A 55562-nucleotide genomic window follows, 5' to 3' on the forward strand; every position below is an offset into this window, starting at 1 on the left:
CCGACCTGGACCACCTGCAAAGAGAAAAGCTCCGGCGCAAGCGCACGGAGCTTTGAAAGTTCGTGTCCTGCGCGGGCCCCTGCGATGCAGAGCTTCGATCGCTGCGTGCTTGCGCACACGACGATGACCAGCGGTCTTCGGTTGCCACAACTCTACCCCACCCGCCCCCGTCCCCCAAATCCCCGCCCCCGCGCCCGCCCGCTCGCCCGCCCGCCGCCGAGTGCACGGGTTGTCGCCGAGTGCACGGGGTATCGGCGCGAAGGAGCCGTTCGCTCGGGGAGGGCGGGGGATGCGGGGCGGAGGCGGCGTGTACGGGGCGGCGGCGTCGGCGGGCGGGGTTAGGGTCGAAGGGTGACACCGGAACTCGCCGCACGCATCGTCGCGGACTCTCGCGACCGCGTGGCGTGGATGCGGGCACGCTCCCGGGGCATCACGGCCACCGACGTCGCCGGGCTCACCTCCGAGAAGTCGATCGCCCGCGCGGCCGACTCGAAGCTCGGCGGCGGACCACGCTTCGGCGGCAACGCCTACACGGATCACGGACGACGTCGCGAGCCCGAGATCGCCGCCTGGGTCGCCGCGACCCACGGCATCCTGCCCTCGTCCGCGCTGTTCCGCGCCGAGGTCGAGCACCGTCACCTCGCCACGCCCGACGGCATCGCGGTCGACGCCGACGGGCGCGTGAAGCTCGCCGAGATCAAGACCACGAACAAGGCCTTCCGCGGCATCCCGCGCACCTACCTCCGTCAGGTGTGGTGGCAGCAGCACGTGCTCGGCGCCGAGCGCACCCTGTTCGTGTGGGAGGAGCACGTCGACTTCGCCCCGATCCACGACGAGCCGCGCTGCGTGTGGATCGACCGCGACGACCGCGAGATCGCGAAGCTCGTCGGCCTCGCCACCGACCTGATCGACGAGCTCTACCGCCGCACGACCGGCCAGCAGGTTCCGACGCGCGCGATGGACGCGGCGACCAGCCGCCGTGAGCAGCTGCGCGAGCGCGACGCCTTCCGGGCGCTGGCCCTCGCGGACTGAGCGACGCCGCCCCTAGTAGCTGGGGGCCGTCGACATGGAGCACTGCGGATTCGCTCCGAGCAGCCCCATCGTGGCATTCGCGACGAGCCAGTCCGACCGCCATCCGCCGGGACCGATGAACCGGATGCCGAAGGTCTTCGACGCCCCGAGGAGGCCGGTGAGCAGGCCTCCGTCGATCACCGTCACGTAGGCCGCCGCGTTCCCCGTGGTCTTCACGTTGCCGAGCAGGTTGCTGAGGATGGGCTCGAGCAGCCCCTGGTTCACGATCTGGCCGAACTCCGCCTTGGTGAGGTCGTAGCCCGTCGCGGTGGCGGGCGCCCGCCACGAGATCGAGACCTGGGGGTTCGCTCCGAGGAGTCCGCTGCTCGCCACGCATCCCGGGCTCCCGGAGCTGATGGGCTCGGGAACGTTGATCGAGGTCCCCGTCGCCGTGGCCCGCTCGGCATCCGTCCATGCCGCCTCGGTCGAGGGAACCGGCGGCACCAGCCCGACGAGCGCGAGCACCGAGATCCCGAGCACGGCGGCGGCGACCCGACCGCGCCGCACGTGGCTCACCGGGCGCCTCCCGGTTCGTGGCCGAGGACCTCGGTCCGGTCCCGTCGCCGTCGGCGAGCCACGAGCAGCAGACCGGTCACGACCAGCGCCCCTCCGCCCGCGAGGACCCAGGGAAGCTGCGGCGTCAGCCCGGTCGTCGCCAGCCCGCCGTCAGGTCCCACCGCCACCGTCTCGCCCTGCCCGCTGGCGTGGAGGCGGATGCTCGTGGAGCCGACCTCCGCGCCGTCGGCCAGGCCGATGGTGAGCCGGACGTTCGCGACCTCGCTGTCGGCCACGTCGACGAGTCGGACCTCCGCCCCGTCGCGCGGGATCTCCCACGCCGAACGCAGGGTCACGGCGCCACCCGGACATCCGCTCCCCTCCCACGCCTTCCGGCACATCGACACGTCGAGGACGAGGCCCGCGCCGCCGGTCGCACTCAGCGCGATCGTCACCCGCCCCGGGTCCGGCGCGCGTGCGCTCACGGTGACGTCCCATCGCACCTGCTGCCCGGGGAGCAGCGCCCCGGCGGCGTCCCAGTCGGCGACCGACACCAGGCGCAGGACCCGCCCCTGGATGACCTCCGTCGTGGGAGCAGCCCAGGCCGGAACCGCGGAGCCGAGCATCACGAGGACGACGACGACCGCCACCCCGATCGCTCGGCGCCTCATGGTCGACGGTCCCTTCGCAGGCCGCCCGACACCACGAGCTCCTCCGCCGCGGGGACAGGCACCTCTGCCGGGCGACGCTCCCTCCGCGGCCAGAACGCCCATACGACCAGGAGAGACGCTCCGATCGTGACGCCGCCGAGCACCCAGGGGCTCCCGAACCACACGATCACCGAGGCGAGACCCGGCACCGAACCGCGGACGATCCTGACGTCGGCGACCGTGTAGGGCGCCGGATCCTCCACGTCGTTCGCATCACCCTTCATCGTGATCGTCCGCGTGCCCTCGGCTCCCGCCGGCTGCACGCTCAGGACGCGGTGCGTGATCGGCAACGCATCGTCCCGATCGACCGTCACCACGTCGCCGATCGCGATCTCGGCGGCGGGGATCTTCTGCACCAGCGCCACGGACCCCGCCGGGATGGTCGGGCTCATCGATCCGGTCTTGAACATGATCAGCGAGTATCCGCCCGTGAAGGCCAGGATCACGAGCACGATGCAGACGACACCGCCCAGTGCGGCGAGGGTGAGCAGCACCTCGCGCATCCCGCGTCCGACGGCACGAGCGCCGCGTGCGATGGTGACCATGGCGTCGCTCAGCTCGTGCTTCCCGTGAACGTCCAGGTCGGCTTCACCGTGCCGCCCTGCGCCGTCCCCGTCGCGTCGGCGGGCAGCTCGAGCACGATGCAGTACGTGATGGTGTTCAGCGGGCTCACCGTGAGCGTCTGCGCCGGCAGCGCGGGGACCGCGGTCAGCGCCGCGGCGGCGGTCGCGCCAGTCGTGCAGTTCGCCGGGCCCGCGACGACGGCGATGTTGACCTTGATCGCGTTCTGCAGCGCGAGGTCGGCACCGGTCGGCGCACCCCCGGCGTTGTTCGTCACCGTGACGGCGGTGAGGTTGACCGTGCCGCCGAGCGTGCCGGACGCCTGCACCTGCACGTAGGCGGCCTTCTTCACGCCCGGATACAGCCCGGCGGCATCGAGCGGGACCGTCAGCACCGTCTCGGACGGTCCGTGCGACGCGAACGCACCCTGATCCGACCTCGACACGATCGAGAAGGTGCCGGCGCTCACCGTGCTCGTCGCGAGTTCCTGGTCGGTCCATGCCGCGATCGTCATCGTCGCGCCGACGCCGAGGACCAGTCCTCCCGCGAGCAGCGCCCGCACGCGCCGGAACCCGCGTGACGATCGCGGACGCGGCGTCCCTCGACGCGGACGACGACGGAGAACTACGGCTGCACCGAGGTCGCGTTCCACTGCCATGTGACGGTTCCCGTGTCGCCCTGCTCGATTCCTCCCGCGCCGGCCGCAGCGGTCACCCGGATGCAGAGGTTGACGTCCGCAGCCGTCGTCATCGTCGTGGGCACAGCGGTCCCGGCCGCGAAGGCGGCGGCGTCGCAGCCGAACGTGGTCCCCGTCGACACCACGTCGTAGGTCAGCTTCCCGGCAGTGGCGAAGTCGCCGGCACCGACCGGAGCGACGGAGTCGAGCGTGGCGTCGTAGGTACCGCCGAGCCGCAGCGCATAGGGCGCGTAGACCACGTCGCCGGGGCTCAAGTTCGTGGGATCGAGCTCGAACGTCAGCGACGCGGCGTCGCCCGTGGTGGCGTGATCGCTGAACGTCGCGCCATCGGTCGAACCCGTGAAGGTGAACGAGCCGGCGGTGAACGTGCCGTTCGCGAACTCGGAGTCGTTCCAGGCCGCGAGGACGACGGCGGCCCCCACCCCGAGGACGAGCCCCCCGGCCAGGACGGCGAGGACCTTGCGATTCGTGTCTTTCGTAGCCATGGGATGTCCCCCTCAGGAATCAGGCGATCGCGGGGATGCCGGAGAACGGCCGCCCCTCAGAGGCCCCGCATCCTCGCTTGTGCCTCATCCTCACCGACCCCCTCAGGCAGAACAAGGCGATTTCGCGCACGTCCGTCGCTCATTCCGCGCAGGCCGGAAGAGCCCGCGGAGGATTGGTTGACGAAGATCAACGATCGACGTATAGTTGACCCAGTTCAACCATCTCGTGCGCGCCAGAGCTGTCGCAGCATCCCCCTCCCGACTGCGAAAGGTCCCGAATGACCACGGACTCTCCCGTCAAGATGACGCATCGACAGGTGCTCGAAGCCCTCACCGGCCTCCTCCTCGGCATGTTCGTCTCGATGATCGCCACCACGGTGGTCTCCACCTCGATGCCGGTCATCGTGCACGACCTCGGCGGCGACCAGGCCGCCTACACCTGGGTCATCACCGCGACGCTGCTCACCACCGCGATCTCGACCCCGATCTGGGGCAAGCTCGCCGACCTGTTCAACCGGAAGCTGCTGATCCAGATCGCGATCATCATCTTCGTCGGTGCGACCGCCGCCGCCGGCTTCGCGCAGGACACCAACACCCTCATCGCCTTCCGCGCCATCCAGGGCATCGGCGGTGGCGGACTCGCCGCCCTCAGCCAGGTCATCATGGCCGACATCATCAGCCCGCGTGAGCGCGGTCGGTACATGGGCCTGTTCGGCGCCGTCATGGCCGTCGCCACCGTGGGCGGTCCGCTGCTCGGCGGATGGATCACGGACGTCGCGAACTGGCGCTGGAACTTCTTCGTCGCCCTTCCCTTCGCCGTCGCCGCGCTGATCATCCTGCAGAAGACGCTGCACATCAGCACCGCGCGCACCCGCAAGGTCTCCATCGACTACGTCGGCATCGTGCTGCTCTCGGCGGCCGTCTCCCTGATCCTCATCTGGATCACGAACGCCGGATCGGCCTTCGACTGGTGGAGCACCGAGACCGTGCTCATGGTCGGCGGCGCGATCGTCTCGGCCATCGCGTTCATCATCGTCGAGCTCAAGGTGCGCGAGCCGCTCATCCCGCTCACGCTCTTCCGCGGTCGCACGTTCACCCTGTCGGTGCTCGCGTCGATCTCGATCGGCGTCGCGATGTTCGGCACCTCGGTCTACCTCGCGCAGTACATGCAGCTCTCCCGCGGCGCCACGCCGACCGAGGCCGGCCTGATGACCCTCCCGATGATGGCAGGGCTCCTGATCTCGTCGATGGTGATCGGCCAGCTCGTGACCCGCTTCGGCAAGTGGAAGGGCTACCTGATCCTCGGCTCCGTGCTGCTGATCGCCGGCTCCGTCATGCTGTCGACGCTGCACTACGACACGAACTTCGTCCTCGTCTCGATCTACATGTTCGTGATGGGCGCCGGCGTCGGCATGACGATGCAGAACCTCGTCCTCATCGTGCAGAACGTCGCGAAGCCCAGCGAGATGGGCGTCGCCAGCTCCGGCGTCACGTTCTTCCGCAGCCTCGGCGGCACGATCGGCGTCTCGGTCATGGGAGCCGTGCTCGCGAACAGCCTCACCAGCCTGTTCACCGACGGGAAGGAGCGGATCGGCGCCGCGATCGCACAGCTCGGCGACAAGGGTGCCGCGGTGGCCGCACAGCTCTCCAGCGGCACGCTGCCCGAGGTCCGTCTCCTCCCCGAGCCCGTGCGCTCGATCATCGAGGACTTCTACGCACAGGCCATCTCGCATGCGTTCCTGATCGGCATCCCGCTCGCGGTGATCAGCCTCATCGCGATCCTGTTCCTGCCGAACCGTCCGCTCACCACGATGACGACGACGGAGCGGGCCCAGGCGGATGCCGCGAAGAAGAAGCCCGTCGACGGCTCGGTGGAGGGGGCGGCCGACGTCGCGGTGGCCGATGCGACCGCGCTGTCCGGCGCACCGACCACCGGCACCGTCACCGTGATCGACCGGAACGGCGACCACGGCGATGCGGGCTCCGATGCCCGACGCTGAGCACCCCGAGGACACCCCGGAGGCGCGGGCCGAAGCGGTCCGCGCCCTCGAGGCGGAGTTCGGCGAGCTGATCACGCACTTCCGACGGGTGATCATGGAGAACGCCAATCGGGTGAGTCCCGGTCTCCTGCCCGGCGCCTACAAGATCTTCACCACGATCGCGCGCTGCGAGCGCGTGACGGTGTCGACGCTGTCGGAGCGGATGCTGATGGACAAGGGCCAGGTCAGCCGCATGGTGCGCGAGCTCGAGGACCTCGGTCTGATCGAGCGCTCCGCCGATCCGTCCGACGGGCGCTCGTTCCTCCTGCAGCTGACGCCCCTCGGTGCGGAGCGGCTCGCCCAGGCGCGGCTCCCCCAGGAGGGTCGGCTGCTGCGCACGCTCGAGGACTGGAGCCTGACCGACATCGGCAACCTCACCCGGCTGCTGCACGCCCTCGCTTCGGGCGTGACGCCGGGGATGCACGCGGACGACTGACCGGAGCACCCCCGAGCACGCGTCGCGCCTCGGCGGCCACCTCTGCGGCGATCGTGTCGAGCAGGTCCGAGCGCAGGTTCCACTGCTGCCAGTACAGCTGCACGCGGAGCGTCGGTCCGCCGAGCGCGACCAGCCCGGCCGACTCCTGCAGCAGCGGCACCATCCCCCACCCGAGCCCGAGCCCGACGGCCAGCGCATAGTCGTGGGAGGCCGGCACGTAATGCCGCGGCACGCCCTCGTGCGGCACCGACATGGCGCGGAGCCATTCGTGCTGCAGCGTGTCGCGGCGATCGAAGTCGACGAACGGCGCGGCGGCCAGCGCAGCCGTCGTCACCCCGTCCGGGAACCAGCGCGCCGCGAACGCCGTCTCGGCCATCGCACGGTACTCGAGCACCCCGAGCGGCGACACCGAGCACCCGGCGACGGGCGACTCCTCACTGGTCACCGCAGCCATCACCGTGCCGGACTCGAGCAGCCGCGCGGTGAAGTTCTGGTCGTCGCGGTGCAGGTCGAAATCGATGTCGTGGCCGGCCGCGAGGCGGGCGAGGGGCGCCAGGAACCACGTCGCCATCGAGTCGGCGTTCACGGCGAGCGGGATGGTGATGCGGCGGGCCGAGCCGTCCTCATCGATCCCCACGCCCACGAGCGCGTCGTGCTCCAGCAGGGCGATCTGCCGCGCCAGGCGGACGACGGCCTCCCCCGCCTCCGTCAATCGCGCGGGTTTGGTCCGCACGACGAGGATGCGACCGAGCTGCTGCTCGAGCGTCTTCAGTCTCTGGCTGACCGCGGAGGGGGTGATCCGCAGCCGCTTCGACGCGGCATCCAGTGTCCCCTCGTCGACGATCGCGGCGAGGGTCCCGGCGAGCTCGGGGTCGATTCTCACATAAGCGATGCTAATGGTTCGAAAGGAATCTTCGCTTCTGTTCATGCCTCGACCTTCCTAGGCTGGACACATGCTCACGGTTCTCGCCGGCCTCGGACTCGGCCTCTCCCTCATCGTCGCGATCGGCGCGCAGAACGTCTTCGTGCTGCGTCAGGGGATCCGCCGCGAGCACGTCTTCGCCGTCGTGATCATCTGCGCGCTCTCCGACGCGGCGCTCATCGCCGCAGGTGTCGCGGGACTCGGCTTCGTCCTGTCCGCCGCGCCCTGGCTGGTCGTCGTGGCCCGCTGGGCGGGCGCGCTGTTCCTCCTCAGCTACGGGATCCTCGCCGCGCGTCGTGCCTGGCGCGGGGGCGAGGAGCTCACGGCGGAGGGCGCGGATCCCGGAGCGCCCGAGTCACCCGCCTCCGGAGACGCCACCACGCTCACCCGCACCCGCCTGGCGCCCGTGGTGCTGACGACCCTCGCGCTCACCTGGCTCAACCCGCACGTGTACCTCGACACCGTCCTGATGCTCGGCTCGATCGCGGCCACCCACGGCGACCAGCGCTGGCTGTTCGCCGGCGGGGCGATCGCCGCCAGCATCCTGTGGTTCACGGCGCTGGGTTTCGGCGCCCGCTACCTCGGCCGCTGGCTGCGCACCCCGCGCTCGTGGCGCATCCTCGACGCCGTGATCGCCGTGATCATGATCTCGATCGCGATCAGCCTGGTGCTGCCGGTCCTCGGCGGCTGACCGGACTCAGGCGCCGTCGATCTGGGCGAGCCGGGCCCGGACGAGACTCTCGAGCACGCCCGTGGGAATCGGACTCTCGGGCTGGAACCGGATGGTCCCCTTGTCCACGCTGACCCCCGGATGCCCCTCCAGGGAACCGGCGACAGCGGCCACCGCGTCCGGGCTGAACGGATAGATCCCGATGTGCTTCCTGGCGCGCATCACCGAGAGCAGCGGCTTGCCGCCGTACACCAGCGCGGGCATCCCGTATCCCTTGCCCTGCTCGGCCTCGGGCGCCTCCTGCCGTGCGACGGCGTACACACGATCGATCGCCTCGCGGTCCGAGGCGGCGAGGTCGGTCAGGTAGTCGTCGATGGTTCCCACGACCGCATCCTGCCACCGATCGGCGCGCAGGGCGGGGACTCCGCAGGATCAGGCCCCGTCGAGGGGGCGCATGATCCGGGTGAGGAAGCGCTGCGTGCGCTCGTGCTGCGGCGCACGGAAGAGCTCGGCCGGCGGCCCCTGCTCCACGACCACGCCGCCGTCCATGAACAGCACGTGATCGGCGGCCTCGCGCGCGAAGCTCAGCTCGTGCGTCACGACCGCCATGGTCCATCCCTCGTCGGCGAGCTCCTTGATCACGAGCAGCACCTCCCCCACCAGCTCGGGGTCGAGCGCGCTCGTCGGCTCGTCGAAGAGCAGCAGATCGGGCTTGAGGGCGAGCGCGCGCACGATGCCGACGCGCTGCTGCTGTCCGCCGGAGAGCTGGTGCGGGCGCGCATCCGCCTTGTCCGCGAGACCCACGCGGTCGAGCAGAGCGACCGCCTCGGCCACCACCTCGGTCTTGGGGCGGCCCTGCACGCGCCACGGCCCCTCGATGACGTTCTCGAGCACCGTGAGGTGCGGGAACAGGTTGTGGTGCTGGAAGACCATCGCCGAACGGTCGCGCAGCGCCAGACGCTGCTGCTTCTGCACGCGCGGCTTCGGCTTCGCGGCCGGGGCGAAGTCGATGTCGGGGCCGCCCGCGACCACGATCGTCCCGGCATCCGGCGTCTCGAGGCCGTTGAGCGCGCGCAGGACCGTGGTCTTGCCGGAGCCGCTGGGGCCGATGAGCACGACGACCTCGCCGCGATGCAGCGTCAGATCGATGCCGCTGAGCACCTCGTTGTCGCCGAAGCTCTTGCGCAGCCCCCGGGCGGTGAGGAGTGCCTGCGGGGTGTTCTCAGGTTGCGACACGACTGTCGAGCCTCCTCTCGAGGGCGCTCTGCCCGAAGGACAGCAGGAGGCAGAAGACCCAGTAGACCAGCGCCGCCGCGAGGTAGAGCACCATGAACTGGTACGTGGTCGAGGCGATCTGCTGGGCCACCTTGAACAGTTCCGTGACCAGGATCAGCGAGGTGAGGGACGTGTCCTTCACGAGGGAGATGAAGGTGTTCGACAGCGGCGGCACCGACACCCGTGCGGCCTGCGGGAGGATGATCCGCGTGAGCGTGCGGGTGCGGTTCATGCCGACCGTGTAGGCGGCCTCCCACTGGCCCTTCGGGACCGAGAGGATCGCCGCCCGCACGACCTCGGCGCCGTAGCCGCCCACGTTGAGCGACAGCGCGATGATGGCGCTCGGCCACGGGTCGATCGTGATCCCGATCGACGGCATGCCGTAGAAGATCACGAACAGCTGCACGAGCAGCGGCGTGCCCCGGATCACGGAGATGTAGAACCGGGCGAACCCCGACACGACCGGATGCACCGAGATCCGCATCAGGGCGATGCCGACGGCGATGAGGAGCCCCAGCGCGAAGGAGGCCAGCGCGAGGGGCACCGTCGCCGTCAGACCCGCCCAGGCGATCGGCCCGAGCGAGTCGAGGAACAGCTGCCAGGGGTTCTCCATCGACTACTTGGTGACGTCTTCGCCGAAGTACTTGTCGCTGATCTCTGCCAGGGTCCCATCGGCACGGAGCTCGTCGAGCGCGCCGTCGACGGCCTCGACGAGGGCCTTCTTGTCCTTGGTGAACACGAAGGCCTGCTTGCCCGCGTCCTCGGTCTCCGCCGCGATCTTGAGCCCGGACGGGCTGTTGGTCTTCTCGTAGTCGAGGAAGGTCAGCTTGTCGTTGATGGTCGCGTCGACACGGCCCTGACGCAGCAGCTCGACGGCCTGCGCCCATCCTTCGACGGCCTCGACCTTCGCGCCGGACTCCTTGGCGAGATCGTTCCAGTTGCTGGTGAGGGACTGCGCGGTCGTCTTGCCGTCGAGGTCGGCGAAGGAGGAGATCGAGTCATCGTCGTCGGCCACGACGATCACGCCGGGCGAGACGGTGTACGGCTCGCTGAAGAGGTACTTCTTCTCGCGGTCCTCGTTGATCGAGACCTGGTTCGCGATCACGTCGAAGCGCCCGGCGTCGAGGCCGGCGAAGATCGCGTCCCACTGCGTCTCCTGGAAGGTGACCTCGAGGCCGAGCTTGTCGGCGACGGCCTGGATGATCTCGACGTCGAAGCCCGTGAGGTCGCCGGATCCGCCGTCGCCGTGGAAGCTGAAGGGGCGGTAGGTGCCCTCGGTCGCGACCGTGAGCGTGCCGTCCTTGACCAGGCCGAAGTCGGAGCTCGCGGAGCTCTCCCCGCCGCCCGAGGTGCTCGCGGGAGTGCTCGATCCGCTGCAGGCGGTGAGCGTCGCGGCGGCGATGACGAGTGCGGTGACGGCGATGAGACGACGAGACATGGACCCTCCTGGGGTGTGATGCGCGGTGCGAGTTTACGCGACCGCCGCGGGAACTCCCTCACAGTACGTGGCCTGCGGCGGTTCCCCGCATCCGATGACGTTGCGTTTCGCGGTGTCCGGGGCAGGACGCCGAAACGCCCCCGGGCGGACCCGGGGGCGTTTCAGGGAGTCAGACTCAGATGGCGTTGACGTCCAGCGGGATGCCGGGGCCGAACGTGGTCGACACCGCACCCTTCTGGATGTAACGGCCCTTGGCGCTCGACGGCTTGAGGCGGACGATCTCCTCGAGCGCTGCGCCGATGTTCTCGTTCAGCTGCTCGGCGGTGAAGGAGGCCTTGCCGACGACGAAGTGCACGTTGGCGTGCTTGTCGACGCGGAACTCGATCTTTCCGCCCTTGATCTCCTCGACGGCCTTGGCCGGGTTCGGGGTCACGGTGCCGGTCTTCGGGTTCGGCATCAGACCACGCGGGCCGAGCACCTTGCCGAGACGACCGACCTGGCCCATGAGCTCCGGGGTGGAGACGGCCGCGTCGAACGCGGTCCAGCCGCCGGCGACCTTCTCGATGAGCTCGGCGCCGCCGACCTCATCGGCGCCTGCGGCGATCGCTGCCTCGGCCGCGGGGCCGGTGGCGAACACGATGACGCGGGCGGTCTTACCGGTGCCGTGGGGCAGGATGACGGTGCCGCGCACCATCTGGTCTGCCTTGCGGGGGTCGACGGCGAGCTTCAGCGCGACCTCGACGGTCGAGTCGAACTTCGACGAGCCGGTCTCCTTCGCGAGGGCGACAGCCTCGGTCGGGGTGTAGAAACGGTCTGCCTCGATCTTCTCGGCGGCAGCCTTGTAAGCCTTGGACTTGGTAGCCATGATTATTCTCCTCAGCCCTCGACCGTGATGCCCATGGAACGGGCGGTGCCGGCGATGATCTTCGAGGCGGCCTCGATGTCATTCGCGTTCAGGTCGGCCTGCTTGGTCTCGGCGATCTGGCGGACCTGGTCCTTGGTGATCTTCGCGACCTTGACGGTGTGCGGGGTCGCGGAGCCCTTGGGGACGCCGGCGGCCTTCTTGATGAGCTCCGCAGCGGGCGGGGTCTTCAGAACGAACGTGAAGCTGCGGTCCTCGTAGACGGTGATCTCGACGGGGATGACGTTGCCGCGCTGCGACTCGGTCGCGGCGTTGTACGCCTTGCAGAACTCCATGATGTTGACGCCATGCTGACCGAGCGCGGGGCCGATCGGCGGCGCCGGGTTGGCTGCACCGGCGTTGATCTGAAGCTTGATCAGGCCGGTCACCTTCTTCTTCGGTGCCATTCTCTTTCCTTTCATCGAATCGGATGCCGGGGCATCCGCTTCTCCCACAGATCCGGCGGTTCCGGACCGTGGTCGTCTCCGCGCACGCCGAAGCGCCGCACAAACCACACAAGTCTACCCGATCAGGAGAGCACTCGTTGCCGCGGGCTACGCGACGGGCAGGCGCCCCCGACGCGAGAACGGCCGCCCCGAAAGGGACGGCCGTTCTCGTGAGGACTGGTGTCAGACCATCTTGGTGACCTGGTCGAACGACAGCTCGACCGGGGTCTCGCGCTCGAAGAGGGAGACGAGGACCGTGAGCTTGCCGCTCTCGGGCTTGATCTCGCTGATCGAACCGGGAAGACCCGCGAACGAGCCCTCCTTGATCGTGATGGTCTCGCCGACCTCGAAGTCGACCTCGGCCGGCAGCGGACGAGCGACGGCGACGCCGCCCTTCGACGCGATGTTCTTGGCCGTGGGGACGTCCTTGACCTCGACGAGGGACTTCAGCATGTTGAAGGCCTCTTCGAAGCGCAGCGGCGTCGGGTTGTGGGCGTTGCCCACGAAGCCGGTGACACCCGGGGTGTGACGCACGACCGACCAGGTGTCTTCCGTGAGCTCCATGCGCACCAGCACGTAGCCGGGGATGCGCACGCGGGTGACCATCTTGCGCTGGCCGTTCTTGATCTCGACCACGTCTTCCATCGGGACCTCGACCTGGTAGATCTCGTCCTCGACCTCGAGCGTCGACTTGCGCTGCTCGATGTTGGCCTTCACCTTGCGCTCGAAGCCGGCGTAGGAGTGGATGACGTACCACTTGCCCGGGAGCATGCGGAGGTCCAGGCGGAAGGCCTCGTACGGGTCCTCCTCGGCGTCCTCGTCGTCCGCAGAGGACTCCTCGTCGCCCTGCTCCTCGTCAGCACCGAGGTCGGGGCCGTCGTAGGGCGTGACCTCGTCGGCCGCAGCCGCGTCGAGCTCGGCGACCTCCTCGGCCACAGATTCGTTGAGGACCTCAGCGGCAGCCTCAGACTCAGCCGCTTCGTCCAGGTTGAGAGCGTCGTTCACGATCGCGTCCGCCTCCGGGTCGTCGATGTCGATGTCGGTGTCATCCGTGTCGTCCTCTTCGCCGTCCTCGCCCTCGACGTGGACAGCGACGTGCTCAGCCGAGGTGGCCGAGAGCTCTTCCTCTGCGAGGACGTTGCCCTCCTGGGCTTCGTCTTCCTCGCTGGACTGCTCTGCGGCGGTCGCCCAGTCGGCGTCGTCGGAATATCGTTCAGACACGTTGCTTCTTCTCCATAGCTGCGGCACGAGCCGCGGGCGTCATCAGCCAGGGATTCCGAACACCCAGTGCGTCACGAATGCGAACAGCGTGTCCAAGCCGTAGACGATGCCCATGACGATCACAACGAAGACGAGCACCACCAGGGTGAACTTGAACAGCTCCTTGCGAGTCGGGGTGACGACCTTGCGGAGCTCGGCGATGACCTGGCGGAGGAACAGGGCGATGCCCCCGAAGAACCGGGAGAAGGGGTTGCCCTTCTTCTCGCGGGTGGCGCCGGCCGCGACGACCTCGCCGCGCGGTTCGTCCTGATCCATCCTGAATGTACCTTTCGTGTGTCAGCGTTGCGCTGACGCGCAGGGCGGACAGGAATCGAACCTGCAACCTGCGGTTTTGGAGACCGCTGCTCTGCCAATTGAGCTACCGCCCTAGAGTCCGGGAGGACTCGGGGTGCCTCTCCACCCTTTCACGATCCGGCGGGGCGTGAGCCCCAGGCATGGCGAAAGACTGCAGAGAACAACTGCCCCACAAGCATACGGCATCGATCCGGTGGCGCCGAACCGGGAGCGGAACCCGCGTTGTTGCTAGGCTCGGCGAGCGGAAGTCGGGGGAAAGGGGCGCGTGTGAGCGCGGATGTGCAGCAGTTCCAGGTGGATGTGCGCGGTGTCGTCGATCTGCTCAGCAGGCACATCTACTCCAGCCCCCGGGTGTACCTTCGCGAGCTCATGCAGAACGCGCGGGACGCGATCACCGCCCGCCGCGAGGTCGACGGCGGAGGCGGACGCATCCGGATCACCCCGCTGACCGCCGAGAACGGCGAGTTCGTGCTGCGCGACGACGGCGTGGGTCTCACGGCCACGGAAGTCGCCGATCTGCTGGCGACCGTGGGCCGCAGCTCCAAACGCGACATCTTCGACCTGCCCCGCAGCGACTACCTCGGGCAGTTCGGCATCGGCCTGCTCAGCTGCTTCATGGTCGCCGACACCATCGTGATCCGCTCGCGGAGTGCCCGCGGCGGCGCTTCGGTCGAGTGGACCGGCAGCGCGGACGGCACCTTCCAGGTGGCCGAGCTGGAGGAGGAGCTCCCGATCGGCACCAGCGTGCACCTCGTGCCGCGCTTCGACACCGACGAGCTCCTGCGCCCGGCCGCCGTGCACGAGCTGGCGACGACGTTCGGCGAGTTCCTGCCGGTGCGGGTCACGCTCGACGCACCCGGCGGCGACATCGACATCACCAGGGACGCCCCGTTCCTCGACGCCGCGCAGGATCCCGAGGCGGCGGTCCGATACGGCCGCGACCTCCTCGGCGCAAGCCCGCTCGACATCATCGAGCTCAACGAGCCGGCCACCGGCACCCGCGGACTCGCCTACGTGCTGCCCTTCGCCCCTCCCCCGGGCGCCCGCCAGGCCACCCGCATGTACCTGGGGCGGATGCTGCTGTCCGAGCGCGTGGACGATGTCCTCCCGGACTGGGCGTTCTTCGTCCGCGCCGTGATCGACTCCACCGGCCTCGCGCCGACCGCGAGCAGGGAGTCGCTGGTCGAGGATGCGGCACTCGAGCGCGTCCGCGAGCAGCTCGGCGCCGGCATCCGCCGCTGGGTGCTCGAACTGGGCCTGCGCGAGCCCCACCGTCTCGCGCAGTTCGTCGCGGTCCACGAGGTCGGCCTCAAGTCGCTGGTGCGTCACGACGAGGAGCTCGCGCAGTTCATCTCCCGCTGGTTGACCGTCGAGACCACCCACGGCACCCTGCGGGTCGGCGACCTGGTGGAGCGCTACCCGCACGTCCGCTACGCGCAGACCGTGGACGAGTTCCGACAGGTGGCCGGGATCTCGCCCGCCGACGAGGTGCTCGTCAACGGCGGCTACCTCTACGACGCCGACCTGGTGCGGATGCTGCCGGACCTCTACCCGCACGTCACGGTCGAGCAGGTCGATGTGACGGGCGAGCTCGACCGCCTCGACCCGCCTCCGCTCGACGACCGCGATGCCGCCGTCGCCCTGGAGACCCGCGCCGGCGCCGTGCTCGCCGCGTCCGAGTGCTCGGTCGTCGTGCGCGCGATCGACCGCCCCGACCTCGCCGGGCTCTACGTGGCCGACCCCGAGGTGCTGCGGGCGATCGACCGCGGGCGGACCAAGGGCGTCACCGGCGCACTGTGGGGCGGCGTCCTGGACCGCATCGACCAGACGCTGTCCTCCGCGCGCGACGACGACCTGCGCGCCCGTCTGTGCCTGAACTGGTCGAACCGGGTCGTGCGCGCGCTGGTGCGCGTGCAGGACGACGCCGTCTTCGCCCGCACCGTGCAGCTCCTCTACATCCAGGCGCTGCTCGCCGGGCATCATCCGCTCGCCGACGCCGACCGTGCGCTGATGACCAGCGCACTCGCCGACCTCGTCTCGCTCTCGGCCGGACTCGAAGGGGACGCGATCCCCTTCGGCGACGCCCGCTGAACCTCCACCGAAAGGCCCCGTCCATGGCACGTCCGAAGAAGCGCTTCCAGCAGCTGATCGAGGAGATCGATCGCACCCCCTGGGGCCCGGCCGAGCAGGCGCTCGTGTCGGAGGCGGTCGCGCTGGCCGTCGAGATCGGCGACGACCGGCTGGAGTACGAGGCCCGGATGCGCCAGACGGCGTCGGCGAACATGAACGGCGCCACCGATGTCATGCTCAACTCGTTCGCGTGGTGCCTCGCGCACCATGACGCCGACCCGCAGCGCTTCCCCGCCGACCTCGACAACGGCGGCGCCGACCTGATGTGGCAGTTCAAGTGGATGGCGTCGTCGCTGCGCTCCTCGCCGGCCTTCTCGCAGGAGCAGATCGCGGCCGTGCTCGAGGACATGGAGTCGCACTACCGCTCGGCCGGCCTGGGCGTGAGCGGCGTGCTCACCGCGCGCTTCGAGGACGCCTGGGACGCCGGGCGCATGGACGACGCCGAAGCCCTGCGCGTGCAGCTGGAGGCGACCCCGCGCGACGACCACAGCCACTGCGACGCCTGCGGCCGGAGCCAGATCGCCGGCTTCTTCGCGGACACCGACCGCGACGCGGAGGCGATCGTCCTCGTCGAGGAGATGATCGAGGGCGGTTTCTCCTGCGGTGAGGAGCCGGAGCACGCACTGTCCCGCGTGCTGCTCCCCTACCTCCGCGCCGGGCGCGTCGACGAGGCGAAGACCGCGCACCTGCGCAGCTACCGGCTGGCGAAGGACAACCCCGACAACCTGCGCATCGTGGCCAACAACATCGTGTTCGCGGCGATCACCGGCAACGAGGCCCGCGCGCTGGCGCTCGTCGAGAAGCACATCGCCTGGCTGGCGCACGACGGACTCAACGTCGACGCGCACTTCGCCGCCCTGGCCGCTCTCGCCGTCGCCCTGGACCGCGTCACGGCCGCCGGACACGGCGACACCCCCGTGCGCGGCGCGGACTCGCCCGCCCTGCTCGCGTTCTTCGGCGAGCACGACGGCGCCTGGAGCGCTGCCGAGCTCGCAGCATCGGCCTGGGCCGCCGCCGACCGCATCGGCGCGGCTTTCGACGAGCGCGACGGCACCGACGGCCACGCGCGCAGCCTGGAGCGGATGCGGGCACTCGCGGCCGAGCAGTACGACGTGCCGATCCGGTCCGATGCGTTCGTCGCCCCGGCCCCCTCGACCACCCCGGTCGACGCGGACGGATGGTTCGAGCGCGTGATGCAGCTCGCCCAGTTCGGCGCCGAGCACGAGACGCTCGAAGCCCTCCCCCGCGCTCTCGAGGTCGAGGATCCGGCCAAGCGCGCCCAACTGCTGTCGATGCGCCTCGGCATCCTGATCGCGCTCGACCGCGCCGACGAGGCGCTGCAGCTGCTGCCCGAGCGCATCGCGGCGCTGCGATCCGCCGGCCTCGACGCGCAGGCCGACCTGGAGGAGCGTCTGGGCCTGGCGACGTTCGGGCTGAACACGCCGGAGACGACCGCCGCGCTGGAAGAGGCGATCGCCGTCTCCGACGGGCTTCCCGCCTGGTCCCGGGGCGACCTCGCGATCAGCCGTGCCGCCCTACACCTGCAGGCGGGCGAAGCGGATGCCGCGCTGGACCACGCCGAGGTCGCCGCGCGATCGTTCGCCGAGGCCGAGGACACCCGCCTGACGAACACCACGACGCTCGTCGCGATCTCCGCCGTGCTGCGCAAGGGCGACCTCGAGGCGGGGAGCTCGCTGCTCGACCGCTTCCTCGAGCAGGACGACCTCAGCGCCGGACACCGGGCGCAGGCTCTGCAGACCAGGGCACGCGTGCGCGGCGGCGGCAGCACCTACCTCGAGGGCGCCACCGACGCCGACGAGGCCTGCCGTCTGCTCGCGGAGCTCGGAGCGACGCGCGCGCTCGGCGAAGCCCACCTCCTCGCCGGAGCCCTCTGGGAAGACGCAGACGAGCCCGAGAAGGCCGTCTCCCGCTACCGTCTCGCGGCGCGACTCGGCGGCGAAGCCGGCGGAGACACGACCGGCGTGGACTTCCGCCTCGCCCGCGCCATGCTGCGGGCCGGCGACGCCGAAGAGGCCGCCGAGCTGTTCGGCGACGTGCTGCAGCGCGAGGAGGAGGCGGAGGTCCCCGCCGGTTCCCGCGCGATGACGGCCTCGATGCTGGCGCGGGCGCTGGGCGCCTCCGGCGAGTTCGGCCAGGCCGTCGGCGCCCACGGATACGCCTCGGAGCTGTTCGGCCAGGCCGAGGAGCACGCGGATCAGGCGATGTCGATGACCGAGCAGGCCAAGATCCTGGCGCGCTTCGACGAGCACGACGATGCGATCGCGCTGCTCGAGTCCGCGGCCGAGATCGTGCGTCGTGACCCGGATGCCGTCGGCGCTCTGACCGAGGTGCTGCACAGCCTCGGTCAGGCCTACGGCGGTCGCAGCGACGAGCGGGCGTTCGCCCTCTTCGACGAGGTCGCCGCACTCGCGCAGCAGCACGAGGCCGGCTGGCTCCTCGCCGACGTGACGGATTCGCGCGCACGCGCCCTGGCCGAGCTCGGGCGGATCGACGAGGCGGTCTCGGCCGCGCTCACCGCCGCCGACGGGTTCGCCGCCCTCGGCGACGTCGGGTCCGCCGGCGGCTCGGAGCTGTTCGCCGGACGGGTGCTCGCCGGGAACGAGCGTTCAGCCGACGCCGTGCCCGTGTACCGCAGCGCCATCGAGCACGCGGCCGGTCACCCGCCGTTGCTGCAGGTGGCCTCGCTCGAGCTCGGCGACGTGCTCGAGGCGCTCGGCCGGCACGGCGAGGCCGCCGAGGTCCGCGCGCACGTGCAGAGCTGAGCGCGGCTCAGAACAGCTGACGCCAGTTCGCCTTCGCGAGGTCGAGGAGCTCGTCGCCGCGACCGGACATGACGGTCCGGATCGCGTACAGCGCGAAGCCCTTCACCTGCGCGGCCTCGATCGCGGGCGGCATGGAGAGCTCCTGCCGCTCGGTGACGACGTCGAGCAGGGCGGGCCCGTCGTGCGCGAGCACCTCGCGGACGGCATCCGGAAGGTCTTCGCTGCGCTCGACCCGGCGCGCGAAGATCCCCATCGCCTCCGCGATCGCCGCGAAGCTGGGGTTGTCCAGGCCCGTCCCGTAGGTGACGAAACCGGCGGCCTTCATCTCCAGCTCCACGAAGTTCAACGAGGAGTTGTTCACGACGATGGTCTTCACCGGCAGCTTGTTCTGCGTCAGGGTGAGCAGCTCGCCGAGCATCATGGCGAGTCCGCCGTCCCCGGCCAGCGCGACCACCTGCCGGTCGGGGTGCGCGACCTGTGCCCCGATGCCGTGCATCAGCGCGTTCGCCATCGAGCCGTGGGTGAACGACCCGATCAGGCGACGGCCCTCTGTCATCGACAGGTACCGCGCCGCCCACACGGTCGGCGAGCCGACGTCGGCCGTGAAGATCGCGTCGTCGGCCGCCAGCTCGTCGAGGAGCCGCGCGAGGTACTGGGGATGGATGGGGCGCTTGCCCTTGGCCGGGACCGCGAGCTCGTCGAGCTTCTTCCGCGTCTTCCGGTAATGGGCGATCGAGTCGTCGAGGTGGCCGCGGTCGTCCTTCCTCGCCACCCGGGGCAGCAGGGCCTCGGCGGTCGCACGCACATCGCCGACGAGCCCCAGGTCCAGCGGATGCCGCTTGCCGAGCTGTGCGCCGCGGATGTCGACCTGGATGGTCGTGGCGCCGTCCGGGTAGAACTGCTCGTACGGGAAGTCGCTGCCCAGCACCAGCAGCGCCTCGGCGGCCTCCATGGCCCGGAAGCCGGAGGCGAAGCCGAGCAGCCCCGTCATCCCGACGTCGAAGGGGTTGTCGTACTCGATGAACTCCTTGCCGCGGAGGGCGTGCACGATCGGTGCGCCCAGCTTGTCGGCGAGCGCGATGACCTCGTCGTGCGCGCCCTCGACGCCCGCTCCGGCGAGGATCGTGACCTTCTTCGCGGCGTTCAGCAGCGTCGCGGCCTTCTCGAGCTCGGGTCCGCTGGGGACGACGACGGGTCGGGCGCGCTCGATCACGACGGCGCGGTCGTCGGCGATCTCGGCGAGGGCGACGTCGCCCGGGATCACGAGCACCGCGACACCCCGCTCCTCGATCGCGGCGCGCATGGCGATCTCCAACAGGCGCGGCATCTGCTTCGGGTCGGCGACGTACTCGACGTAGACGCTGCACTCGCGGAACAGCTCCTGCGGGTGCGTCTCCTGGAAGTACCCGGTGCCGATCTCGGTGGTGGGGATGTGCGCGGCGATCGCGAGCACCGGGACGCGCGAGCGGTTGGCGTCGTAGAGGCCGTTGATGAGGTGCAGGTTGCCCGGGCCGCAGGAGCCGGCGACCACCGCGAGCTCACCGGTCGTCGCGGCATCGGCGGCGGCAGCGAAGGCGGCGGACTCCTCGTGCCGCACGTGCACCCAGCGGATCGTGCCGTCCTTGCGCAGCGCGTCCGTGAAGCCGTTCAGCGAGTCCCCGGGAAGGCCGTAGACACGGTCGATCCCGTTGGCGTGCAGAGTCTTGACGATGTTCTCAGCGACGTTGGCCATGCTTCGACCCTACGCCCGGGGCAGGACGCGGGGCTCGACGGCACCGCCTGTCGCGGGTGAGGCGTCAGTACTCCTGAGCGCCGTCGCGCTCCGGCTCGGGGCTCCGCCGGAACGCACGACCGGAGACCGACGCCGGCGCGATGCGGACGTAGACCCGCTTGAGCGTGGGGATCCACGGGCGCAATCCCGCGGCATCCGCCCGGTGCACGTCGGTGTCCGTCTCCAGCGCGGTCGCGTGTCCGCGGACGATCACGCTCCACGCGTCGGTGTCGGTGTGGTCGTCGACCTCGAACAGCACATCGGTGTTGACCGTCAGCTCGAACAGCTTGCTGCCCGGAGCGGTGCGGAACAGGATCCCGTCGCCGTCGACCACGAAGTTCACCGGGAAGATGTCGATCGTGTCCCCGACGTGGGTGACGAGTCGCCCCAGTTCCTGCGTGCCGAGCCGTTCCCAGCTCTGCTCGGAGGTCAGCGTCTCGATGGGATCGGTGTGCGCGCTCATGCCGCCCATTGTGCCCCACCCGCCGCCGGCACGCACAGGGGGACGGACGCGGTCGCGTCCGTCCCCCTGTGCGAAGCCGCCGTGATCAGCCGATGCGGATGAGCTTCTTGTTGACGAACTCGTCCGCGGCCAGGTGCCCCAGCTCGCGAGCGGTGCCGCTGCGCTTCACGCCGCCGAACGGCAGCTCGGGGCTGTCGGCCAGCACGAGGTTGACGTAGACCATGCCGGCCTCGATCTTGTCGGCCACGCGCTCGGCCTGCTCGGCATCCGTCGTGAAGACGTAGGAGCCGAGACCGAACGTGGTGTCGTTCGCCAGCTCGACCGCCGCGTCCTCGTCCGCGACGCGGTACACGACCGCGGCCGGGCCGAAGAGCTCTTCGCGGTACACGTTCATCTCGGGCGTGACGTCGGTGAGCACGGTCGGGGCGAAGAACGCACCGTCACGGGTTCCGCCGGTCAGCAGCGTCGCCCCCTGCTCCACGGCCTGGTCGATCTGCTTCTGCAGGTTCTCCGCGGCCGTCTCGGACGAGACCGGGCCGAGGACCGTGTCGTCGAGCGTGGGATCGGTCGCCTCGACCGCCGCCATGGCCGCGGTGAACTTCTCGACGAACGCGTCGTAAAGGCCGTCGACGACGATGAAGCGCTTGGCGCCGTTGCACGCCTGCCCGTTGTTGTCGAGACGCGCGTCGACGCCGGCCTGCACGGTCGCGTCGAGGTCGTCGGTGGAGAGCACGATGAACGGATCGGAGCCGCCCAGCTCGAGCGCGACCTTCTTGAGGTTGCGGCCGGCGATCTCGGCGACGGCCGCGCCCGCTCGCTCGGATCCGGTGAGCGAGACGCCCTGCACGCGCGGGTCGGCGATCATCGTCGCGATCTGCTCGTTCGTGGCGAGCACGTTCTGGTACGCGCCCTTCGGGAAACCGGCGTCGTGGTAGATCTTCTCGATCGCGGTCGACGACTCCGGGCACTGCGGCGCCGGCTTGAGCAGGATCGTGTTGCCCACGATCAGGTTGGGCGCGGCGAAGCGGACGATCTGGTACGCCGGGAAGTTCCACGGCATGATGCCGACGAGCGGACCGAGCGAGGAGCGGCGGATGATGGCCGACCCCTCCCCCAGGATCGCGATCGGCTGGTCGGCCATGATCGACTCCGCCTGGTCGGCGTAGTACTCCGCGATGTCGGCGGCGAAGTCGACCTCGCCGAGGGCGGCCTCGCGGGGCTTGCCCATCTCGCGCACGAAGATGTCGGCGAGCTCCTCGCGGCGCTCACGATGCAGCTCGGCCGCGCGGCGCACGAGGGCCGCGCGCTCGGCGACCGTCGACGAGCGGGACCACTCGCGGTGGGCCTCGTCGGCAGCGGCGACGGCCTCGTCGATCTGAGCGTCCGTGAAGGTGTCGAAGGACGCCAGCGTCTCTCCGGTGGCGGGGTTGATGACGGCGTAATCGGTCATGTTCTCTCCTCCTCTGGCTGCTCGGTCAGGAGACCGGGATCAGCGTGTACTTGGTGGACAGGTACTCGTGGATACCCTCGAAGCCGCCCTCGCGGCCGACGCCGGACTGCTTGACGCCGCCGAAGGGAGCAGCCGCGTTGGAGACCACGCCCACGTTGAGACCCATCATGCCGGTCTCGAGGCCGTCGATCATCCGCTGGCCGCGCTGCAGGTTCTCGGTGAACACGTACGAGACGAGCCCGTACTCGGTGTCGTTCGCGAGGCGCACGGCCTCCTCCTCGGTCTCGAAGGTCGCGATCGCGAGCACCGGTCCGAAGATCTCCTCGCGGAGGATCGCGCTGCCGGCGACCACGTCGGTGAGCACGGTGGGCTCGTAGAACGTCCCCGTCCCCTCGACCGCCTTTCCACCGGCGAGCAGCGTCGCACCGCGGCCGACCGCGTCGTCCACGAGCTCGCCGGCCTTGGCGACGGCATCCGCGTCGATGAGCGGTCCGATCGCCACGCCGTCTTCGGTGCCGCGGCCGATCTTCATGTCGTTGACGCGCTCGGTGACACGCTTGGCGAACTCGCCCGCGACGTCCTTGTGCACGATGAAGCGGTTGGCCGCGGTGCACGCCTGGCCGATGTTGCGGAACTTCGCGGCCAGCGCGCCGTCCACCGCCTTGTCGAGGTCGGCGTCGTCGAACACCACGAACGGGGCGTTGCCGCCGAGCTCCATCGACACGCGCAGCACGCCCTCCGCCGCCTGGGCGATGAGCTTGCGCCCGACCTCGGTCGAGCCGGTGAAGGACAGCTTGCGCAGACGGGGATCGGCGATGATCGGCGCCGACAGCGCGCTCGACTTCGACGTCTGCACGACGTTGACGACACCGGCGGGCAGGCCGGCCTCCTCGAGCAGCTTCGTGAAGTAGATCGTCGTCAGCGGGGTGAGTGCCGGGGGCTTGATCACGACGGTGCAGCCGGCGGCGAGGGCGGGCGCGATCTTGCGCGTCGCCATCGCGAACGGGAAGTTCCACGGTGTCACGAAGAACGACGGCCCGACCGGTCGCTGCGACACGACCATGTGGCCGGTGCCCTCGGGGTTGATGCCGTAGCGGCCGCTGATGCGCACGGCCTCCTCGCTGAACCAGCGCAGGAACTCGCCACCGTAGACGACCTCTCCCCGTGCCTCGGCGAGCGGCTTGCCCATCTCGAGCGTCATGAGCAGCGCCAGGTCCTCCTTGTGCTCCTGCACGAGGTCGAAGGCCCGGCGGAGGATCTCGCTGCGCACGCGCGGCGCCGTCGCCGCCCACTCGTCCTGAGCGGCGACCGCGGCGTCGAGTGCGCGGATGCCGTCGGCCGGCGTCGCGTCCGCGATCGTCCGGATGACAGCCCCGGTCGCCGGATCCTGCACGTCGAACGTGCCGCCGGTCTCGCCGTCGATCCACTGACCGCCGATGAAGAGGCCGGTGGGGATGCTGTCCAGGAGCGCCTGTTCGGTCTGAGTGCTCATGATTCTCTTTCTGTGAGGAGGGCTAGGAGCGCTTGCGTCGGCTGGGCGGTGCGTCGATGCCCAGCGTCTCGCCGCGGAAGAAGGCGGGCCGACGGACCGCATTCCAGATCATGACCGCGATGCCGACGACGATGATCAGCATCCCGAGGATGAACACGATGCCGACGCCGCCGATGTTCGAGCCGGAGCCGTAGGCGGGATCCATCGAGTCGATCAGCGTGGTGAAGAAGAGCACCGCGAGGATGGCGCCGCCGACGAGCGGGAAGAGGAACGTGAAGAAGAAGTTCCTCGTCGAGTCGAACCACTGCTTGCGGAAGTACCAGACGCACGCGAACGCGGTGATGCCGTAGTAGAAGCAGATCATCATGCCGAGCGTGAGGATCGTGTCCCAGAGCGTGTCCTCGCTGACCACGCGCATGACGGCGTAGAAGGCGGAGGCGACGATGGCCGACACGATGGTCGCGTACCCGGGGGTGAAGAAGCGCGGGCTGACCTTCGCGAACGACTTCGGCAGGGCGCCGTAGTGCCCCATCGCCAGCAGGGTGCGCGCGGGGCCCACGAACGTGGACTGCAGCGACGATGCCGAGCTGGTGAGGACGGCGAGCGACACGAGGAACGCGAGCGGGCCGAGGATCGGACCGGAGAGGTGGAAGAACACGTTCTCCTGGATGTCCTCGTTGCCGAGGCCCAGCGCGCCGGTGCCGACGCCGGCGAACATGATCATCGCGACCGCGAGGAGCAGGTACAGCGAGACGATCGTGAGCACCGTGACGGTGGCTGCGCGCCCGGGGGTCTTCTCCGGGTCCTTCGTCTCCTCGTTCATGGTGAGGGTGACGTCCCACCCCCAGAAGATGAAGATCGAGAGGGAGAGGCCGGCGGCCACGGCACTGAACGATGAGATCGCGAACGGGTTGAACCAGTTCAGGTCGAACGGCTGGTAGTCGAAGCCGTTGCCGCTCACCGCCTGCACGATTGCGGCGACCGCGAAGAAGACCAGCACGAGGATCTGGAAGCTGACGAGCCAGTACTGCAGCTTCTGCGTCGTCTGCATGTCGCGGTACGAGATCCAGGTGGCGCCGAGCATGAACAGCAGGCACACGCCGATGTTGATCCAGGTGTTGCTCGCGATACCCGCGATGTCGGCGTTCCCCGTGACCTGCGAGATGAGCAGGAAGAGGAAGTCCACGGCGATGCCGGCGAGATTCGAGAGCACCAGGATGGTCGCGACCACCAGCCCCCATCCCGCCATCCAGCCGATCCACGGCCCGAAGGCGCGCGCCGCCCACGTGAAGGAGGTGCCGGAGTCCGGCATCCGGTTGTTGAGCTCGCGGTAGCCGAAGGCCACCAGGAGCATCGGGATGAAGCCGACGAGGATGATCGCCGGGATCTGCGCACCGACCGTGGAGGCCACCGGGCCGACGGCCGCGGTGAACGTGTACGCGGGGGCGATGCACGAGATGCCGATCACGACCGCGCCGATGAGGCCGACGGTTCCGGCGCTCAGACCCTTCGTGGAGATGCCGGTCGTGACACCGGATTCGGGCTCCGTCGCCCGGTTCGTGCTGCTCATCAGCGTTCTCCTGCCTCGTTGCGGGTACGCGGGACGACGATCATGGGGACGGGCAGCTCGTGCAGCATCTTCGCTGCCGTGGAGCCCAGGAACAGGCGGCGGGGCTGGGCCAGTCGGCTGGAGCCGACCAGGACGACCTCGCCGGGAAGCCAGGACAGATGCGCGACGGCGTCTTCGACGGAGTCGCCCGGTGCCTTCTCGACGGCGGCGGTGCGACCGTCGGGCAGCAGCTCCGTCGCCATCGCGAGGACCTCCTGCGCGTGCGTGTCGCCGACCGTGCGGATCGCCCCGGTGTCGAGACCGGGCGGCACGTCGAACGGCACGAGGGACACCAGCCGGAGATCGACGCCGCTGTCCCCGGCGAGGGCGACCGCCTCGTCGAGCAGCGCATCGGCGCCCGGGCGCGAGCCCACCGCGACCGTCACCCGCGGGATGACGTGGTCGTCCTGCAGCGCCGCACCCACCGGTGCCAGCGCGACCGGGATGGTCGACGAGTGCAGGAGCTCCGACGCGACGCTGCCGAGCCGGTGGCGTCCGAGGATGCCGCCTCCCGCCGCGCCGATCACGATCACCCGGGCGCCGAACTCCTCGCCGGCGGCGATGAGACCCTCGGCGAACGACTCCGAGAAGCGCACGTGACCGCTGCGGGTCAGCTCCTGCGGCAGCCGGACGACCGCGTCGCCCAGCCACTTCTTGGCCTGGGCCCGGATGTGCTCCTCGTAGGCGCGCTCCGGCGGGACCGCGGCGCTGCGCGTGCCCTCGTTGGGCAGCACGATCACCAGGTGCAGCGTCGCACCGAGGCTGCGGGCGAGCCGCGCACCGAGCGCCGCGGCATCCGCTCCCGCATCCGTCGCCGTGTAGCCCACGACGACCGAGCCGGTCATCAGCTGCCGCTCTCGACAGCGCCGGCGTCGCGACCGGCCTCGACGATGTTCGAAGCCACGAGGTGACCCATCCGGATCGCCCCGTCGACGTGCTGGTATCCGGCACCGGCCATGTCGCTGCACGCGAAGTGGATCGGACCGACGGCCGTGCGGAGGTCGGCGCCGTAGCGGTGCAGACCACCCATGTCGAAGCTCGCGGCGTAGGCACCGCGGGTCCACTCCTCGCTGCCCCAGTCGCTCTCGTAGTAGACGACCGGGTTCTTGGCCTCGGGGCCGTAGTAGTGCGAGAGCGACTCGAGGATGCGCTCCTTGCGCTCCTCGGCCGAGAGCTCGAACACGCCGTCGGCGTTGGCGTCGGAGACGAAGCCGACCAGGGTGCCGCGCTCGTCGCCGTGGTTCGTGTTGTCGTACGCCTCGTGCGAGAGCTCGTAGGGGCTGAACGCGGTGCCGCTGAGGCCCTGCTCGCGCCAGAACGGGCGGTCGTAGACGGCGTGCACCTTGATGACGAAGCCCATCGATAGGTGCTGGTGCAGCTGGTGCTGACGACGCGGCAGCGGCGGGACGAACGAGATGCGGCTGTACAGCACGGGGGCGTGCGCGAGGATCGCGTGGCGGGCGCGGACCGTGAGCTCGTCCGTGGTGGCCACGACGCCGGCATCCGACCACTCCAGGGTGCGCACGGGCTGGTTCAGCAGCACGTCGTCGCCCAGGCGCTCGGCCAGTCGCAGCGGAACCTGCTGCAGTCCGCCGACGACGCGCTTGTCCAGGATGAAGTCGGCGTCGACGAGGTTGGAGTACGAGCCGGCGGATGCCGCCATCAGCAGCGACTGCAGCAGCGAGAACGCGTGCGTCGGCTTGGTGAGCATCGCCGATCCGGTGGCGAAGGCCAGGTTGCGCACGGCCTCGTCGTCGTCGGTCTGCTGACGCAGCCAGGCGTCCCAGGAGATGGAGTCCCAGTCGGCCGCGCTCGGGTGCGCCCACGGGCGGTCCGGGTCGATCTCGGCGACCAGGGCATCGAGGATGTCGGTGACCCGGGCGATCTCCGCCTCGGTCTCCGGGGCGACGGGGAACATCTCGCCGGTGAAGCGGTGCGCCTTCCCGTCGGGGCCGACGTAGACGCTGTCGCCCTCGCGATAGCGGCTGTACGTCTCGAGCCCGAGCTCCTCGATCGCGTCCTTGAGCGCGTCCTGATCCGGCGAGACCCACTGGCCGCCGATCTCGAGCATGGCGCCGTCGATGACGTCGGTCCAGAGGCGTCCGCCCACGCGGTCGCGGGCTTCCAGGACGGCGACCGACAGGCCGGCCTTGCGCAGGTCGTTCGCCGCGGTGAGCCCTGCGGCTCCGGCGCCGACGATCAGTACGTCGCGAGTGATCTCAGCCATCTGCAACTCCTTCGTTGGGTGAAGTAGTGCCGGTCGCGACCCGAAATCCCCCGATTGGGGTCGCGACCGGACAGGGGTGTGGGGCCGCGCGGGTGCGCGGCCGCACGTCAGTCCGTGGCCGCGGCGAGGGCGGCAGCCACGATGTCGAGGCCTTCGTTCAGCAGGTTGTCGCCGATCGAGAGCGGAGGGAGGAAGCGGATGACGTTGCCGTACGTTCCGCAGGTGAGCACGATGACGCCCTGGGCGATGCAGGCCTTGGCGACGGCTGCCGTGAGAGCGGCGTTCGGAGCCTTGGTCTCGGGGTCGACGAACTCGGCGGCGATCATCGCGCCGTGGCCGCGGACGTCGCCGACGCGGGGGTCGTTCTGCTGGATCGCGGTGAGGCGGTCCGTGAGGATGGAGCCGATCTCGCGCGCACGCTCGATCACGCCGTCGTTCTCGAACACGTCGATCGAGGCGAGGGCCGCAGCGCAGGCGATCGGGTTGCCGCCGTACGTGCCGCCGAGTCCGCCGGAGTGCGAGGCGTCCATGATCTCGGAACGGCCGGTCACCGCCGCGAGCGGAAGGCCGCCCGCGATGCCCTTGGCCGTCGTGATCAGGTCGGGCTCGATGCCGAAGATCTCGCTCGCGAACATGTGCCCCGTGCGGGCGAAGCCGGTCTGCACCTCGTCGGCGATGAAGACGACGCCGTTCGCGCGGCACCAGTCGACGATCGCGGGGAGGAAGCCGTCGGCGGGGACGATGAAGCCGCCCTCGCCCTGGATCGGCTCGATGATGACCGCGGCCAGGTTGTCGGCGCCGATCTGCTTCTCGAGCTGGAGGATGACGCGGGCGGCGGCCTCGCGGCCGTCGAGCCCATCGCGGAACGGGTACGACATCGGGGCGCGGTACACCTCGGGCGCGAAGGGTCCGAAGCCGCTCTTGTAGGGCATCGACTTGGCGGTGAGCGCCATCGTCAGGTTGGTGCGGCCGTGGTAGCCGTGGTCGAAGGCGACGACGGCCTGGCGGCCGGTGAACTTGCGGGCGATCTTGATCGCGTTCTCGACGGCCTCGGCACCGGAGTTGAACAGCGCGCTCTTCTTCGCGAAGTCACCGGGGGTGACGCGGTTGAGGGCCTCGGCGACACCGACGTACGACTCGTACGGCGAGATCATGAAGCAGGTGTGCGTGAACTGCGCAGCCTGCGCGGCGACGGCCGCGGCGACCTTGGGGTGCGCGTTGCCGACCGTGGTCACGGCGATGCCGGAGCCGAGGTCGATGAGCGAGTTGCCGTCGGCGTCCACCACGACGCCGCCGCCTGCGGCGACCGCTGCGATCGGGACCGTGTGTCCGACACCCGCGGCCACGGCATCCGCCTTGCGCGCGAGGATCTCGGCCGAGCGAGGGCCGGGGAGGTCCGTGACCAGGCGACGCTCCTGCGGGAGGTCGGGTCCGCCGAGAGGGACTGCGGGGGCTGCGGTGTCGAGGAGTGCCATGTTCGCGAGCGTACGGCGGCGGGGAAGCGCCTCGCACTCGCCGGGTCGTACAATCTAGATGAGGATTTCGCCCCACTGTACATTTCGGGAGTTCGCATGGCCGGAGAGGATCACCCGACGCTGCGGTCCCTGCTCCGCCGTCGCGATCTCGGGCTCGCGCTCGTCCCCCGCGAGGCCGATCTGGCGGACGGCGCACTCGACCGCCCGCTGCGCTGGGTGCACAGCTCGGACCTCGCCGATCCGACCCCGTTCCTGTCGGAGGATCTGGCGCTGCTGACCACGGGCACGCAGTTCGACGAGGCGGTCGGCATCGACACGTACGTCGGGCGCCTCTCCGACCGCGGCGTCCTCGGCCTCGGCTTCGGCACCGAGGTGCACCGCGCCGGCATCCCGGAGGAGCTCGTCGCGGCGTGCGCCACCCACGGGATGCCGCTGTTCACGGTGCCGTACCGCACGCCGTTCATCGCGGTCGCCCGCGCGCACTCCGAGGCCATCGCCGCGCAGGCCTATGCCCGACGCTCCTGGGCGCTGGACACCCAGCGCGCACTGGCCCTCGCGGCACTGCGCCCGAGCGGGCTCGAGGCGACGATCGCCGAGCTCGCGCGGCGGCTCGACGTCTGGGCCGGGATGTTCGACGCCGCGGGGGCCGTGCTGGTCTCGCATCCGCGGGATCGGATCGACGACCGCGTGCTCGATGCCCTGGGCGAGCGGGTGATGGAGATCCTCACCCGCGGGCTCGAGGCCGGACAGTCGCTCACCCTCGGCAACCACACCTTCATGCTGTTCACGGTGGGGCGCGGCGGCCATCTCCGCGGCGTGATCGCCCTGGCCGTCGACGCTCTCGACCCCGAGGCGCGGTCGGTCGTGACCTCGGTGATCGCGATGGCCGGGCTCGCCATGGAGCAGAGCGAGCAGCTGGCCCGGAGCCGTCGTCGTCTGCACGCGCAGCTCCTCGGATCGCTGCTCTCCGACGATCCGACCCTCGCCCGGCGGGTGCTGGGCAGCCTGCCGCCCGCCCCGGTTGTCGTGGCCGTCGCCGCGGACGCACCGGCCGGCGCGCTCACGGACTGGTGGGAGCGGCACCGCGTGGAGCACGGCACCCCCGTCTTCCTGGCCGAGTCCGAGGACGGCGTGACGATGTGCCTGTCCGCCGGTGACGAGGGCCTGCTCGACGAGGTCGCGGCGCGCTTCGGCATCCGCATCGGCGTCTCGGATCCGGACGGCTACGACGCGTTCGGCCGGGCGCACGCGCAGGCGCTCACGGCCCTGCGCCAGCAGGGGGTGCACGGCGTCGCACGCTACGCCGACACCGTGGGTTCGAGCATCCTCACGGCGCTGGCGACGGACGAGGCGCGCCTGGTGGCGGAGTCGCGCCTCGCACCGGTGCGCGAGCACGATGCCCGCACGGGTGCCGAGCTGGAGCGCTCGCTGCGCACCTGGCTCGAGCACGACGCGAGGGCCGAGTCCGCCGCGGCCGCGCTCGGCGTGCACCGGCACACCCTGCGCTCCCGCATCGCCCAGGCCGGCGCCCTGCTCGACATCGACCTCTCGACCTTCCCCGCCCGCGCCGAGCTCTGGACCATCCTGCAGACGGCTCGGGACTGAGCGCGGGAGCTAGTCCGCGGCGCTCTCCCCGAGATTGGCGGAGACGACCTCGAGGGCATGGGCGCGCGCCTGGACGGCATCCTCGCCACGCTCGGTGGTGACGGCCGCGGCGAAGACCTCCGCGAACACGAGGTACGCCACGCGGGAGGTGTGCTCGAGCTCGTCGCGGAAGCTCACCCCGGTCGGGGCGATCACGAGGGACAGCGTCGCGACCTCGGTCAGTGCCGACGCGGCGAATGACGTCAGCGCGATGACGGTCGCTCCGCCGCGCGCCGCCGCGGTCGCGACGCGCAGGCTCGCCTCGTTCGCTCCGGAGCCGCTCACCACGAGGCACACGTCCTCCGCCGTGAGGTGACGGGCGGCGATCTGCTGCGCGATGGCATCCGCGATGAACTCGGCCGAGCGTCCGGCCGCGGTCAGCCGCATCGCGAGGTCGTTCGCGATCGGCGACGACAGTCCGTTCGCCAGCACGAGCAGGCGACGGGCGGAGGCCGAGAGGCGCACGGCCTCGGCGACCGCATCCGGATCCAGCAGGCTGGCGAGGGCGGGCAGCGAGCCGGCGAGTCGGTCGATCTCGCCGCGCATGCGACCGAGCACGCCCGGTCCGTGGTCGACCGCCGCCTCGCCCGGACTGCTGCCCAGCTCGGCGGCGAGCGCGACGCGCAGCTGCGGATACCCGCGGTAGCCGAAGCTCTGACAGGTGCGGACGACCGTGGCGCGGCCGACTCCGGCGCGGTCGGCGAGCTCCTGCGCGGTCCACTCCACGACTTCATCGGCCGATTCGACGATCAGCTCGGCGACGTGGCGCTCGGCCGGCTGCAGGGTGTTGAGCACCGCGGCGATGCGCGCGGTGGGCGGGGCGCTAGGCGAGAACACGGCTGCGGGCTCCCTCCATGATCCGGCGGCGGATGGCTCCGGATGCGGCATCGATCAGCATCGTCACCACGACGACCACGATGAGCAGGACACCCACCGTCGACCACTCACGGTACTGGGTGTACGAGGTCAGCATGTCGCCGATTCCGCCGACGCCGATCAGCCCGAGCACCGCCGAGGAGCGCACGTTGATCTCGAAGCGGTAGAGCCAGAACGACCAGAACGCCGGTTCGGCCTGCGGCCACACTCCCCAACGCAGCACCTGGAGGGTGCCGCCGCCGGCCGCGCGCGCCGCTTCGATGGGTCCACGGGGCACGGCCTCGACCGCCTCGTACCCCCACTTCCCGAGGGTGCCGACGCCGTTGATGGCGAGGGCGAGCGCGCCCGTGAACGGTGTGAGGCCCGTGACCGAGAGGATCACGATCGCGATGATGATCTCCGGTACGGCGCGGATCAGCGAGAAGAGTCCGCGCAGCAGCGCCCGGAGCCAGGCCGGCCCGAACCCGCGGGCGGCGAGCAGGCTCAGCGGGGTGGCGAGCAGGATGCCGAGGATCGTGCCGACCCAGGCCATCTCGATGCTGCGCCACGTCTGCCACAGCGCCTCCGGCAGCTTCTCCCAGTTCGGCGCGGAGAACATCAGGAACGTGTACCGGATGATCTCGGACGGCAGGTCGGCGAGACGGGACCAGTCGATGTCGATCGACCAGAACGCGAGCACCACGATGCCGGTGACGAGCGCCCACCCGGCGATCAGCCAGGGACGCCGGGGCTTGGCGGGGACGGTGAGCGCCGCACTCATACGAGCCTCCGTCGGATGGCGTCCGAGACGAGGTCGATCACGATGACGACGATGAGGATCTCCAGGATGATGAGCGAGAGCTGGTCGTAGCGGTAGAAGGTGCGCACCGCGTCGATGAGCAGGCCCATGCCGCCGGCGCCGACGAGGCCGAGCACGGTCGAGGCGCGCACGTTCAGCTCGAACACGTACAGGGTCTGGTTCGCGAACGCCGGCCACGCGTCGGGCAGGGCGAGCGTGCGGTTGATCTTGGTCTGCGTCGCCCCGACCGCGCGCCCGGCCTCGAGGGGTCCGCGGTCGTTGGTGTCGATCGCCTCGGACACGAGCTTCACGATGATGCCCACGTTGAACAGCAGCAGCGCCAGGATGCCGGGGAGCGCGCCCACACCGACCATCGCGACGAGGATGGCCGCGTACAGCAGGTCGGGGACGCTGCGGATGACGTTGAGGATGCCGCGCACGATGATGCGCGCCGGGGCGTTCGGGTTGGTGGCGCGCGCGGCCCAGAAGCTGAGCGGCAGCGAGACGGCCGCGCCGATGGCGGTGGCGATCACGGCCATCTGCAGCGTCTCGATCAGCGGCGGGATGGTGCGGGGGAAGAAGCTCCAGTCGGGCAGGAGCAGCTTGATGATCTTGTCGGCGCCGTTCTGCCAGTTGCGTGCGATGGCCGAGAAGTCGACGCCGATGCCGATCACCGGCAGGCACATCAGCACGGTGACCGCCACGACCGCGGCGACGATCACCGGGCCCTTCCACGCGCCTGCCGGGCGTGCGGGGACGTCGAGGACCGGAGGGTTCGGGTCGATGCTCATACGTCCAGCCGGTCGTCGGGGGTGAGCGAGCGGCCGTAGATGCTCTCGAAGTCGGCGTCGGTCGCACTCGTGGCCGGCCCGTCGTAGACGACCTCGCCGGCGCGCATGCCGATCATCCGTGCGCCGTACTCGCGCGCGAGGTCGAGCAGGTGCAGGTTGACGAGCACCGTGATGCCGAGGTCGCGGTTGATCCGGCGCAGGTCGTTCATGACCCCGTGAGCGGTCGGCGGGTCGAGGCTCGCGACCGGCTCGTCGGCGAGGACGATGCGGGGTTCCTGCGCGAGGGCGCGGGCGATCGCGACCCGTTGCTGCTGTCCGCCCGAGAGCTCGGAGGCGCGGGAGTGCAGCTTGGGCAGGATGCCGACGCGATCGAGTGCCTGGTAGGCGAGCTGCTTGTCGGCCTCCGGGTAGGCGCCGAGGAGCGTGCGCCACAGGGGCGTGTGGGCGAGGCGTCCGACGAGCACGTTCTGCAGCACGCTCGCGCGTCCCGCCAGGTTGAAGCCCTGGAAGACCATGCCGATGTCGCCGCGGAGCCGGCGGAGGGTGCGCGGCGAGGCGCCGCTCACGCGGTGCTCCCCCACATCGAGGGTGCCGCTCGTGACGGGCACGAGGCCGTTGATCGTGCGGATGAGCGTGGACTTGCCGGATCCGGAGAGCCCGACGACGGCGACCATCTCGCCGGCGGCGATGTCGAGCGACACCCTGTTCAGGCCGACGGTGCCGTTGGGATAGCGCACCGTGACCTCGTCGAGGCGGATGGACCACGGCGTGGACGCCGCAGCCGGAGCTGCGGCGTCCACGTGCTGGATCTGATCGGACAACTTACTGGAGCCCCAGGGCCTGCGCGGCACGGGCGACGACGTCGAGCGAGTCGGGGTCGGCCGGGGCGAGCTTGGTGATCGAGTAGATGCTGGTGAGGATCTCGGAGCCCTCGGGGGTGTTCGAGAAGTCCTCGAGCGCCTTCGTGATGCGGTCCTGCAGCTCGGGCGAGAGGTCGGACGAGAGCGCGACGCCGTCGTTCGGGATCTCCTCGGTCATCGCGAACACGACGACCTTCTGGCCGACGTCGGGGGTGTCCTTCGCGACGATCGTGCGCGCGTCCCAGAAGCTGAAGCCGACCTCGGCGTCGCCGTTGTAGACCGCGAGCACCGAGGCATCGTTCGCGGTGACGGGGATCTGCTGGATGTCGGTGTCGGTGTCGAGGCCCGCCTCCTGCAGCGCGAGGATCGGGTAGATGTAGCCGGCGGGCGAACCGGGGCCGAGGACGGCGACCTTCGCGCCCTTGACCTTGTCGATGCTGTCCAGGCCCGCCGGGCCCGTCATCGCGTCGGCGCCGTTGCAGAACAGCATCCCGTCGCGCTCGACCGGCTCGTCGTCGCAGTACTTGTCGGGGTTGTTCGTCATGAACTGCGCCGGGTAGGTGATGTTGCCGTTGCGCTCAGTCTGCAGCACGACCTTCGCGTCGTACATGTCGTTCGCCTGCCACAGCTGCAGCGACGGCAGGAAGCCGATCTGCGCCTGGCCGGCACCCATCGCCTCGACGGCGGCCTGGTAGTCCTTCGACACGACGCCGGTGACCTCGATGCCGAGCTCCTTCGTCAGGTAGTCGGTCAGGGGCGCGGCGGTGTCGACGAGCCCGTCCTGGTCCTGCGAGGGCACGAGTGCGAGCACGATCGAGTCGGGGTCGGCGGCCGGAGCGGAGGACTCGCCGGGTGCGGCGGTACTGCCGGAGCAGCCCGCGAGCGCCACGGTCAGCAGGGCGCCGACCGCGACGAGGCCCGCTGCGGAGGAGCGGAAGAGAGAGGTACGCATGTTCATCCTTCGATGGGTGGGTGTGTGAGGGAGGGAGGGGTCTCAGCCGCGCAGCCAGGCTTCGAGCTGGGGCACCAGCGTCGAGAACTCGGCGGCGCGGAAGGTGGGGGTGGCGTCGGGGTCGGAGAACCCGCCGATCAGAGCCGTCGCATGGCCACGGGCATGAGCGGGAGCCAGGTCGTTGTGCCAGATGTCGCCGATGCTCAGCACCCGCGCATCGGCCGGGAGCTCGGCGAGCAGGGCGTCGAGCCCGCGGGGCTTGCCAGCGCCGGTGACGATCCGGTCGAACAGCCCGCCGAGGCCGAGGGCGTCGAGGGCGTCGCCGATGCGGATGTCCGGCGCGTTCGTGACGAGGATCCGCTCGGCGTCGACCGACGCGAGGAAGTCGGCGAGACCGTCCGGAGCGCTGATCGGCGCGCCCTCGGTCCCCAGCTGCGCGCGGCTGGCGAGGTACGCGGCGCTGAGGAGGCGGGCATCCGCTCCCCTGGCCTCGGCCACGCGGCGCACGGCGTCGTAGCCGTCGAGGGAGTCGTCATCGGCGGCGGCCAGGACCGAGCGGATGTCGTCGATGAGGGAGCCGTCGTCGCCGAGGGCCGCGGCGACCTGCTGCGCGTAGGCGAGAACCGGACCGTCGCCGAGGGCGATCGTGCCGTCGAAATCGAAGAGGAGAATGGAGTTCACGGAGTTCTTTCTGTGGGGACGCTCCGTCCATCATCAGAAACGATTGTGGACAGAAAGTCCCGAGCGTGTGAACGCCGTGTGAACAATCCGTCCACAGGAGTCGCGTATGGTGAGCGCCGTGTCCGAACTCGACCAGCTCACCCGCGCGGCGCACCTCGCCGCCGACGGCACCGCCACCGGCGCACGCCTCGCCCTCGACGCCCTCCCCTGGCTCGGCGCGGCGCTCGACGACGATCACCGCACCGACCGCTTCATCGCATGGGGTCGATCGACGGTCATCGACGAGAACACGGGCACCGCGGTGATCCCCCGACCCCTGTTCGAGGACCTGCATGCGCGGGCCGGCGTGGCGTCGGACTGGCCGGTCGGAAATGCCGGAGTGCTGCACTGCTACGGCTACCTGCTGTCGCTCGAGGCGACGCCCTACGGACTCAAGCGGGACCGCTGGACCGAGGGCGCACTGGCCCGCGCGTGCGGCCTGACGACCGACGCGTTCCATCCCTGGCTCGAGGGGCCGACCCTGCTCGCGCGGGCCACCGCCGCGGCATCCACCCTCCTCGCGGCACCCGCGGCCGGCGCCACCCGGAGCGTCGACGCACGGCGCACCGTGCTCGCTCTCGGCGCAGCCCAGGGTCCGACCGCACTCGCCTATGCCGTCGCCCCGACCGCGGACGCCGCGCCGCTGCTGGTCACGATGTTCCCCGTCGCGGACGCGACCGGCCCGCTCGCGGACTTCACGACCGACGTGCGCCTGCGCTGGAACGCCGCCTAGGGCACCATCCGCACCGCGGCCAACAGCCGACGGCAGCGGACGACGTCGTCCGCCGTCTGGGCGATCAGCGCGTCGACGCCGTCGAACCGCAGCGTCGGCCGCAGTCGGGCGACGAGCGTCACGGCCAGACGCCGCCCATACAGGTCGAGGTCGGCGTCATGCAGATGCACCTCCACCCGCCTCTCCCGTGCGCCGGCGAACGTCGGATTCGCTCCGACGCTGACGCTCGCCGCCCGGGGGTGCGGATCTTCGTCGATCCGCACCCAGGCCGCGTAGATGCCGTCGGCGGGGAGGTCGCCGGGGTCCGTCGCCAGGTTCGCCGTCGGGAAGCCGAGCTCGCGTCCCCGACCGTCACCCGGGACGACGACGCCCGCGATCTCCCCGAGCGGCGGCGTGCTCACGCGCTCTCGGGGGCGGCGATCGAGCGGTAGCGGCTCTGGTGGAAGACGAGCGGCTCCACGTCGTCGAACAGGGTGATGTCGGCGATCTCGTACAGCGCGATCTCGTGGTCGCCGCCGTCGACGGTGCTGTGCAGGCGGCAGGTGAGCCAGAGCGCGGCATCCGAGATCAGCACCGCGCCGCCGTCGGTACGCTGCCAGGCGTGTCCGCCGAATCGGTCGCCCTCGCGGGCCGAGAGGGACCGGCTGAGGGGCTCGTGGTGGGCGGCGAGCACGCTCATGCCGAGTTCGGGGACCTCGCGCAGCACCGGCCAGGTCTTCGACGTGCGCGCCGCGCTGATCGCGACGAGCGCGGGTTCCAGCGAGATCGACGTGAAGGAGTTGACGGCCATCCCGACGGCACGGTCGTCGACGTGCGCGGCGAGGGCCACGACGCCGGTCGGGTACACCGAGAACGCCCGGCGGAGGGCGAGGTCGCGCGGCAGGGCGTCGGTCACGGCAGTCGTCATTTCGGCTTCCTTTCGTTAGTCAACTTTGACTAGTTCCGATAATAGGCAAGTTTGATCATGCAAACAACAGGAATCTGTGATGTCAGCCGTTAGCATGAGGGGCATGTCGACCACCCGCCTCGTCGTCCTCGGCGCCGTGAAGCAGTTCCAGCCCGTGCACGGGTACTTCCTCCGCCGCGAGCTCATGACCTGGCACGTCGACGAATGGGCGCACATCCAGCCCGGTTCGATCTACAACGCGCTGCGCGCCCTCGAAGTCGACGGCTACATCGCCGAGAGCGGCACCGAGGCGGAGGGCAAGCGGCCCGCCCGCACGACCTACCGCATCACTCCGGCGGGCGAGGTCGAGCTGCAGCGGATGCTGCGCGAGAACCTCTGGAACGTCGCGGCCTTCGACACGCAGGCCATCATGACCGTGGCCTCGTTCATGTTCGTGCTGAGCCGGCAGGAGGTGATCGCCGGGCTCGAGCACCGCCTCATCAAGAGCGACGCGATCATCACGCAGAACGGCTTCGATGTGCAGGACACGCTGCGCTCCGAGACCACGCCGAAGTACGTGCGGGAGATCTTCGACCTCTCGACGGCCCGGCTCACGGCCGAGAAGCAGTGGCTGCTCGACCTGCTGGAGCGGCTGCGCACCGGCGAGTACACGTTCGCGGGAGAGACGGCGGAGGACGCCGCGCCCGCCGACGCCGCACCCTCGGCCTAGCCGTCAGCGCGAGGCGACCAGGACCGCGATCGCCTCGGGCGAGAGCGCGGGGGTCGTCGCACCACGGTGCTGCGCCACGACGGCGCCGGCTGCGCACGCACGGACCAGGGCATCCTCGATCGGCTCCCCCTGGGCGAGCGCCGCGGCCAGGGCGCCGCAGAACGCGTCACCGGCCCCTGTCGTGTCGACGGGTTCGATCGGGAACGCGGCGATGGCGAGCGGATCGAGACCGCGGCGGTGCAGCGTCACTCCCCCGGCACCCCTCGTCAGCACCACCGTCCCGGCGCCGGCATCCTGCAGCCGGTCGATCCCGCCGAGCTCGGCGCATTCGGTCTCGTTCACCACGAGCACGTCCACGGCGGGGAGCATCCCGAGCGCCGCCTCGTGCGCCGGGGCGGCGTTCAGGATCGTGACGGCTCCGGCCGCGCGTCCCGCCCGCAGTGCCGCGGCCACACCGGCTGCGGGCACCTCGAGCTGCGCCAGCACGACGGCGGCTCCGGCGATCCCGGCGACCGCGTCCTCCGGATCCAGCTCGGCGTTCGCCCCCGCCGCGACCACGATGCTGTTGTCGCCGTCGTCGAGCGCGAGCACGTGGGCCACCCCGGTCGGGGCTTCGGCACTGCGGCGCAGGGCCGCGACGACGCCGGCATCCGTCAGGGTCCGCTCGAGCACGTCGGCGGCCTCGTCCCGCCCGACGACGCCGCAGAAGCGCGTCGGCGCCCCGCTGCGTGCGGAGGCGACGGCCTGGTTCAGCCCCTTGCCGCCGGAGAAGCGGCCACCGGCCCGACCGAGCAGAGTCTCGCCGACGCGTGGGGGGCGCGCCACCTCGACCACGAGGTCGAGGTTCGCGCTCCCCACGACGGCGACACCGGCGAGGGTGTCAGACACGCGACATCGTCCGCCGGTACTGCGAACCCGTGTGCGAGTCGGCGAGTGCCGGCGTCGGCGTGCCGACCAGGCGCTCGCGCAGCGACTGCGGCTCGGCCGAGGGCTCGGCGATCGCGCCGCGCTCCTTGAGGATGGGCAGCACGTGCTCGATGAAGTCGACGGTGGAGGCCGGCGGGATGACCGGGGCGAACAGGAACCCGTCGAGGTCGGCGCCGTCGGCGAGCTCGATCATCCGGTCCGCCACCTGCTCGGGTGTGCCGACGATCGGGCGCGCACCGACGCCGTGCGCGTGCCAGTCGCCGAGCACGTCGCCGACGGTCTTGTCGGCGAAGCGGGCGACCTGGGTCCGAGAGAGCTCGGTGCTGAGCTCCGACATCGGCGTGTTCGGGGCGTACGCCGACAGGTCGAGGCCGGTGAACCACGCGTACGAGGCCACCGTGACATCGGGGTTCTGCGCATCGGCGACCTCGGCGTACTTGCGTCGGGCCTCTTCCTCGGTGCTGCCCACCACGGCGGCGAACGCCGACATGATCTTCACGTCGTCGGCCGCGCGTCCGTTCTTCACGGCCTCCTCGCGGATCGCCGTGGAGTGGCTGCGGAGCTGCTCGACGGAGCCGCTGCCGACGAAGATCGCCTCACCGTGCTTGCCGCCGAACTCGCGGCCGGCCGGCGATGCCCCCGCCTGGAACAGCACCGGGGTGCCCTGCGGCGAGCGCGAGGTGTTGCCGTAGCCGTGCGAGCGGAAGTACGGGCCGTCGTGGGCGATGCGGTGCACCTTGGACGGGTCGGCGAAGCGGCCGGACTTGTCGCGCTCCAGGGCACCCTCCTCCCACGCCTGCTCCCACAGCTTGTAGACGACCTGCATGAAGTCGTCGGCCATGAGGTAGCGCTCGTCGTGGCCGACCATCGGCACGCCGAAGCCCTGCACCGCGGTGTCGGCCGTGCCGGTGGTGACCACGTTCCAGCCGATGCGCCCGCCGGAGAGGATGTCGAGCGTGGCCATGCGACGCGCGAAGGAGTAGGGCGGTTCGAGCAGGGTCGACCCGGTCGCGACGAGCCCCAGGCGCGTCGTCTCGGGGATGAGGGCGGCGAGGATGATCGCCGGGTCGAGTCGCGGCAGGTCGAGGCCCTCGACCGAGCAGATGTCGGGGCGCTCGCCCGCGACGTCGGCCCAGCCCCAGGCATCCGCGAGGAACAGGAAGTCGAACCCGGCGTCCTCGACCATGCGCGCGGTGTCGCGCCAGTACTCGAGCTTGTCGAAGAGGTAGCGCCCGTTGTCGGGGTGCCGCCAGGTCGCGGTGCCGGAGTCGTTCGCCTGGGCGTTCTCGAAGAGGCCGAGGCGCAGCTGCTTGACGGTGGTCTGATCGGTCATGTGCGGGTGCCTTCCTTGTGGGTGGTTCTGGTCGTTCGGGGATGCTTCCGGGCACGCCGGAGGAACCCCGGGACGGGTGGGGGCGCCCGTCCCGGGATCCGGATGCCGCGTCAGCCCTTGGCCGTGACCTCGCCGTCGCTCCACCAGAGCACGCGCTTGCGCACCACGGCGAGGACGATGATCAGGAGCACGCCGAGCAGGCAGAGCAGGGCGATGCTGGCCCAGGTGACGGGGAGGTTCGCCTGCGCAGCGGACGTGGTGACCAGCGAGCCGAGACCGGCCTGCTGTCCGGCCGCGACGAACTCGGCGACCGCGGCGCCGACCACTGCGAGCGGCAGGGCGATGCGGAGACCGGCGAACACGTAGGGCATGCTGCCGGGGAAGCGCAGCTCGCGGAAGATCTCCCACCGCGAAGCGTGCAGCGTCTTGAAGACGTCGAGCGCCTTCTGGTCGACGTCGCGGAGACCCGCCAGCGAGTTCACGAGCATCGGGAAGAAGACCACGAGCCCGGTGACGATGAACTTCGGCACCATGCCGAAGCCGAACGCGACCACCAGGGCCGGCGCGATCGCCACGATCGGGGTCACCATCACGATGATGACCAGCGGCATCACGGCCCGCTCGATGATCTGGAACTCCGCCATGACCACGGCCAGCAGGAAGCCGGCGAGGATGCCGGCGGACGCGCCGACGACGACCTCGAGCAGCGTGACCAGGAAGTTCGACCAGTACATGCCGGCGTCGTCCACGAGACTGCCGCCGATCGCCTCGAGCGTGGGGAGCACGTAGGGGTTGGTCCAGGCCACGATCTGCCACAGCAGCGCGGCGATCACGAACGTGATCAGCGTCGGGCCCCAGGAGCCCCAGCGCAGCCACGCGGGGATGCCGCTGCGCGGCTGGCCCTTCAGGCGGGCGGTCGCGAGGGTCGCGGTCGTGTCTCTCATCGTCAGCTCAGACATGGGCCTTCTCCGTCTGCGCGCGCAGCGCACCGCGCACGACTGCTTCCAGTTCGCGGAACTCCTCGGTCGCGTAGGCCTCCTCGGTGCGCGGCCGAGGCAGGTTCACGTCGATCACCTGGGCGATGCGCCCGGGGTGGGCGGCCATCACCACGATGCGGTCGGACAGCATGATCGCCTCCGGCACCGAGTGCGTGACGAACATGACGGCCTTGCGGTTGGACTGCCAGAACTCCAGCAGGGCGATCCGCTGCAGGTCGCGGTTCATCTCGTCGAGCGCCGAGAACGGCTCGTCCATCAGCATGATGGCCGGGTCGAACACGAACGCCCGGGCGATCGCGGCGCGCTGCTGCATACCGCCGGAGAGCTGGCCGGGGTACTTCTTCATCGCCTGGCCGAGCCCGAAGGTCGCCAGGAGCTCCGCCGGATCGCGCAGTGCCCGTCCGGTGTTCGCCTGGGCGTTGATGCGCACCGGCAGCTCGACGTTCTCGCGCACGGTCTTCCACGGCAGCAGGGCGGGCGACTGCGGCACGAGGCCGATCTTCTTGTCCCGCGACGCCGCCGTGACGCTCTCGCCGTCGATCGTGACGGTGCCGGAATCGGCGTCGAGGAGTCCGGCGACGACCTTGAGCAGCGTGGACTTTCCGCAGCCGCTCGGACCGATGACCGACACGAACTCGCCCATGCCGATCGTGAGGTTCACGTCGTCGAGCACGGTGACCTGGGCGCCGTCGACGCCGAAGGACTTCGAGACGCCCCTGACCTCGACGCCTGCTCCCTGTGCGGCCGTCATCACTTCACCGTCCAGATCAGGGTGTCGCCGTCGTAGAGGTCGGCGACCAGATCGGCGTCCATCATGTCGGCGATCGCGGGGAGGTCCTTGACGTCGCCGTACTTCTTGACGAGCTTGTGCTCCGGCTCCCACATGGCCTCCGTCTGCACACCGGGGTTGCCGCCGGCGCTCTCGCGCACCCAGGCGGACTCCACCTCCCACGTGCGGGCGAGCTGGTCGCGCGGGAACGCGGCGCCCTGGTTGTTGTCCTCCGCCAGCTTCGCGAGCTTGTCGATGCAGGCATCCGACTCGTCGAGGCAGTACTGCAGCGCCTTGAGGCTCGCGCGCATGAAGTCGGCGGCGACCTCGCGGTGCTCGTCGAGGAAGCGGGAGTTGACCTCCATCACGTTGTACGTGCCCTCCACGCCGAGGTCGGCGGGGAGGAACTCGCTGAACGGCAGACCCTGCGCCTTGAGCGACTGCGGCTGGTTGGAGGCGTAGCCGACGATCGCGTCGACCTGCTCGCGCACCACGACGGTCGGGTCGTAGTTGGTCATCTTGACCATCTCGACCTTCGAGACGTCGACCCCCGCCTCGTCCAGCATCGCCGAGGCGATCGGGGTGAGGTTGATGAAGTAGCCGAGCGATCCGCCCTCGAGGTCCTTGAGGCTGTCGAGCTTCTCGTTGCCGAAGATCGAGAACGGCGGGGTGGTGCCGTAGGTGGCGACCGCCGTGAGGTTCTTGCTGTTCGCCGCCGCCAGCATCACATCGGATGCGGAGCCGAGCGCGGTGAACTGCGCCTGCCCGGAGGCGACGAGCTGCTGCCCGTTCGCACCCGAGGCGTTGATCTCCACGTCGAGGCAGAGATCGTCGAAGTAGCCCAGCTCCTCGGCGAGGAACACGTCGAGCTGCCCGGCGCTGGCGGAGTAGCCGTAGCCGGAGATGTAGGTGATGGTGCCGGCATCCTGATTGCGCGTGCAGGCGTCGGTGTCGTTCGCACTCGTGGGGGCGGTATCGCCGCCGGGCGTCTGCGCGGAGCATGCTCCGAGCGTCAGCGTGGCGGCGAGAACGCACGTCAGGGTGGCAGTGATGCGGAATCGGGTTTCCGCAGAGGAAGTAGCCATGAGGGTCCCTTCTCGGCCGTTCGTCGTTGATGGCTCGTTGAAAGTAACATAGTCAAGATTGACTAAGCAAGATCAAACTAAAGCTTGACGAAACATCGACGGGAACGCCGTCGGGCATAGACGAGCTCCTGCCCGCGCGGCCCCCATCGCCGCGCGGACAGCACCGGTGCGCGCGTCCCCCTCCGCCGCGGGCACGGTCCCCCATCTTCCGCACGGACCCCCAGGCACCGTGCAGAGGATGTCACCGAGCTCGGCGTATGCCATGCTCCCCCGGATGAGCCGCCGCCCTCGGGCCATTCGTCCCGCGGGCTCTCCTCTCCCGCCCGGGCGCGTGCGGCTATCGCTCCTCGCCGTGGAGCCGGGAGAGCTCGAACACCGCCGCCTGCGTGCGATGCGTGAATCCCAGCTTCCCGAGCATCGAGGTGACGTAGTTCTTGACCGTCTTCTCCGCGAGGCCGAGGCTGCTCGCGATCTCGCGGTTCGTCCGGGCATCCGCGATCAGGGCGAGGATCTGCCGCTCGCGCATGCTCAGCGACGCGACCCGCGGGTCTCCGGCGTCGGCACGGTCGGGGAGAAGCCGCGCGGTGGCACGACCGACCGCCTCCGGATCCAACAGCCGTCGTCCCGCGGCGACGGCGCGCACGGCCTCCGGGAGATCGGCGGTGCGGACGGTCTTGAGCAGGTGCCCCTGCGCCCCGGCCATGACCGCCGCGATCACCGCATCGTCGTCGTCATAGGCGGTGAGGATCAGACAGCGCATCTCCGGGTACTCCTGGCGGATCGCCCGGCACAGGTCGATTCCGCTCCCGTCGGGCAGATGCACGTCGAGGATGACGACGTCGGGAAGCGTGGCGGCGATGCGCCTCGTCGCCTCCCGACAGGCCGCCGCCTCGCCGACGACCTCGAGGTCGGGGGTGGCCTGGATCACCCCGGCGATTCCCCTGCGCACCAGTTCATGGTCGTCGACCAGGAACACACCGGTCATCTCATCCCTCTTCCCGCTGAAGACATGCCTCCGGGCACGCTAGCCAGCCGGGAGCCACCGACACGGGACCATGGTCCCCCCTCGCGGCGAGCGCGAACCCGCGGACCCCGGACGCGACGCGCGCCACGCCTGCCATATACCGGCTGATCGTTGCAGACGCCTCGGTCTCCGGGGAAGGTGGAGGAATGCAGGACAGATGCCGACAGACGCATACTCCGCCCGGCACCGGCCGCGGCATCCGGGACGATCCGCTGGCCGCGCTCCCCACCCGCGTCCTCGCGACCCGTCGCGGATTGCGCGGGATCCACGGCGCCTCGCGGGAGACGGCGACGGAACTCGACGCCGACGGCACGCTCAGCCGCATCCTCCAGGCCGCCGTCGATCTCGCGCACGCCCGGTACGGCAGCCTCCTGCTGGTCACCGACTCGGGCGAGCTCCGCCCCCTCGTGCACGTCGCGGCGGAGGGACGCCCGGAGGAGGCGATCGGCCACCTGTCCGCTACCGGCGCCCTGCTCGACGCGATCGCCGACACCGGCCGGACGATCCGGCGCGACACGACGGATGCCGGCAGCCGCCACCGCGACGGCCCGACCGCGCCCCTGCACTCCGTCCTCGGGGTGCCCGTGCGGGCGCAGGGCGAGATCCACGGCGTCCTCCTGCTCACGAACCGCCGCGCCGGCGTCTTCACCGCGGAGGACGAGAAGCTCGCCGAATCCCTCGCGACCACCGCGGGCATCTCGATCCTCAACGCGCGCCGGTGCGAAGAGACGCAACGGCACGCACGCCTGCGTCGCGCGCTGGCCGACGTCGACGCCGCACTCGTCACCGCGCCGAGCGACGGCGTCCTGGACCTCGTGGCCGACCACATCACCCGCGTCGTCCCCGGCGATCTCGTGACGGTCATCGTCCCCGTCGACGACGACCGCCTCCGCGTCGAGACCGCGCGCGGCTCGCGCGCCGCCCCGTTCGAGCACGGCATCCTCCCGGCCGCGACCTCGGTCGCCGCCCGCGCGATCAGCACCGGACGCAGCGTGTGCGGGCCCCTGACCGATGAGGTGACGCAGCGGACGCTGGCGGGCGACGGCGGTGTCGCGGGCCCGACGGTCGCCGTCCCCCTCGTCGCCGCCGGTCACGCCGTCGGCGCGCTCTGCGTGACGCGCGCCGCCTCCGACGCCGGTTTCACGCAGCACGAGATCGAGGCGATCGCGGAGTTCGCCGCTCGGGCGGGCCTCGCGATCTCCCTCGCCGGCGCGCGACAGGAGCACCCGCACCCGGACAGCTCCGAGGAGCAGAAGAGCGTCGCTCGCGACCTGCACGACAACGTCATCCAACGCCTGTTCGCGACGGGGATGAGTCTGCAGGCGCTCGCTGCCGCCGATCCGCCCCACGCCGACGAGCTCGAGCGGCACGTCACGGAGATCGACACCGCCATCACCGAGATCCGTTCCGGGATCTTCTCGCTCCGCACGCGGAGGGCGAGGCAGGAGGACCGTCCGGCGTCGCAACGCGTGCTCGCGGTGATCGCGGGACTGGCCGCGGTGCTGCCGACGACGCCGACCGTCACCTTCGTCGGCCCCGTCGACACCGTCGTCACCGGCCGGCTGGCGGACGACGTGATCGCCGTGGCCCGAGAGGCCCTCGCCAACATCGCTCATCATGCCGACGCCCGGAACAGCGCCATCACGATCACCGTCTCCGAGTACGAGGTCTCCGTCACCGTGCAGGACGACGGGAAGGGACTCGCCGGAGCGCGTCGCCGCTCCGGCGGCACCGCCAATCTCGCCGAGCGCGCAGCTCTCCACGGCGGCTCGTTCACACTGACCGACCGGGCCGATCGCGGGACGGCGGCGCACTGGACGGTGCCGCGCTCCGCCGGTTCCGCCGGTGTCGCCGGTGCCGCCGGCACCGGCGACGGATGAGGGGCTGGAGTCCCCCGCAGGATCCGGTGCCGGCGCCGCTCACACGCTGCAGGAGGGACGGCAGGAGGACTCCACGAACTCGATGAAGTCCGTCAGGAATCCGCGCGTCCCCTGAGTGACGACGAGCGGATCCACACTCCTGATCGCCGGTCCCCAGGTCGTGGAGAACGCCGGATACGCGGCCAGGAAGGCCTCGGCCACCGGTGTGATCTGCTCGACCTGCTCCGGCGGCGACACCGAGTGGATCCCGAACTCGGCGAGGAGCTCGGGATGCGCGTCGGCGAGGGGGCCCGCTCCCGTCATCAGGAACAACAGCAGCTCCAGGTCGGTCGCCGCGGCGAGCCGCGGGTCGAGACCGGCGTCGACCGCCACGACGCGAGGCCCGGCGATCACCCCGGCGGCTTCCGCTCCCGGACCGGTCGCGGCGTGCGCGGTCGTCACGCCCGCCAGCGAGATCGTCAGCGCCACGACGGCGGCTGCGATGGATGTCGTCAACTTGAGAATGCGCACGGTGCCCCCTGGATCGATCGCGAATGCGAGCACCGTAGCACGAGTGGAAGGTAACGTTCTAGCTCTCACCGCGGCGCATGTGCGTCCAGGAACTCGTAGACGTCGGTCGTGTCGACGCCGGGGAAGGCTCCGGTGGGGAGGGTCGCGAGCAGGGTGCGCGGCGTCTTCACGTTCGGCCAGGAGTTCTCGCGCCAGCGGTCCTCCAGCTCGGCGGGCGCGCGACGGCAGCACACCTCGACCGAGTGCTTCGAGACCCCGCGGTGCGTGGTGTCGCGCCCCACGAACCACTTCGTGTCGTCGAAGCGCACCCCGACGCTCACCGAGTGCAGCCCCTCGCTGGACGCCTCCACCCGCGCCGTGCACCAGTACGTGCCGTTGCCGGTGTCGGTGTACTGGTAGTACGGGTTGAAGCGGTCGTCCTCGTCGAACACCACGCGCGAGGTCCACCGACGGCAGCACATCTGCCCCTCGATGGCGCCGAGACGGTCGGTCGGGAAGTTCACGTCGTCGTTCTCGTACGCCTTGGTGATCGTGCCCGACTCGTGCACCTTGAGGAAGTGCACCGGGATGTCGAGGTGCCGCGTCGCGAGGTTCGTGAAGCGGTGCGCGGCCGTCTCGTACGACACCGAGTACGCGTCGCGAAGATCCTCGATCGAGATCGCCCGCCGCTGTTTGGCGTCCTTCAGCGTCGGGACCACGTGCGCTTCGGGGATGAGGAGCGCACCGGTGAGGTAGTTCGTCTCGACGCGCTGCCGCAGGAACTCGGCGTAGCTGCGCGGCTCGGAGTGACCGAGGATGCGGCTCGACAGCGCCTGCAGCACGGCGGTGCGGGCATCGCCCTTCGCGGGCACGCTGCTCGAGAGGTAGAGCCGTCCGTTCGCGAGGTCGGCCACGCTGCGGGTGGTCTGCGGCAGGTCGGGCGCGTAGTGCAGCGTGAAGCCGAGGTACGCCGCGATCTCGGAGGCCGTGCGCTGGGTCAGCGGACCGCCGGGGTGGCCGACCGCGGCGAGGATCTCGGCGGCCTTCGTCTCGAGGTCGGCGAAGTGGTTGTCCTGCCGACGCATCAGATGCCGCAGCTCGACGTTCGCCCGCCGAGCCTCTTCCGGCGTCGCCGCTCGCTCGTCCTTGAGCCGGTCGATCTCCCCGTGCAGCGCGAGCAGCGCCTTCAGCGCATCCGTCGGCACGCTCTTCGCGATCCGGAACGGCTCGATCCCCAGCGCCTGGAAGGTCTGGCCCTTCATCGCGCGCTCCAGGGCGATCTCGACCGCACTGCGCTCATCGAGCGGCTCCCCCTCCAGCAGCGCATCGATCGTGACGCCGAGCGCCCGGGCGATCGCCTGCAGCTGCGTGAGCTTGGGCTCCCGCTTGCCGGTCTCGATCATCGACATCTGGCTCGGCGCCCGATCGACGGCGGAGGCGAGGTCGTCGAGCGTCATTCCCTTCGCCGTGCGGAGCTGCCGGATGCGGCGCCCGATCGTGAGGGCGTCGGTCTCTTCTGCCGCGTCGATGGTGCTCATGCGGGCGATTCTGTCACAGAAACAGAATTTCGGTCGATCTTCTCCCCGGATTCGGTCGTTCAGAGCCGTGAACTTCACTCACAGTGGAACCACGCCACACCGGCACAGTCGCCGGATCCACGGAGGAGACACCATGACGAACACCGCCCACACCCCGACGCCCCGCCCCGCCGGTCTGCGAGCCGGCGACCAGGTTCAGACGGCCGCCGAGCTCCAGGAGATCTGGGACACGGACCCTCGCTGGGACGGCGTCGAGCGCACCTACTCCGCGGAGGACGTCATCCGCATCCGCGGTTCGGTCCGCGAGGAGTCCACGCTCGCGCACCGCGGAGCCGAGAACCTCTGGAACCTCCTGCACACCGAGGACTACGTCCGGGCGCTCGGCGCCTACACCGGCGGTCAGGCCGTGCAGCAGGTGCGGGCCGGCCTCAAGGCCATCTACCTCTCCGGCTGGCAGGTCGCGGCCGACGGCAACCTCGCCGGCCAGACCTACCCCGACCAGTCCCTCTACCCCGCGAACTCGGTGCCGGCGGTCGTCCGCCGCATCAACAACGCGCTGATCCGCCAGGACCAGCTCGAGCACGCGGAGTCCCTCGCCGGCGAAGGCGAGATCACGCAGGACTGGCTCGCCCCGATCGTGGCCGACGCGGAGGCCGGTTTCGGCGGACCGCTGAACGCGTACGAGCTCGCGCAGTCGCTCATCCAGTCGGGTGCCGCCGGCATCCACTGGGAGGACCAGCTGGCGAGCGAGAAGAAGTGCGGTCACCTCGGCGGCAAGGTGCTCGTGCCCACCCAGCAGCACATCCGCACCCTGAACGCGGCCCGGCTCGCCGCCGACGTCGCCGGGGTGCCGACCGTCATCATCGCCCGCACGGATGCCCTCGCCGCCGACCTGCTCACCAGCGACGTCGACGAGCGGGACCAGCAGTTCACCACCGGCGAGCGCACGACCGAGGGGTTCTACCGGATCCGCCCCGGTCTCGAATCGGTCATCAGCCGTGGCCTCGCCTTCGCCCCCTACGCCGACCTGCTGTGGGTCGAGACCGGTGAGCCGGACATCGAGCTCGCCCGCGACTTCGCCGCCGCGATCCACGCGCAGTTCCCCGGCAAGCTCCTGGCCTACAACTGCTCGCCGAGCTTCAACTGGAAGCGCCACCTGTCGGACGCCGAGATCGCGACGTTCCAGCAGGAGCTGGCCGACCTGGGCTACAAGTTCCAGTTCATCACCCTGGCCGGGTTCCACGCCCTGAACCACTCCATGTTCGACCTCGCCCGCGGCTACGCCGAGCGCGCCATGAGCGCGTATGTCGAGCTGCAGGAAGCCGAGTTCGCCGCCGAGGCCGACGGCTACACCGCCACCAAGCACCAGCGCGAGGCGGGCACCGGCTACTTCGACGTCATCTCCACCGCGCTCAACCCCGACAGCGCGACGCTCGCCCTCGCCGGCTCCACCGAAGCCGCGCAGTTCCACTGATCCCCGCCGCCTTCCTCGCATCGCGACGCATACCGAAGGACTCACGATCATGACCACTCCCACCGCTCCCCCGACCACGGCTCCGATCCAGACGACCCAGCAGGGTCCGGCGATCGAGGTCGAAGGCCCCCTCCGCGACCGCTACGACGAGATCCTCACCCCCGCGGCGACCGCCTTCCTCACCGAGCTGCACCACCGCTTCGCGTCGCGTCGCCACGACCGGCTCGCCGACCGGATGCGCCGCCGTTTCGAGATCGGCAACGGGCACGACCCGCGCTTCCGCGAGGACACGGCGCACATCCGCGAGGACACCGAGTGGCGGGTCGCCGGGGCCGGGCCCGGCCTCGAGGACCGCCGCGTCGAGATCACAGGGCCCACCGACCCGAAGATGACGATCAACGCGCTCAACTCCGGCGCCCGGGTGTGGCTCGCCGACCAGGAGGACGCCACGAGCCCGACCTGGAAGAACGTCATCGAGGGCCAGCTGTCCCTGCGCGACGCGATCCGCGGCGAGCTGTCGTTCACCTCGCCGGAGGGCAAGGAGTACCGGGTCACCGCCGAGCGCACCCCCACGATCGTGATGCGTCCGCGCGGCTGGCACCTGCCGGAGAAGCACATCGCGTTCATCGATCGCGCCGGGCGCCGCACGTCGGCATCCGGTTCGCTCGTCGACGTCGGTCTCTACTTCCTGCACAACGCGCAGGCGCTGATCGACGGCGGCCGCGGGCCGTACTTCTACATCGCCAAGCTCGAGTCGAGCGAGGAGGCGAAGCTGTGGGACGACGTGTTCTCGTTCAGTGAGGAGTACATCGGCATCCCCCACGGCACGATCCGCGCGACCGTGCTGATCGAGACGCTGCCGGCCGCGTTCGAGATGGACGAGATCCTGTACGAGCTGCGCGACCACTGCGCGGGCCTGAACGCCGGCCGCTGGGACTACATCTTCTCGATCATCAAGAACTACCGCGGCCGCGGGGCCCGCTTCGTGCTCCCCGACCGCAGCGAGGTCACGATGACCGTCCCGTTCATGCGGGCCTACACCGAGCTGCTGGTGCAGACCTGCCACAAGCGGGGGGCCTTCGCGATCGGCGGCATGAGCGCATCGATCCCGAACCGTCGCGACCCCGAGGCGACGGCACGAGCGATCGAGAAGGTCGCGGCCGACAAGAACCGCGAGGCCGGCGACGGCTTCGACGGCACCTGGGTGGCCCACCCCGACCTGATCCCGACCGCGCAGGCGGAGTTCGACGCCGTGCTCGGCGACCGCCCGAACCAGGTCGACCGCCAGCGGCCCGACGTGCACGTGGAGGCGCGTGATCTGCTCGACCTGCACATCGGCCGCCCCATCACGGCGCAGGGCGTCCGGGACAACGTGTCGGTGGCCATCCGCTACCTGGAGGCGTGGCTGCGCGGGCTCGGCGCCGTCGCGATCGACAATCTGATGGAGGATGCCGCGACCGCCGAGATCAGCCGCTCGCAGGTGTGGCAGTGGATCCACCAGGACCGCACCACGCAGGACGGGACCCCGATCACCGCGGAGTACGTCGAGGGCCTGATCACCCAGGTGCTCGCCCAGGCGACGCGCAGCCACGGCGACCGATACGACGACGCGGCGGAGATCTTCCGCGAGGTCGCCCTGCAGGAAGAGTTCCCGACCTTCCTCACCCTGGGCGCCTACAGCCGGTTCCTGATCGACGAGGACTGAACGCGCGAGAGCCCCTCGGCCGCGGAGGATGCCGTGGCCGAGGGGCTCTCCCCTGTCCGGAGCCGGTGCCGTCGAGCGGGCGTAGCCTGGAGGCATGACCGACGTCTGGGCGGACATCGCCTCCGAGTTCCTGCACTTCTACCCGCGCGGCAGGCGGCTGCTGGCGGTGGCCGGAGCAGACGCGGAGCGCTCGCGTCTCGCCGCCGACGCACTGTCCGCGGCTCTGACCGCCGTGGGCCAGCAGGTGGTCCGCGAGCATTCGGCGGAGGGCGATGAGCCGGGCGTGCGGGCGGTGGTCACCGCGTTCCGCGAAGGACCGCAGACCGAGAGCATCCTGCTCCTCTCCGGACCCGCGGCGCTGCTCGGCGAGCGCACCCGGGGCATGTGGAACTACGCCGTGTGGCAGCTCGCCGGTGACGAGCCGCCGCACACGGTCGCCGGGTCGATCGTCGACGTGACCGACCCCGCGCATCCGGCCCGGCGGTTCACCGACTACTGCGCGCTGCCCGCGTCCTACGGCGCCTGACGCCGTCGGTCCTCTGCGCTCGCCTCAGTGGAAGGACGCGGCCACCGAGTTGCGGTGGTAATCGAACACGATGCTCGTGCGCGTGGAGGCGACACTGCTCTGCGCGGACAGGTGCTCGAGCACGAACTCGCGCATCTCCGAGGAGTCGGCGACCGCGATGTGCAGCAGGAAGTCGTCGTCTCCGCCGAGGAAGAAGACCTGGATCACCGGAGGCAGCACGCGCACGCGCTCCGCGAACTCCACGATGCTCTCCCGCCGACCGCTCGGGCGCAGCGTCACGCCGATGATGGCCTGCAGCCCGGCGCCCAGCATCCGCTCGTCCACGCTCGCGTGGAAGCCCGTGATGACACCGCGGTCGACGAGTGCGCGCAGTCGGGTGTGCGCGGTCGACGGTGCGACGCCGAGGCGCGCGGCGAGCTCGGCATTGGTCATCCGCCCGTCCGCCGTGAGGAGTCGCACGATCCTGGCGTCGAGCGGGTCGAGTGCGGGCGCCCGAACGCTGTTCGGCTCCGGGACCTCTGAGATAGTCTCCATACGAAGCATTATTCAGGATCGCAGCTCCTGCCGAATCATCTTCAGTGATTCTGTCGAAACTCCGACGTTTCTGCGATCCTGGTGCCGACCGCACAATGCACCCCTGGAGGATCAATGAAGATCGGCGTCCCCACCGAGGTCAAGAACAACGAGAACCGTGTCGCGCTCACGCCCGCCGGCGCCGACCGCCTGGTCCACGAGGGCCACCGCGTGCTCGTGCAGTCCGGTGCGGGCCTGGGGTCGCGCATCACGGACGACGACTACCGCGCCGCCGGTGCCGAGATCGTCGCGACCGCCGCCGAGGCCTGGGGCGACGCCGACCTGGTCATCAAGGTCAAGGAGCCGATCGCCCAGGAGTACGGCTTCCTGCGCGCCGACCTCACACTGTTCACCTACCTGCACCTCGCCGCCGACCGCGCGCTGACCGAGGCCCTCGTGGGGGCCGGGACCACCGCTGTCGCGTACGAGACGGTGCAGCTGCCCGACCGCTCCCTGCCGCTGCTGGTGCCGATGAGCGAGATCGCCGGCCGGCTCTCGGTCACCATGGGCTCGTATTCGCTGCTGCGTTCGCATGGCGGGCGCGGCATGCTGCTCGGCGGCATCGCCGGTACCCCGCGCGCCAAGACCGTCGTGATCGGCGGCGGTGTCGCGGGAGAGCACGCGGCGGCGAACGCGCTCGGCCTCGGCTCCAGGGTGACCGTGATCGACGTCTCCCTGCCGCGTCTGCGCGAGCTCGAGCACCGCTACGGCGGCGCACTGGAGACCCGCGCATCGAGTCGCTACGACATCGCCGAGGAGCTCAAGACCGCCGATCTCGTGATCGGCTCCGTGCTGATCCCGGGCGCTGCCGCCCCCAAGCTCGTCACCGACGACATGGTCGCCGCGATGAAGCCGGGCTCGGTGCTGGTCGACATCGCGATCGACCAGGGCGGATGCTTCGAGGGGTCGCGGCCCACCACCCACGACGACCCGACGTTCGCCGTGCACGACTCGATCTACTACTGCGTGGCGAACATGCCGGGCGCAGTCCCGGAGACCGCGACCCGCGCCCTGACCAACGCGACCCTCCCCTACGTCTCCGCGATCGCGGGCAAGGGCTGGGAGCGCGCGGCCTCGGAGGACCCGTCGCTCGCGAAGGGTCTCAACGTGCAGGATGGGCGCATCACGCTGCCGGCCGTCGCTCAGGCGCACGGCTTCGAGACGGACTGACCTCAGGACGGCTCTACCGCACGACGGACGCCGTGCTCGGCTACCATCGGCGCATGGAGACCGAGGCGTCGGACACGGAGGAGCCCACCCTCTCGCTGCCGATGCGCATGCTGCTCCGACTGCTCGCGCACGTCGGGGTCGGACTGGCGATCGCGCTGTTCCTGTCGTGGCCGTGGATACTGCTCGCCGGCTGGCGGGAGTGATCGTCGAGCGACGCTCCCGGTGCTGACTCCCCGCACTCTTCCTCCGACGCGAAAGAACTCAGGTTCTTCATGACGACTCGCCGGGCGGCCCGGCGGGTGACCCGAGTACGCTCGTAATCGTGACCGAACGCGCACCTCTCTCCCGCAAGCTGTCCGCCATCGCCGAGTCCGCGACCCTCAAGGTCGATGCCAAGGCCAAGGCCCTCAAGGCCGAAGGCAAGAACGTCATCTCGTACGCCGCCGGCGAGCCCGACTTCGCGACGCCGCAGTTCATCGTGGACGCCGCCGCCGAGGCTCTGGCCGACCCGGCGAGCTACCGGTACACGCCCGCTCCGGGTCTTCCGGCGCTGCGCGAGGCGATCGCCGCGAAGACGCTGCGCGACTCCGGACTCGAGGTCTCCCCCAGCCAGGTGATCGTCACCAACGGCGGCAAGCAGTCCGTCTACCAGGCGTTCCAGGCCGTCGTGAACCCCGGCGACGAGGTGCTGCTGCCCGCGCCGTACTGGACCACGTACCCCGAGGCCATCCGCCTCGCCGACGGCACGCCCGTCGAGGTCTTCGCCGGCGCCGACCAGGAGTACAAGGTCACGGTCGCGCAGCTCGAGGCCGCGCGCACCGCACGCACCACCGCTCTCGTCTTCGTGTCGCCGTCGAACCCCACCGGCTCGGTGTACACGGCCGAGGAGACCAAGGCCATCGGCGAATGGGCGCTCGAGCACGGCATCTGGATCATCAGCGACGAGATCTACCAGAACCTCACCTACGACGGGGTCAAGGCCACCTCGATCGTCGAGGCCGTCCCCGAGGTCGCCGGCCAGACGATCCTGGTGAACGGCGTCGCGAAGACCTATGCGATGACCGGCTGGCGCGTGGGCTGGATGGTCGGTCCGGCCGACGCCATCAAGATCGCCGGGAACCTGCAGTCGCACCTGACCAGCAACGTGAACAACGTCGCCCAGAAGGCCGCGATCGCCGCCCTGAACGGCCCGCAGGACGAGTCGGAGCAGTTCCGCCAGGCCTTCGACCGCCGCCGGCAGCTCATCGTCTCGGAACTCTCGAAGATCGACGGCCTCGTGGTGCCGAACCCGCTCGGCGCGTTCTACGTCTACCCCGACGTGCAGGGTCTGCTCGGACGCACCTGGGGCGGCGTGACGCCGACCACCTCGCTCGAGCTCGCGGACCTGATCCTCGACCAGGCCGAGGTCGCCGTCGTCCCCGGCGAGGCCTTCGGCCCCTCCGGTTACATCCGCATGTCGTACGCCCTGGGCGACGACCAGCTGCTCGAGGGCGTGCAGCGCCTGCAGCGCCTGTTCGCCTGACCTCGTCGAGACCCATTGCACTCGCCGATGGGTCTCGACGCATGTGAGGGGCGCATCGCCGATACTGGAGGAATGGCGGACGGTGAGCAGGAGGATGAGCGGATGCCGGTGACTCTGCGGGTGGCCTTCCCCATCCTGAGCACCGTGACCGTGCTGGTCTTCTTCCTCGCCCTCGCGGTCGCTCCCTTCCTCTGGTACTGGGGAGGAGAGTGGCGACAGGTGCTCAGTGTGCTCCCCTTCGTACCGGTGGCCGTCTATGCGACCATCACGGTGCTCGTGATACGACGAAAGTCGTGGGCCCGGTACGCGACCCTGCTGTTCCCGCTTCCGCTCGCGCTCTACGTTCCGGCGGTAGGGGCCCCGATCTGGGAGTTCTGGGCCGGCCTTGCGGGCCTCGCCCTCACCACCGCGGCGGTCGTGTTGATCTTCGTGCCGTCATCTCGTCCCTACTTCGACAG

Annotated in this window: 56 protein-coding genes and 1 tRNA gene (1 of these 57 running past the window's edge); 17 read left to right on the forward strand and 40 right to left on the reverse strand. The window is 70.3% G+C overall.

The window, feature by feature from the left end; translation table 11 throughout:
• Window positions 1–351 precede the first annotated feature (351 nt).
• Complete coding sequence (locus MME74_RS13645) at window positions 352–1032, forward strand: YqaJ viral recombinase family protein (RefSeq protein ID WP_267415601.1); 681 nt, start codon at window positions 352–354, stop codon at window positions 1030–1032.
• A gap of 12 nt (window positions 1033–1044) precedes the next feature.
• Here the strand turns inward: MME74_RS13645 and MME74_RS13650 are convergent, their stop codons facing one another.
• Genes MME74_RS13650 through MME74_RS13670 form a run of 5 tightly spaced genes read right to left on the reverse strand, consistent with a single transcriptional unit; the run spans window position 1045 to window position 4019 of the window.
• Complete coding sequence (locus MME74_RS13650) at window positions 1045–1587, reverse strand: hypothetical protein (RefSeq protein WP_267415602.1); 543 nt, start codon at window positions 1585–1587, stop codon at window positions 1045–1047.
• Window positions 1584–2237 carry a hypothetical protein gene (locus tag MME74_RS13655; protein ID WP_267415603.1) on the reverse strand — a complete coding sequence of 218 codons (654 nt, stop codon included), beginning with the start codon at window positions 2235–2237 and terminating at the stop codon, window positions 1584–1586. The genes MME74_RS13650 and MME74_RS13655 overlap by 4 nt, the downstream gene beginning before the upstream one ends.
• Window positions 2234–2821, reverse strand: a complete 588-nt coding sequence (locus MME74_RS13660; protein WP_267415604.1) for a signal peptidase I — start codon at window positions 2819–2821, stop codon at window positions 2234–2236. Before MME74_RS13660 ends, MME74_RS13655 begins: the two co-directional genes overlap by 4 nt.
• Before the next feature lie 8 nt (window positions 2822–2829).
• Window positions 2830–3495 carry a SipW-dependent-type signal peptide-containing protein gene (locus tag MME74_RS13665; RefSeq protein ID WP_267415605.1) on the reverse strand — a complete coding sequence of 222 codons (666 nt, stop codon included), beginning with the start codon at window positions 3493–3495 and terminating at the stop codon, window positions 2830–2832.
• A complete protein-coding gene (locus tag MME74_RS13670) occupies window positions 3462–4019 on the reverse strand; it encodes a SipW-dependent-type signal peptide-containing protein (RefSeq protein ID WP_267415606.1) in 558 nt (185 codons plus the stop codon). The genes MME74_RS13665 and MME74_RS13670 overlap by 34 nt, the downstream gene beginning before the upstream one ends.
• Before the next feature lie 278 nt (window positions 4020–4297).
• Between MME74_RS13670 and MME74_RS13675 the strand changes: the two genes are divergently transcribed.
• Window positions 4298–6019: an MDR family MFS transporter gene (locus MME74_RS13675; protein WP_267415607.1), complete on the forward strand. Its 1722-nt coding sequence runs from the start codon at window positions 4298–4300 to the stop codon at window positions 6017–6019.
• Window positions 6006–6494, forward strand: a complete 489-nt coding sequence (locus MME74_RS13680; protein WP_267415609.1) for a MarR family winged helix-turn-helix transcriptional regulator — start codon at window positions 6006–6008, stop codon at window positions 6492–6494. Before MME74_RS13675 ends, MME74_RS13680 begins: the two co-directional genes overlap by 14 nt.
• On the opposite strand, the gene MME74_RS13685 is transcribed toward MME74_RS13680, so the two are convergent.
• A complete protein-coding gene (locus MME74_RS13685; protein ID WP_267415610.1) occupies window positions 6433–7377 on the reverse strand; it encodes a LysR family transcriptional regulator ArgP in 945 nt (314 codons plus the stop codon). The two genes, MME74_RS13680 and MME74_RS13685, sit on opposite strands and share 62 nt — an antisense overlap.
• Before the next feature lie 70 nt (window positions 7378–7447).
• Here MME74_RS13685 and MME74_RS13690 point away from each other — a divergent pair, with 70 nt between their 5' ends.
• Window positions 7448–8107: a LysE/ArgO family amino acid transporter gene (locus tag MME74_RS13690; RefSeq protein WP_267415611.1), complete on the forward strand. Its 660-nt coding sequence runs from the start codon at window positions 7448–7450 to the stop codon at window positions 8105–8107.
• 6 nt (window positions 8108–8113) lie between these two features.
• On the opposite strand, the gene MME74_RS13695 is transcribed toward MME74_RS13690, so the two are convergent.
• The 9 genes from MME74_RS13695 to MME74_RS13735 all read right to left on the reverse strand — a co-directional run bounded on the left by MME74_RS13695 (window position 8114) and on the right by MME74_RS13735 (window position 13795).
• Window positions 8114–8470 carry an iron chaperone gene (locus MME74_RS13695; protein WP_267415612.1) on the reverse strand — a complete coding sequence of 119 codons (357 nt, stop codon included), beginning with the start codon at window positions 8468–8470 and terminating at the stop codon, window positions 8114–8116.
• Window positions 8471–8518: 48 nt separating this feature from the next.
• Entirely contained in the window at window positions 8519–9322 is an 804-nt protein-coding gene (locus MME74_RS13700) for an amino acid ABC transporter ATP-binding protein (protein ID WP_267415613.1), read from the reverse strand.
• Window positions 9309–9974: an amino acid ABC transporter permease gene (locus tag MME74_RS13705; RefSeq protein ID WP_267415614.1), complete on the reverse strand. Its 666-nt coding sequence runs from the start codon at window positions 9972–9974 to the stop codon at window positions 9309–9311. Before MME74_RS13705 ends, MME74_RS13700 begins: the two co-directional genes overlap by 14 nt.
• A gap of 3 nt (window positions 9975–9977) precedes the next feature.
• Window positions 9978–10799 carry an amino acid ABC transporter substrate-binding protein gene (locus MME74_RS13710; RefSeq protein ID WP_267415615.1) on the reverse strand — a complete coding sequence of 274 codons (822 nt, stop codon included), beginning with the start codon at window positions 10797–10799 and terminating at the stop codon, window positions 9978–9980.
• A gap of 175 nt (window positions 10800–10974) precedes the next feature.
• Window positions 10975–11664 (reverse strand): 50S ribosomal protein L1, encoded by a 690-nt coding sequence (gene rplA, locus MME74_RS13715; RefSeq protein WP_267415616.1) that lies wholly within the window; start codon window positions 11662–11664, stop codon window positions 10975–10977.
• An 11-nt stretch (window positions 11665–11675) separates the two neighbouring features.
• A complete protein-coding gene (rplK, locus tag MME74_RS13720; RefSeq protein WP_091027467.1) occupies window positions 11676–12107 on the reverse strand; it encodes a 50S ribosomal protein L11 in 432 nt (143 codons plus the stop codon).
• Between the two features lie 222 nt (window positions 12108–12329).
• Window positions 12330–13367, reverse strand: coding sequence for a transcription termination/antitermination protein NusG (gene nusG / locus MME74_RS13725; protein ID WP_267415618.1), 1038 nt, complete (start codon window positions 13365–13367; stop codon window positions 12330–12332).
• Window positions 13368–13409: 42 nt separating this feature from the next.
• Entirely contained in the window at window positions 13410–13682 is a 273-nt protein-coding gene (secE, locus tag MME74_RS13730) for a preprotein translocase subunit SecE (RefSeq protein ID WP_267415619.1), read from the reverse strand.
• Window positions 13683–13722: 40 nt separating this feature from the next.
• Window positions 13723–13795, reverse strand: a tRNA-Trp gene (locus MME74_RS13735).
• 193 nt (window positions 13796–13988) lie between these two features.
• On the opposite strand from MME74_RS13735, the gene MME74_RS13740 reads away from it, so the two are divergent.
• Window positions 13989–15812 carry an HSP90 family protein gene (locus MME74_RS13740; protein ID WP_267415620.1) on the forward strand — a complete coding sequence of 608 codons (1824 nt, stop codon included), beginning with the start codon at window positions 13989–13991 and terminating at the stop codon, window positions 15810–15812.
• A 23-nt stretch (window positions 15813–15835) separates the two neighbouring features.
• Entirely contained in the window at window positions 15836–18634 is a 2799-nt protein-coding gene (locus MME74_RS13745) for a hypothetical protein (protein WP_267415621.1), read from the forward strand.
• A 7-nt stretch (window positions 18635–18641) separates the two neighbouring features.
• Here MME74_RS13745 and poxB read toward each other — a convergent pair whose 3' ends face one another.
• The 8 genes from poxB to gabT all read right to left on the reverse strand — a co-directional run bounded on the left by poxB (window position 18642) and on the right by gabT (window position 29121).
• Window positions 18642–20366, reverse strand: coding sequence for a ubiquinone-dependent pyruvate dehydrogenase (gene poxB, locus MME74_RS13750; protein ID WP_267415623.1), 1725 nt, complete (start codon window positions 20364–20366; stop codon window positions 18642–18644).
• A gap of 64 nt (window positions 20367–20430) precedes the next feature.
• Entirely contained in the window at window positions 20431–20868 is a 438-nt protein-coding gene (locus MME74_RS13755; RefSeq protein WP_267415624.1) for a pyridoxamine 5'-phosphate oxidase family protein, read from the reverse strand.
• A gap of 85 nt (window positions 20869–20953) precedes the next feature.
• On the reverse strand, window positions 20954–22318 hold the full coding sequence (locus tag MME74_RS13760; protein ID WP_267415625.1) for an NAD-dependent succinate-semialdehyde dehydrogenase: 1365 nt from the start codon (window positions 22316–22318) through the stop codon (window positions 20954–20956).
• Window positions 22319–22343: 25 nt separating this feature from the next.
• Window positions 22344–23810, reverse strand: coding sequence for an NAD-dependent succinate-semialdehyde dehydrogenase (locus MME74_RS13765; RefSeq protein ID WP_267415626.1), 1467 nt, complete (start codon window positions 23808–23810; stop codon window positions 22344–22346).
• Window positions 23811–23832: 22 nt separating this feature from the next.
• Window positions 23833–25380, reverse strand: a complete 1548-nt coding sequence (locus MME74_RS13770) for an APC family permease (protein ID WP_267415627.1) — start codon at window positions 25378–25380, stop codon at window positions 23833–23835.
• Window positions 25380–26264 carry a universal stress protein gene (locus MME74_RS13775; protein WP_267415629.1) on the reverse strand — a complete coding sequence of 295 codons (885 nt, stop codon included), beginning with the start codon at window positions 26262–26264 and terminating at the stop codon, window positions 25380–25382. Before MME74_RS13775 ends, MME74_RS13770 begins: the two co-directional genes overlap by 1 nt.
• A complete protein-coding gene (locus MME74_RS13780; RefSeq protein ID WP_267415630.1) occupies window positions 26264–27646 on the reverse strand; it encodes a flavin monoamine oxidase family protein in 1383 nt (460 codons plus the stop codon). Before MME74_RS13780 ends, MME74_RS13775 begins: the two co-directional genes overlap by 1 nt.
• A gap of 107 nt (window positions 27647–27753) precedes the next feature.
• The gene (gabT, locus tag MME74_RS13785) at window positions 27754–29121 is read right to left on the reverse strand and encodes a 4-aminobutyrate--2-oxoglutarate transaminase (RefSeq protein WP_267415631.1); all 1368 of its coding nucleotides are present in this window, start codon (window positions 29119–29121) and stop codon (window positions 27754–27756) included.
• Between the two features lie 96 nt (window positions 29122–29217).
• On the opposite strand from gabT, the gene MME74_RS13790 reads away from it, so the two are divergent.
• On the forward strand, window positions 29218–30726 hold the full coding sequence (locus tag MME74_RS13790) for a PucR family transcriptional regulator (protein ID WP_267415632.1): 1509 nt from the start codon (window positions 29218–29220) through the stop codon (window positions 30724–30726).
• 9 nt (window positions 30727–30735) lie between these two features.
• On the opposite strand, the gene MME74_RS13795 is transcribed toward MME74_RS13790, so the two are convergent.
• Genes MME74_RS13795 through MME74_RS13820 form a run of 6 tightly spaced genes read right to left on the reverse strand, consistent with a single transcriptional unit; the run spans window position 30736 to window position 35703 of the window.
• Entirely contained in the window at window positions 30736–31602 is an 867-nt protein-coding gene (locus tag MME74_RS13795) for a MurR/RpiR family transcriptional regulator (RefSeq protein WP_267415633.1), read from the reverse strand.
• A complete protein-coding gene (gene phnE / locus MME74_RS13800; protein WP_267415634.1) occupies window positions 31589–32401 on the reverse strand; it encodes a phosphonate ABC transporter, permease protein PhnE in 813 nt (270 codons plus the stop codon). Before phnE (MME74_RS13800) ends, MME74_RS13795 begins: the two co-directional genes overlap by 14 nt.
• Window positions 32398–33210 carry a phosphonate ABC transporter, permease protein PhnE gene (gene phnE, locus MME74_RS13805; protein WP_267415635.1) on the reverse strand — a complete coding sequence of 271 codons (813 nt, stop codon included), beginning with the start codon at window positions 33208–33210 and terminating at the stop codon, window positions 32398–32400. The genes phnE (MME74_RS13800) and phnE (MME74_RS13805) overlap by 4 nt, the downstream gene beginning before the upstream one ends.
• Window positions 33207–34031, reverse strand: a complete 825-nt coding sequence (gene phnC / locus MME74_RS13810) for a phosphonate ABC transporter ATP-binding protein (protein WP_267415636.1) — start codon at window positions 34029–34031, stop codon at window positions 33207–33209. The genes phnE (MME74_RS13805) and phnC overlap by 4 nt, the downstream gene beginning before the upstream one ends.
• Before the next feature lies 1 nt (window position 34032).
• Complete coding sequence (phnD, locus tag MME74_RS13815) at window positions 34033–35022, reverse strand: phosphate/phosphite/phosphonate ABC transporter substrate-binding protein (protein ID WP_267415637.1); 990 nt, start codon at window positions 35020–35022, stop codon at window positions 34033–34035.
• 42 nt (window positions 35023–35064) lie between these two features.
• Entirely contained in the window at window positions 35065–35703 is a 639-nt protein-coding gene (locus tag MME74_RS13820) for an HAD family hydrolase (protein WP_267415638.1), read from the reverse strand.
• A gap of 118 nt (window positions 35704–35821) precedes the next feature.
• Between MME74_RS13820 and MME74_RS13825 the strand changes: the two genes are divergently transcribed.
• A complete protein-coding gene (locus tag MME74_RS13825) occupies window positions 35822–36475 on the forward strand; it encodes an amino acid deaminase (protein ID WP_267415639.1) in 654 nt (217 codons plus the stop codon).
• On the opposite strand, the gene MME74_RS13830 is transcribed toward MME74_RS13825, so the two are convergent.
• Both MME74_RS13830 and MME74_RS13835 read right to left on the reverse strand, forming a co-directional pair.
• On the reverse strand, window positions 36472–36876 hold the full coding sequence (locus MME74_RS13830) for a riboflavin kinase (protein ID WP_267415640.1): 405 nt from the start codon (window positions 36874–36876) through the stop codon (window positions 36472–36474). The genes MME74_RS13825 and MME74_RS13830 overlap by 4 nt on opposite strands.
• Complete coding sequence (locus tag MME74_RS13835) at window positions 36873–37382, reverse strand: flavin reductase family protein (protein WP_267415642.1); 510 nt, start codon at window positions 37380–37382, stop codon at window positions 36873–36875. The genes MME74_RS13830 and MME74_RS13835 overlap by 4 nt, the downstream gene beginning before the upstream one ends.
• Before the next feature lie 103 nt (window positions 37383–37485).
• Here MME74_RS13835 and MME74_RS13840 point away from each other — a divergent pair, with 103 nt between their 5' ends.
• Entirely contained in the window at window positions 37486–38091 is a 606-nt protein-coding gene (locus MME74_RS13840; RefSeq protein WP_267415643.1) for a PadR family transcriptional regulator, read from the forward strand.
• 3 nt (window positions 38092–38094) lie between these two features.
• Here MME74_RS13840 and MME74_RS13845 read toward each other — a convergent pair whose 3' ends face one another.
• From MME74_RS13845 to MME74_RS13870, 6 genes are all read right to left on the reverse strand, one after another.
• Window positions 38095–38979 carry a ribokinase gene (locus tag MME74_RS13845; RefSeq protein ID WP_267415644.1) on the reverse strand — a complete coding sequence of 295 codons (885 nt, stop codon included), beginning with the start codon at window positions 38977–38979 and terminating at the stop codon, window positions 38095–38097.
• Window positions 38972–40351, reverse strand: a complete 1380-nt coding sequence (locus MME74_RS13850) for an NtaA/DmoA family FMN-dependent monooxygenase (protein ID WP_267415645.1) — start codon at window positions 40349–40351, stop codon at window positions 38972–38974. Before MME74_RS13850 ends, MME74_RS13845 begins: the two co-directional genes overlap by 8 nt.
• A gap of 110 nt (window positions 40352–40461) precedes the next feature.
• Entirely contained in the window at window positions 40462–41310 is an 849-nt protein-coding gene (locus MME74_RS13855; protein ID WP_267415646.1) for an ABC transporter permease, read from the reverse strand.
• Window positions 41303–42100, reverse strand: a complete 798-nt coding sequence (locus MME74_RS13860) for an ABC transporter ATP-binding protein (RefSeq protein WP_267415647.1) — start codon at window positions 42098–42100, stop codon at window positions 41303–41305. The genes MME74_RS13855 and MME74_RS13860 overlap by 8 nt, the downstream gene beginning before the upstream one ends.
• Window positions 42100–43203 (reverse strand): ABC transporter substrate-binding protein, encoded by a 1104-nt coding sequence (locus MME74_RS13865; protein ID WP_267415648.1) that lies wholly within the window; start codon window positions 43201–43203, stop codon window positions 42100–42102. Before MME74_RS13865 ends, MME74_RS13860 begins: the two co-directional genes overlap by 1 nt.
• A gap of 337 nt (window positions 43204–43540) precedes the next feature.
• On the reverse strand, window positions 43541–44188 hold the full coding sequence (locus MME74_RS13870) for a response regulator (RefSeq protein WP_267415649.1): 648 nt from the start codon (window positions 44186–44188) through the stop codon (window positions 43541–43543).
• Between the two features lie 185 nt (window positions 44189–44373).
• Here MME74_RS13870 and MME74_RS13875 point away from each other — a divergent pair, with 185 nt between their 5' ends.
• On the forward strand, window positions 44374–46107 hold the full coding sequence (locus MME74_RS13875) for a GAF domain-containing protein (protein WP_267415651.1): 1734 nt from the start codon (window positions 44374–44376) through the stop codon (window positions 46105–46107).
• Window positions 46108–46146: 39 nt separating this feature from the next.
• Here the strand turns inward: MME74_RS13875 and MME74_RS13880 are convergent, their stop codons facing one another.
• Together MME74_RS13880 and MME74_RS13885 are read right to left on the reverse strand one after the other, a co-directional pair.
• Window positions 46147–46617: a hypothetical protein gene (locus MME74_RS13880; RefSeq protein WP_267415652.1), complete on the reverse strand. Its 471-nt coding sequence runs from the start codon at window positions 46615–46617 to the stop codon at window positions 46147–46149.
• Between the two features lie 65 nt (window positions 46618–46682).
• On the reverse strand, window positions 46683–48134 hold the full coding sequence (locus tag MME74_RS13885) for a helix-turn-helix transcriptional regulator (protein ID WP_267415653.1): 1452 nt from the start codon (window positions 48132–48134) through the stop codon (window positions 46683–46685).
• A gap of 133 nt (window positions 48135–48267) precedes the next feature.
• Here MME74_RS13885 and aceA point away from each other — a divergent pair, with 133 nt between their 5' ends.
• The 3 genes from aceA to MME74_RS13900 all read left to right on the forward strand — a co-directional run bounded on the left by aceA (window position 48268) and on the right by MME74_RS13900 (window position 51839).
• Window positions 48268–49608 (forward strand): isocitrate lyase, encoded by a 1341-nt coding sequence (gene aceA, locus MME74_RS13890; protein WP_267415654.1) that lies wholly within the window; start codon window positions 48268–48270, stop codon window positions 49606–49608.
• Window positions 49609–49657: 49 nt separating this feature from the next.
• Window positions 49658–51313, forward strand: a complete 1656-nt coding sequence (gene aceB / locus MME74_RS13895; RefSeq protein WP_267415655.1) for a malate synthase A — start codon at window positions 49658–49660, stop codon at window positions 51311–51313.
• A 94-nt stretch (window positions 51314–51407) separates the two neighbouring features.
• Complete coding sequence (locus MME74_RS13900) at window positions 51408–51839, forward strand: hypothetical protein (protein WP_267415656.1); 432 nt, start codon at window positions 51408–51410, stop codon at window positions 51837–51839.
• Between the two features lie 24 nt (window positions 51840–51863).
• On the opposite strand, the gene MME74_RS13905 is transcribed toward MME74_RS13900, so the two are convergent.
• Window positions 51864–52382, reverse strand: a complete 519-nt coding sequence (locus MME74_RS13905; RefSeq protein WP_267415657.1) for an Lrp/AsnC family transcriptional regulator — start codon at window positions 52380–52382, stop codon at window positions 51864–51866.
• Between the two features lie 105 nt (window positions 52383–52487).
• On the opposite strand from MME74_RS13905, the gene ald reads away from it, so the two are divergent.
• From ald to MME74_RS13925, 4 genes are all read left to right on the forward strand, one after another.
• Complete coding sequence (gene ald / locus MME74_RS13910; protein WP_267415659.1) at window positions 52488–53582, forward strand: alanine dehydrogenase; 1095 nt, start codon at window positions 52488–52490, stop codon at window positions 53580–53582.
• Window positions 53583–53635: 53 nt separating this feature from the next.
• Window positions 53636–53785, forward strand: a complete 150-nt coding sequence (locus MME74_RS13915; protein WP_267415660.1) for a hypothetical protein — start codon at window positions 53636–53638, stop codon at window positions 53783–53785.
• 119 nt (window positions 53786–53904) lie between these two features.
• Entirely contained in the window at window positions 53905–55104 is a 1200-nt protein-coding gene (locus tag MME74_RS13920) for a pyridoxal phosphate-dependent aminotransferase (RefSeq protein WP_267415661.1), read from the forward strand.
• A gap of 72 nt (window positions 55105–55176) precedes the next feature.
• Window positions 55177–55562, forward strand: partial view of a hypothetical protein gene (locus MME74_RS13925; protein WP_267415663.1) — the 5' portion only. 52 nt of this gene lie beyond the right edge of the window; only the first 386 of its 438 coding nucleotides appear in the window; its start codon is at window positions 55177–55179; its stop codon lies beyond the right edge, outside the window.

Origin of the sequence: Microbacterium oxydans, assembly GCF_026559675.1 — a bacterium.
Classification (GTDB): domain Bacteria; phylum Actinomycetota; class Actinomycetes; order Actinomycetales; family Microbacteriaceae; genus Microbacterium; species Microbacterium oxydans_D.

Bases quoted from the DNA above. Each gene is read 5' to 3' on its own strand.
- MME74_RS13655 (WP_267415603.1), bottom strand. From the start codon at position 2,237: ATGAGGCGCCGAGCGATCGGGGTGGCGGTCGTCGTCGTCCTCGTGATG.
- MME74_RS13660 (WP_267415604.1), bottom strand. From the start codon at position 2,821: ATGGTCACCATCGCACGCGGCGCTCGTGCCGTCGGACGCGGGATGCGC.
- MME74_RS13665 (WP_267415605.1), bottom strand. From the start codon at position 3,495: ATGGCAGTGGAACGCGACCTCGGTGCAGCCGTAGTTCTCCGTCGTCGT.
- MME74_RS13670 (WP_267415606.1), bottom strand. From the start codon at position 4,019: ATGGCTACGAAAGACACGAATCGCAAGGTCCTCGCCGTCCTGGCCGGG.
- MME74_RS13675 (WP_267415607.1), top strand. From the start codon at position 4,298: ATGACCACGGACTCTCCCGTCAAGATGACGCATCGACAGGTGCTCGAA.
- MME74_RS13680 (WP_267415609.1), top strand. From the start codon at position 6,006: ATGCCCGACGCTGAGCACCCCGAGGACACCCCGGAGGCGCGGGCCGAA.
- MME74_RS13690 (WP_267415611.1), top strand. From the start codon at position 7,448: ATGCTCACGGTTCTCGCCGGCCTCGGACTCGGCCTCTCCCTCATCGTC.
- MME74_RS13705 (WP_267415614.1), bottom strand. From the start codon at position 9,974: ATGGAGAACCCCTGGCAGCTGTTCCTCGACTCGCTCGGGCCGATCGCC.
- MME74_RS13710 (WP_267415615.1), bottom strand. From the start codon at position 10,799: ATGTCTCGTCGTCTCATCGCCGTCACCGCACTCGTCATCGCCGCCGCG.
- rplA (WP_267415616.1), bottom strand. From the start codon at position 11,664: ATGGCTACCAAGTCCAAGGCTTACAAGGCTGCCGCCGAGAAGATCGAG.
- rplK (WP_091027467.1), bottom strand. From the start codon at position 12,107: ATGGCACCGAAGAAGAAGGTGACCGGCCTGATCAAGCTTCAGATCAAC.
- secE (WP_267415619.1), bottom strand. From the start codon at position 13,682: ATGGATCAGGACGAACCGCGCGGCGAGGTCGTCGCGGCCGGCGCCACC.
- MME74_RS13745 (WP_267415621.1), top strand. From the start codon at position 15,836: ATGGCACGTCCGAAGAAGCGCTTCCAGCAGCTGATCGAGGAGATCGAT.
- poxB (WP_267415623.1), bottom strand. From the start codon at position 20,366: ATGGCCAACGTCGCTGAGAACATCGTCAAGACTCTGCACGCCAACGGG.
- MME74_RS13755 (WP_267415624.1), bottom strand. From the start codon at position 20,868: ATGAGCGCGCACACCGATCCCATCGAGACGCTGACCTCCGAGCAGAGC.
- MME74_RS13760 (WP_267415625.1), bottom strand. From the start codon at position 22,318: ATGACCGATTACGCCGTCATCAACCCCGCCACCGGAGAGACGCTGGCG.
- MME74_RS13765 (WP_267415626.1), bottom strand. From the start codon at position 23,810: ATGAGCACTCAGACCGAACAGGCGCTCCTGGACAGCATCCCCACCGGC.
- MME74_RS13770 (WP_267415627.1), bottom strand. From the start codon at position 25,380: ATGAGCAGCACGAACCGGGCGACGGAGCCCGAATCCGGTGTCACGACC.
- MME74_RS13775 (WP_267415629.1), bottom strand. From the start codon at position 26,264: ATGACCGGCTCGGTCGTCGTGGGCTACACGGCGACGGATGCGGGAGCG.
- MME74_RS13780 (WP_267415630.1), bottom strand. From the start codon at position 27,646: ATGGCTGAGATCACTCGCGACGTACTGATCGTCGGCGCCGGAGCCGCA.
- gabT (WP_267415631.1), bottom strand. From the start codon at position 29,121: ATGGCACTCCTCGACACCGCAGCCCCCGCAGTCCCTCTCGGCGGACCC.
- MME74_RS13790 (WP_267415632.1), top strand. From the start codon at position 29,218: ATGGCCGGAGAGGATCACCCGACGCTGCGGTCCCTGCTCCGCCGTCGC.
- phnE (WP_267415634.1), bottom strand. From the start codon at position 32,401: ATGAGTGCGGCGCTCACCGTCCCCGCCAAGCCCCGGCGTCCCTGGCTG.
- phnE (WP_267415635.1), bottom strand. From the start codon at position 33,210: ATGAGCATCGACCCGAACCCTCCGGTCCTCGACGTCCCCGCACGCCCG.
- phnD (WP_267415637.1), bottom strand. From the start codon at position 35,022: ATGCGTACCTCTCTCTTCCGCTCCTCCGCAGCGGGCCTCGTCGCGGTC.
- MME74_RS13835 (WP_267415642.1), bottom strand. From the start codon at position 37,382: ATGACGACTGCCGTGACCGACGCCCTGCCGCGCGACCTCGCCCTCCGC.
- MME74_RS13840 (WP_267415643.1), top strand. From the start codon at position 37,486: ATGTCGACCACCCGCCTCGTCGTCCTCGGCGCCGTGAAGCAGTTCCAG.
- MME74_RS13850 (WP_267415645.1), bottom strand. From the start codon at position 40,351: ATGACCGATCAGACCACCGTCAAGCAGCTGCGCCTCGGCCTCTTCGAG.
- MME74_RS13855 (WP_267415646.1), bottom strand. From the start codon at position 41,310: ATGTCTGAGCTGACGATGAGAGACACGACCGCGACCCTCGCGACCGCC.
- MME74_RS13860 (WP_267415647.1), bottom strand. From the start codon at position 42,100: ATGACGGCCGCACAGGGAGCAGGCGTCGAGGTCAGGGGCGTCTCGAAG.
- MME74_RS13865 (WP_267415648.1), bottom strand. From the start codon at position 43,203: ATGGCTACTTCCTCTGCGGAAACCCGATTCCGCATCACTGCCACCCTG.
- MME74_RS13870 (WP_267415649.1), bottom strand. From the start codon at position 44,188: ATGACCGGTGTGTTCCTGGTCGACGACCATGAACTGGTGCGCAGGGGA.
- MME74_RS13875 (WP_267415651.1), top strand. From the start codon at position 44,374: ATGCAGGACAGATGCCGACAGACGCATACTCCGCCCGGCACCGGCCGC.
- MME74_RS13885 (WP_267415653.1), bottom strand. From the start codon at position 48,134: ATGAGCACCATCGACGCGGCAGAAGAGACCGACGCCCTCACGATCGGG.
- aceA (WP_267415654.1), top strand. From the start codon at position 48,268: ATGACGAACACCGCCCACACCCCGACGCCCCGCCCCGCCGGTCTGCGA.
- aceB (WP_267415655.1), top strand. From the start codon at position 49,658: ATGACCACTCCCACCGCTCCCCCGACCACGGCTCCGATCCAGACGACC.
- MME74_RS13900 (WP_267415656.1), top strand. From the start codon at position 51,408: ATGACCGACGTCTGGGCGGACATCGCCTCCGAGTTCCTGCACTTCTAC.
- MME74_RS13905 (WP_267415657.1), bottom strand. From the start codon at position 52,382: ATGCTTCGTATGGAGACTATCTCAGAGGTCCCGGAGCCGAACAGCGTT.
- ald (WP_267415659.1), top strand. From the start codon at position 52,488: ATGAAGATCGGCGTCCCCACCGAGGTCAAGAACAACGAGAACCGTGTC.
- MME74_RS13915 (WP_267415660.1), top strand. From the start codon at position 53,636: ATGGAGACCGAGGCGTCGGACACGGAGGAGCCCACCCTCTCGCTGCCG.